At 48.5% G+C, this 57,671-nt stretch carries 47 protein-coding genes and 1 pseudogene (2 of these 48 cut by a window edge); 31 read left to right on the top strand and 17 right to left on the bottom strand.

Annotation, left to right across the window (positions count from 1 at the left end; genetic code table 11):
- From MJ770_RS07240 to lgt, 8 genes are all read right to left on the bottom strand, one after another.
- On the bottom strand, positions 1 to 416 hold the beginning of the coding sequence (locus MJ770_RS07240; protein WP_239250939.1) for a hypothetical protein. 598 nt of this gene lie to the left of the window's left edge; the window shows 416 of its 1,014 coding nt (coding positions 1-416); its start codon is at positions 414 to 416; the stop codon falls past the left edge of the window.
- Between the two features lie 13 nt (positions 417 to 429).
- Positions 430 to 969: a c-type cytochrome gene (locus tag MJ770_RS07235; RefSeq protein WP_239250938.1), complete on the bottom strand. Its 540-nt coding sequence runs from the start codon at positions 967 to 969 to the stop codon at positions 430 to 432.
- Positions 966 to 1,493, bottom strand: a complete 528-nt coding sequence (locus MJ770_RS07230) for a DUF3341 domain-containing protein (protein WP_239250937.1) — start codon at positions 1,491 to 1,493, stop codon at positions 966 to 968. Before MJ770_RS07230 ends, MJ770_RS07235 begins: the two co-directional genes overlap by 4 nt.
- Positions 1,494 to 2,858 carry an NrfD/PsrC family molybdoenzyme membrane anchor subunit gene (gene nrfD, locus MJ770_RS07225; RefSeq protein WP_239250936.1) on the bottom strand — a complete coding sequence of 455 codons (1,365 nt, stop codon included), beginning with the start codon at positions 2,856 to 2,858 and terminating at the stop codon, positions 1,494 to 1,496.
- A 77-nt stretch (positions 2,859 to 2,935) separates the two neighbouring features.
- The gene (locus MJ770_RS07220; RefSeq protein WP_239250935.1) at positions 2,936 to 3,790 is read right to left on the bottom strand and encodes a 4Fe-4S dicluster domain-containing protein; all 855 of its coding nucleotides are present in this window, start codon (positions 3,788 to 3,790) and stop codon (positions 2,936 to 2,938) included.
- A 3-nt stretch (positions 3,791 to 3,793) separates the two neighbouring features.
- Positions 3,794 to 6,004 (bottom strand): molybdopterin-containing oxidoreductase family protein, encoded by a 2,211-nt coding sequence (locus MJ770_RS07215; RefSeq protein WP_239250934.1) that lies wholly within the window; start codon positions 6,002 to 6,004, stop codon positions 3,794 to 3,796.
- Positions 6,005 to 6,045: 41 nt separating this feature from the next.
- Positions 6,046 to 6,651, bottom strand: a complete 606-nt coding sequence (locus MJ770_RS07210) for a cytochrome c3 family protein (RefSeq protein ID WP_239250933.1) — start codon at positions 6,649 to 6,651, stop codon at positions 6,046 to 6,048.
- A gap of 480 nt (positions 6,652 to 7,131) precedes the next feature.
- Positions 7,132 to 7,926 (bottom strand): prolipoprotein diacylglyceryl transferase, encoded by a 795-nt coding sequence (lgt, locus tag MJ770_RS07205; protein ID WP_239250932.1) that lies wholly within the window; start codon positions 7,924 to 7,926, stop codon positions 7,132 to 7,134.
- A gap of 263 nt (positions 7,927 to 8,189) precedes the next feature.
- Here lgt and MJ770_RS07200 point away from each other — a divergent pair, with 263 nt between their 5' ends.
- The 7 genes and pseudogenes from MJ770_RS07200 (at position 8,190) to MJ770_RS07175 (ending at position 13,830) form a co-directional block, all read left to right on the top strand.
- The gene (locus tag MJ770_RS07200) at positions 8,190 to 8,564 is read left to right on the top strand and encodes a c-type cytochrome (RefSeq protein ID WP_239250931.1); all 375 of its coding nucleotides are present in this window, start codon (positions 8,190 to 8,192) and stop codon (positions 8,562 to 8,564) included.
- A gap of 527 nt (positions 8,565 to 9,091) precedes the next feature.
- A complete protein-coding gene (locus tag MJ770_RS07195) occupies positions 9,092 to 10,138 on the top strand; it encodes a branched-chain amino acid ABC transporter substrate-binding protein (protein WP_320412222.1) in 1,047 nt (348 codons plus the stop codon).
- A 170-nt stretch (positions 10,139 to 10,308) separates the two neighbouring features.
- Positions 10,309 to 10,449 (top strand): annotated as a pseudogene (locus MJ770_RS15615) (ABC transporter permease subunit); the annotation flags it as partial.
- Between the two features lie 91 nt (positions 10,450 to 10,540).
- Positions 10,541 to 11,128, top strand: a complete 588-nt coding sequence (locus MJ770_RS15610) for a branched-chain amino acid ABC transporter permease (protein WP_445083132.1) — start codon at positions 10,541 to 10,543, stop codon at positions 11,126 to 11,128.
- A gap of 56 nt (positions 11,129 to 11,184) precedes the next feature.
- Positions 11,185 to 12,177, top strand: a complete 993-nt coding sequence (locus MJ770_RS07185; protein ID WP_239250930.1) for an ABC transporter permease subunit — start codon at positions 11,185 to 11,187, stop codon at positions 12,175 to 12,177.
- A 71-nt stretch (positions 12,178 to 12,248) separates the two neighbouring features.
- Complete coding sequence (locus MJ770_RS07180; protein ID WP_239250929.1) at positions 12,249 to 13,061, top strand: ABC transporter ATP-binding protein; 813 nt, start codon at positions 12,249 to 12,251, stop codon at positions 13,059 to 13,061.
- A gap of 64 nt (positions 13,062 to 13,125) precedes the next feature.
- Positions 13,126 to 13,830 (top strand): ABC transporter ATP-binding protein, encoded by a 705-nt coding sequence (locus MJ770_RS07175; protein ID WP_239250928.1) that lies wholly within the window; start codon positions 13,126 to 13,128, stop codon positions 13,828 to 13,830.
- A 436-nt stretch (positions 13,831 to 14,266) separates the two neighbouring features.
- Here the strand turns inward: MJ770_RS07175 and MJ770_RS07170 are convergent, their stop codons facing one another.
- Together MJ770_RS07170 and pmbA are read right to left on the bottom strand one after the other, a co-directional pair.
- Complete coding sequence (locus MJ770_RS07170) at positions 14,267 to 16,108, bottom strand: serine/threonine protein kinase (protein ID WP_239250927.1); 1,842 nt, start codon at positions 16,106 to 16,108, stop codon at positions 14,267 to 14,269.
- A 677-nt stretch (positions 16,109 to 16,785) separates the two neighbouring features.
- Positions 16,786 to 18,141 (bottom strand): metalloprotease PmbA, encoded by a 1,356-nt coding sequence (gene pmbA / locus MJ770_RS07165; RefSeq protein WP_239250926.1) that lies wholly within the window; start codon positions 18,139 to 18,141, stop codon positions 16,786 to 16,788.
- Between the two features lie 62 nt (positions 18,142 to 18,203).
- Between pmbA and yjgA the strand changes: the two genes are divergently transcribed.
- The 7 genes from yjgA (at position 18,204) to MJ770_RS07130 (ending at position 25,406) form a co-directional block, all read left to right on the top strand.
- A complete protein-coding gene (gene yjgA, locus MJ770_RS07160; protein ID WP_239250925.1) occupies positions 18,204 to 18,722 on the top strand; it encodes a ribosome biogenesis factor YjgA in 519 nt (172 codons plus the stop codon).
- A gap of 48 nt (positions 18,723 to 18,770) precedes the next feature.
- On the top strand, positions 18,771 to 19,451 hold the full coding sequence (locus MJ770_RS07155) for an alpha/beta hydrolase (protein ID WP_239250924.1): 681 nt from the start codon (positions 18,771 to 18,773) through the stop codon (positions 19,449 to 19,451).
- A 177-nt stretch (positions 19,452 to 19,628) separates the two neighbouring features.
- Positions 19,629 to 20,384 carry a leucyl/phenylalanyl-tRNA--protein transferase gene (aat, locus tag MJ770_RS07150; protein WP_239250923.1) on the top strand — a complete coding sequence of 252 codons (756 nt, stop codon included), beginning with the start codon at positions 19,629 to 19,631 and terminating at the stop codon, positions 20,382 to 20,384.
- A complete protein-coding gene (locus MJ770_RS07145) occupies positions 20,368 to 21,102 on the top strand; it encodes an arginyltransferase (protein ID WP_239250922.1) in 735 nt (244 codons plus the stop codon). Before aat ends, MJ770_RS07145 begins: the two co-directional genes overlap by 17 nt.
- A gap of 1 nt (position 21,103) precedes the next feature.
- Positions 21,104 to 22,135, top strand: coding sequence for a quinone-dependent dihydroorotate dehydrogenase (locus MJ770_RS07140; RefSeq protein ID WP_239250921.1), 1,032 nt, complete (start codon positions 21,104 to 21,106; stop codon positions 22,133 to 22,135).
- A gap of 351 nt (positions 22,136 to 22,486) precedes the next feature.
- A complete protein-coding gene (locus MJ770_RS07135) occupies positions 22,487 to 24,799 on the top strand; it encodes a penicillin-binding protein 1A (RefSeq protein ID WP_239250920.1) in 2,313 nt (770 codons plus the stop codon).
- Positions 24,800 to 24,830: 31 nt separating this feature from the next.
- On the top strand, positions 24,831 to 25,406 hold the full coding sequence (locus MJ770_RS07130; RefSeq protein WP_239250919.1) for a nucleotidyltransferase domain-containing protein: 576 nt from the start codon (positions 24,831 to 24,833) through the stop codon (positions 25,404 to 25,406).
- Positions 25,407 to 25,546: 140 nt separating this feature from the next.
- Here MJ770_RS07130 and mltA read toward each other — a convergent pair whose 3' ends face one another.
- Positions 25,547 to 26,761, bottom strand: a complete 1,215-nt coding sequence (mltA, locus tag MJ770_RS07125; RefSeq protein ID WP_239250918.1) for a murein transglycosylase A — start codon at positions 26,759 to 26,761, stop codon at positions 25,547 to 25,549.
- A 1,077-nt stretch (positions 26,762 to 27,838) separates the two neighbouring features.
- On the opposite strand from mltA, the gene MJ770_RS07120 reads away from it, so the two are divergent.
- From MJ770_RS07120 to MJ770_RS07055, 14 genes are all read left to right on the top strand, one after another.
- Complete coding sequence (locus MJ770_RS07120; RefSeq protein WP_239250917.1) at positions 27,839 to 29,911, top strand: TonB-dependent receptor family protein; 2,073 nt, start codon at positions 27,839 to 27,841, stop codon at positions 29,909 to 29,911.
- 574 nt (positions 29,912 to 30,485) lie between these two features.
- Positions 30,486 to 30,746 carry a hypothetical protein gene (locus MJ770_RS07115; RefSeq protein WP_239250916.1) on the top strand — a complete coding sequence of 87 codons (261 nt, stop codon included), beginning with the start codon at positions 30,486 to 30,488 and terminating at the stop codon, positions 30,744 to 30,746.
- A gap of 4 nt (positions 30,747 to 30,750) precedes the next feature.
- A complete protein-coding gene (sbnA, locus tag MJ770_RS07110) occupies positions 30,751 to 31,752 on the top strand; it encodes a 2,3-diaminopropionate biosynthesis protein SbnA (RefSeq protein WP_239250915.1) in 1,002 nt (333 codons plus the stop codon).
- Positions 31,749 to 32,774 carry a 2,3-diaminopropionate biosynthesis protein SbnB gene (sbnB, locus tag MJ770_RS07105; RefSeq protein ID WP_239250914.1) on the top strand — a complete coding sequence of 342 codons (1,026 nt, stop codon included), beginning with the start codon at positions 31,749 to 31,751 and terminating at the stop codon, positions 32,772 to 32,774. Before sbnA ends, sbnB begins: the two co-directional genes overlap by 4 nt.
- A gap of 4 nt (positions 32,775 to 32,778) precedes the next feature.
- Positions 32,779 to 34,536, top strand: coding sequence for an IucA/IucC family protein (locus MJ770_RS07100; protein ID WP_239250913.1), 1,758 nt, complete (start codon positions 32,779 to 32,781; stop codon positions 34,534 to 34,536).
- On the top strand, positions 34,533 to 35,741 hold the full coding sequence (locus MJ770_RS07095; protein WP_239250912.1) for an MFS transporter: 1,209 nt from the start codon (positions 34,533 to 34,535) through the stop codon (positions 35,739 to 35,741). The genes MJ770_RS07100 and MJ770_RS07095 overlap by 4 nt, the downstream gene beginning before the upstream one ends.
- 14 nt (positions 35,742 to 35,755) lie before the next feature.
- Positions 35,756 to 37,486 carry an IucA/IucC family protein gene (locus MJ770_RS07090; RefSeq protein ID WP_239250911.1) on the top strand — a complete coding sequence of 577 codons (1,731 nt, stop codon included), beginning with the start codon at positions 35,756 to 35,758 and terminating at the stop codon, positions 37,484 to 37,486.
- 4 nt (positions 37,487 to 37,490) lie between these two features.
- Positions 37,491 to 39,263, top strand: a complete 1,773-nt coding sequence (locus tag MJ770_RS07085; RefSeq protein WP_239250910.1) for an IucA/IucC family protein — start codon at positions 37,491 to 37,493, stop codon at positions 39,261 to 39,263.
- On the top strand, positions 39,263 to 40,027 hold the full coding sequence (locus MJ770_RS07080) for an HpcH/HpaI aldolase family protein (RefSeq protein WP_239250909.1): 765 nt from the start codon (positions 39,263 to 39,265) through the stop codon (positions 40,025 to 40,027). Before MJ770_RS07085 ends, MJ770_RS07080 begins: the two co-directional genes overlap by 1 nt.
- Complete coding sequence (locus MJ770_RS07075; protein WP_239250908.1) at positions 40,024 to 41,220, top strand: type III PLP-dependent enzyme; 1,197 nt, start codon at positions 40,024 to 40,026, stop codon at positions 41,218 to 41,220. Before MJ770_RS07080 ends, MJ770_RS07075 begins: the two co-directional genes overlap by 4 nt.
- A gap of 2 nt (positions 41,221 to 41,222) precedes the next feature.
- Positions 41,223 to 41,729, top strand: a complete 507-nt coding sequence (locus MJ770_RS07070; protein ID WP_239250907.1) for a ParB N-terminal domain-containing protein — start codon at positions 41,223 to 41,225, stop codon at positions 41,727 to 41,729.
- A 22-nt stretch (positions 41,730 to 41,751) separates the two neighbouring features.
- Positions 41,752 to 43,914 (top strand): TonB-dependent siderophore receptor, encoded by a 2,163-nt coding sequence (locus MJ770_RS07065; protein ID WP_239250906.1) that lies wholly within the window; start codon positions 41,752 to 41,754, stop codon positions 43,912 to 43,914.
- A 132-nt stretch (positions 43,915 to 44,046) separates the two neighbouring features.
- Positions 44,047 to 45,147, top strand: coding sequence for a PepSY-associated TM helix domain-containing protein (locus MJ770_RS07060; protein ID WP_239250905.1), 1,101 nt, complete (start codon positions 44,047 to 44,049; stop codon positions 45,145 to 45,147).
- A gap of 599 nt (positions 45,148 to 45,746) precedes the next feature.
- Entirely contained in the window at positions 45,747 to 46,172 is a 426-nt protein-coding gene (locus tag MJ770_RS07055) for a universal stress protein (RefSeq protein WP_239250904.1), read from the top strand.
- 229 nt (positions 46,173 to 46,401) lie between these two features.
- Here MJ770_RS07055 and MJ770_RS07050 read toward each other — a convergent pair whose 3' ends face one another.
- The 5 genes from MJ770_RS07050 to MJ770_RS07030 form a co-directional block, all read right to left on the bottom strand.
- Complete coding sequence (locus tag MJ770_RS07050) at positions 46,402 to 46,587, bottom strand: hypothetical protein (RefSeq protein ID WP_239250903.1); 186 nt, start codon at positions 46,585 to 46,587, stop codon at positions 46,402 to 46,404.
- 234 nt (positions 46,588 to 46,821) lie between these two features.
- Positions 46,822 to 48,939, bottom strand: a complete 2,118-nt coding sequence (locus tag MJ770_RS07045; protein ID WP_239250902.1) for a hypothetical protein — start codon at positions 48,937 to 48,939, stop codon at positions 46,822 to 46,824.
- A 446-nt stretch (positions 48,940 to 49,385) separates the two neighbouring features.
- Positions 49,386 to 51,302 carry a sodium:solute symporter family protein gene (locus MJ770_RS07040; RefSeq protein ID WP_239250901.1) on the bottom strand — a complete coding sequence of 639 codons (1,917 nt, stop codon included), beginning with the start codon at positions 51,300 to 51,302 and terminating at the stop codon, positions 49,386 to 49,388.
- Positions 51,303 to 51,370: 68 nt separating this feature from the next.
- Positions 51,371 to 51,766 carry a hypothetical protein gene (locus MJ770_RS07035; protein WP_239250900.1) on the bottom strand — a complete coding sequence of 132 codons (396 nt, stop codon included), beginning with the start codon at positions 51,764 to 51,766 and terminating at the stop codon, positions 51,371 to 51,373.
- A 132-nt stretch (positions 51,767 to 51,898) separates the two neighbouring features.
- Positions 51,899 to 53,569, bottom strand: a complete 1,671-nt coding sequence (locus tag MJ770_RS07030; RefSeq protein ID WP_239250899.1) for an FAD-dependent oxidoreductase — start codon at positions 53,567 to 53,569, stop codon at positions 51,899 to 51,901.
- A gap of 891 nt (positions 53,570 to 54,460) precedes the next feature.
- On the opposite strand from MJ770_RS07030, the gene MJ770_RS07025 reads away from it, so the two are divergent.
- The 3 genes from MJ770_RS07025 (at position 54,461) to MJ770_RS07015 (ending at position 56,776) form a co-directional block, all read left to right on the top strand.
- Positions 54,461 to 54,616 carry a hypothetical protein gene (locus tag MJ770_RS07025; protein WP_239250898.1) on the top strand — a complete coding sequence of 52 codons (156 nt, stop codon included), beginning with the start codon at positions 54,461 to 54,463 and terminating at the stop codon, positions 54,614 to 54,616.
- A gap of 77 nt (positions 54,617 to 54,693) precedes the next feature.
- Complete coding sequence (locus tag MJ770_RS07020; protein ID WP_239250897.1) at positions 54,694 to 54,975, top strand: hypothetical protein; 282 nt, start codon at positions 54,694 to 54,696, stop codon at positions 54,973 to 54,975.
- 529 nt (positions 54,976 to 55,504) lie between these two features.
- Positions 55,505 to 56,776, top strand: coding sequence for an O-acetylhomoserine aminocarboxypropyltransferase/cysteine synthase family protein (locus MJ770_RS07015; RefSeq protein ID WP_239250896.1), 1,272 nt, complete (start codon positions 55,505 to 55,507; stop codon positions 56,774 to 56,776).
- A 396-nt stretch (positions 56,777 to 57,172) separates the two neighbouring features.
- Here the strand turns inward: MJ770_RS07015 and MJ770_RS07010 are convergent, their stop codons facing one another.
- Positions 57,173 to 57,671: the 3' portion of a copper resistance protein B gene (locus MJ770_RS07010; RefSeq protein ID WP_239250895.1), read on the bottom strand. 353 nt of this gene lie beyond the right edge of the window; the window shows 499 of its 852 coding nt (coding positions 354-852); its start codon lies beyond the right edge, outside the window; its stop codon occupies positions 57,173 to 57,175.

Here is a 57,671-nt window from a genome sequence, read left to right as displayed (position 1 = left end):
AAGACGTACGGTATCCAACAAGCAATCATATGGAAGCTTTGCTGATCTTCAGTACTGCGATCACTAACCGCCTGACGCTTGATAAATATCCAGAAAATTGCCATAACCACCAGCAGGCCAAGCACTTGCCGTGCTACCAGAAATGTATAGTTATGCCATGCGGGTAGATGATGTCCATGCTCATTAGCCGTGCTCAACCATGGGAAAGTATTTTCGCCGCCAACTAGCAATATGACCAACAATACAAATGCTAGCGGGAATAGAGCATATAAGCATATCGCTAATCGGCGAACTTCATAGCGCCACTGAGCACCCACCAAGTGCAACACTGCACTCAATGTCACTCCTCCCAGTGCAAGATAAAGCACCACCAAAAAGCTAGCCGTCAAAACAGACCAATTGCTATACGAAATCATTAGCTGAACTCCCTTATTTGGCTGCAGGCTCATCCGCTACAGCGGATTGCCCATTTTGCAGCACTTTGCGTACATAGTTGATCACACTCCAGCGTTCGGTAGCTGACAGATCATTAGCATACGATGGCATTATTGCACCACCGAACGTCATGTAGCCCCATATAAAACCATCAGATCGCTCTATTGTTTGTTCAGCTGTTAAATCAAACGGCTGCAATAACAATTTTGCTCCAACGTAGCCATCGCCTTTACCAGAAACTCCGTGACACGCAGCACAATAAATCTCAAAAAGATTCTTACCAAGCGCTACTGATTTGTCGTCTGCCGGAATTGGATTTGTCTGTTTTTCCGACGCCTCCATATCCCTTATCATTGATGACGTACCAGGAATGGGAATTGACCGTTTGGGATATGGCGTCATTCCAGGATTTTTCAAATCCACACTTTCCTGAGGTTTAATACTTATTTGATTCGCCATGTCGTCCGACCATGGCCACGCATGCGCAAACGCAGGTGCTAACAGCAATACAATTGCTATGGATAATCTCATCATTTTGCCGCCTCTTCCTGAATCTCAAGTGCCTTATGCTTGGTAAAAATAGCCTTGAAAGCGGCTACTGCTGACTCATCCCCTTGCACCAAAATTCCAATTTGGTCTTCGGATACTTTGGCGCTATATAGCGGTGACCGCTTAGCTGGTAAGCCTGCGCAAATTAAGAATCCCAAAATAGTAATGAATACTCCACCAAGAATAAACATTTCATATGTCAGAATGAAATTAGGCGGTAGTGGAATGATTGGTTTACCTCCTTTAAGCTGAGCAAAAAAGTTGCCCTGAGCAGCCGAAACAAGAATGAACGCCAGCAGACCACCCATTGTGGCACCCACCAAAGTAAACCATTGAACATTGACTGGTTTATCACCCAATACTTGTTCAACCTCGGGATGCTCAATAGGTGACTTGAGTATCAAATCGTCTATGTGAAATCCCTTGATATTGGCCGCACGCAAATCGGCAATTGCAGCCACGGCCTCATCAAAATCATTAAACAGTGCCAGTAAATGACGTGTGCTCATTTAGTAATCTCCCTTCACAGCAGGTTTGTGCTTCTGAGCCAGACTACGGTGATATACCATTTCTTTAACTTCATACATAGAAACAGACGGAAATACTTTACAAAACACCATAAACAATAAAGTAAACCAGCCAAAACTACCAAACACCATTCCCCACTGGATTAAGCTCGGCCATTGATCATGATCCCATGCCCAAGGATAGTGACCGTGAGCAAAACTTGGCGAGATAATCATCCATCGTTCGAGCCACATTCCCACATTGAGCAATATCGACACTACGAACAATATCGGAAGGTGAGTCTGGAATCGTTTAAAGGCAAGCATTAATGGCAATATGGAACCAAAAAAGATCATTGCCCAAAAGTATGGTGCATAAGGACCGGTAGCTTTGAAAATCAATTGATCCTTAGCTGTTTGGTCATGCCCATACCAAACTGAAGCGAATTCAATCAGGTTTAGATATGTCCACACCATAGCAATAGCGAATGTCAGGCGTACCAGCTTCCGCATGATAGGTAATGTCATGTACTCTTCAAACCTGAACACATATCGCAGGATAATGAAAAGTGTAATTATCGCCGCACAACCGGAATACAAAGCACCTGCAACGAAGTATGGCGGGAATGATGTTACGTGCCAGCCCGGCATATTCGACATAGCAAAGTCAGAAGCCACAATGGAGTGAACGGAAACTGCCAGTGGTATCAGGAAACAAGCTATTGTTAGATAAGTCATGCGGAAATTGCGCCACTGGCGATCTGTTCCCTCCCAGCCAAGCGACATAATTGTATACAGTTTCTTACGCCAGCCAGCATGAATATTGTCACGGCAAATCGCCAAATCAGGAATCATGCCGACATAAAGAAAGAGAACGGAAGAGCTTAAATAGGTAGCAATCGCGAACATATCCCATACTAGCGGCGACTGAAAGTTTGGCCACGCCCAACGTTCGTTAGGGTAAGGCATGACATAATAGACTTGCCATAATCGGCCCAAGTGGACCATCACGAACAAGCCTGCCGTCATCAGCGAGAAGGTGGTCATTGCCTCGGCAAAACGGTATATCGGCTTACGCCAATCTGCATGCATTAAATGCAAAATCGCCGACAACAAAGTCCCAGAATGGCTCATGCCTATCCAAAAAATGAAGGTGGCGATGTATAAACTCCACACATGTGAGTTGTTTTTATTGGCGACACCCATACCGGTCTGGTATTGGTAAATCTCGCATCCCACCGCAACACCAACCATGGCAATTGCGATAAGCAAGATCACCCAATAAATCCTTCTTGGACTCTCCAAACTCTTGAGCACATCTTTGTTAATCTGCGCCCAAGCAATATCTTCGCGTATATCTTTTTCCATTATTTTATTTCCTTCCCTTGTGCCTGCGTGAATGTTGTTTCAGTGCCGTTTACCACGTAACACCCCCATCACGGGGCTTAAATAGCACTTTCACGCAACTGCTCCAGATACATCACCGACGGATAAGTGCGCAACTCTTCCAAAATACGATAACCGCGCAGCTTGACAGCATCTTCCGCTGCGTCTTTTGCTTGCTTATCCTTATTCAGATCAACCTGTTGCTGCATCCACTGCTTACCTACTTTGGCCAATGGGTCAACTAGATTACCGAAAGTTATAGCTCCCGTTGGGCAAACTTGTTGGCAGGCAGTTTGAACTTCACCATCAAGCACAAGTCTACCTTCGGTACGTGCGTCACTTTTAGCGACGGTCAGTCGCTGCACGCAGAAAGTACATTTCTCCATCACACCCTTGCCGCGAACGGTCACGTCTGGATTAAGCTGTTGCTCCATCGGTGCCGGCCACACATTGTCAGTGGTTGGATAATCATACCAGTTGAAATAACGGACTTTATATGGGCAGTTTGCATTGCAGTAACGTGAACCGACACAGCGGTTGTAAACCTGCGAATTCAAACCATCGGCAGTGTGGTTGGTCGCCCCTACAGGGCATACCGTTTCGCACGGCGCTGACTCACAATGCTGACACAACATGGGTAAAAACTGAGCCCCCTGGTCGGCAAATTCGCGACCATCATTATCCCAGTATCGTTCGATACGCATCCAATGATGGGAATGTCCATGTGCAAACTTTTCCTTACCTACCACGGGCAGATTGTTTTCTGCATAACATGCCACGCTACAGGCATTACAGCCGGTACATGAATCCAAGTCTATGCTCATCGCCCATTTGTATTCCAAGTGAGGCCTGTCCTCCGACGGATGCTGATGGCGGAAATCTGACCAGTTTTCTAATAAATTGGTAATGGACATCTTTTATACCTCCTCCGAAAGATTCACTTTATTAGATGGAATCCTAAGCGCGATTCTTCTACCCATCTGACTGCCACCGGCTGGGCCTTCATCTTTAACTATAATCACACGCTGCCCTGCCTTGGTAACTTTAACGCGCGTCTCATGCATTGCCAATTCTCCGGTTTCATTGTCGAACACTGGATCAAGAATGCTGAAGGCATTAGAACCAACACCCTTTGCGTAACGTCCCATCGCCTCATGGCCATAGCCTAGTGGCACTGAAACGACATCGGGATGAATACCTGGAAACAGGTAGGCCTGTGCTTTGATAGCACCGCTTTTTGAAGCCACCTCGACAATATCGCCTTCCACAATACCCAATTTGGCGGCAGTTTTCGGGTGCATCTCCACCCAGCTATCCCACACAATAGTTGTCAGTGGATCCGGTGATTCTTGCAACCAAGGCTCATTAGCGTTACGACCATCGCGCATGCTTGCGCTCACGGCCGGAATCAGGTGTAGAGGATACGTTGCATCTTCTGCAAATGGAGCAGGAACAACCAAAGCTGCAGCTGACATACTGCCTGTCATATTGACAGGTTCGCCCACCAACTTAACCACACCATGACTTAGAGCTGTCTCCCAAAATGTATCGTCATCCTTATCCGCGCCACCTAATGCATCTTTGTTCGACACCATTGCGCTACGCAAGTATGAGTAAAAATCTTCATAGTCATTGTATTCATCTGGCCGGCGCTGCTTGAGCATAGCAAGCAAGATATCACCCACACCCAAGGTACCGGGGTACATTTTTTCCATCAACGGTTGCCGAATATTAAGCTGAGCACCTTCGGCAATATATTCCGGCATCAAAGTCGCCCAGTCCTCCATCGCAGAGTTCAACGGCAGAACTAAATCTGCCTCTACAGCGGTTTCATCCATATAATGAGCGAACACAACCTTGAACGGAACCTTCTTTAAATTTTCTTTTAGCTTAAAGAAAGCAGGTGCAGTGAATACCGGGTTTGCACCATAGCTAAACAAGACTTTAACCTTATCTTGCGCCATGTCGTCACTGAGGGACTGCAACGCAAAGCTGTTTCCAGTAGACGGTGCCATTTGCGGAAACGGCACACTGGACGGGGCTTCTACCGTCTGACCGACGTTACCTAAAACCTGATTCAACAATGCGATAGCAGCGGCATTCTGCGAACCATGCGCATAGCCCTCGGCAGCACTGCCTGCAATTACTAAGCTTGGGCTGCGCTCCTTCAGTAACGCGGCAAGCTTAGCTATATGTTCAGCCGACACTCCGGTGTCTTTGCTCACACGATCAGAGGTGTACTCCCCTACAGCAGCTGCAACATCTTCAGATACGGGCAACCCTGCAGCAGCTAGAGAATTAATCAATCCCAGCGCAAGTATGCCTTCAGTACCTGGTCGTATAGCCAGCCAGCGATCCGCATTGGCACCAGTTAACGTCATCTTGGATTCAACCTGCACCAGCACCCCACGCTCGCCATTATCAGGTTTGCGGAACCGAGCATACTGCTGAGAGAAATGCACTGGTGAAACCCACGCACCCAAGAAATCCGCTCCGAACGAAACGATAACCTTTGCCTTATCCATACTTAACCGAGGCATTTCTACACCATATGCCTTCTTATTAGAGGCACGCACAACTGACGGCGCAACTGCCTCATAGACATAATGGTGACCAGAACCCAGTGCATCTAGATAATTGTTCAATAATGCTTTGACATGCCCACTAACGACACCAGTCAGAAATGCGACATTCTCTGGATTCACACTACCAACTTTTTCGTTGATTAACTCCAGTGCTTTTTCCCATGTTATCGCCTCTCCCCTATCTCCGTTGCGCAAAAGCGGCTCTCGTATTCGATCGGGGTTATAATGCGCTTGCACTCCGGCCTGCCCTAAACCGCACATTTTGCCGTTATTAATGGGGGATTCTGGATTACCTTCCAGCTTGAGCACACGACCTTCTCTCACTCGCCCCATAATGCCGCATCCAGCATCACACTGCGCGCAGGTCGAATTAAAATATGTGCCAATACTAGGAATAATATAGTCCGCTGTCTCGGCATAGGAAGTAACAAACTCTCTCCCATCCTCAACTGAGGTATTACCACACCCGCTTAACGCGACTGTTGCACCACCCCACCCCAGCACCTTCAGAAAATTTCGCCGATTAAAACCATTTTCAATCATTGCTGACACCTCTTGGAAATCTTTATCTTGTGAACGCGCCATTACTTATGACACTGCCAGCAGTCATTTGGGCCCTGACTCGTCTTTGTGGATGTTGCATCTATCCGATGATCTTTCATATGACAACTCCTGCACCAACCCATTGAGAGCGGCTTTTGGCGTCGCGCAACTGTCATTTTTTTCACATCTCCGTGACAGTAGCCGCAGGCTTCCTGCACAGGCTTGCCCTGCGCAAAAACAAATCGCTGTATGTGACGCTCATGGTTGAAACGTACGAAATCAGGAAGATCATGCACCTTTTTCCAAGGTATAGCTTTTTTAGCGTCCCAATATTCGAACAGCTTCTTGATTCTCGGGGCTTCCCGCACCGACTCAATGTTCTGATGGCAACCAACACATTTCTGTACCGGCGGAATGCCTGCCACTATGCTGCGACGCGCATATGTGTGACAGTACATACAGTTTATCTCCATGCCGCCATCTGCAGCATCGCCAGCGTGGCGATCATGGGGAAATTCAAATGGCTGCTCGACGTTAGGACCTAAATCGTCAGCCGTCGTAAGGGGCTGTGCCGCTTTAACGGCATAGCTGCCAGCGGAAACGACTAATCCAACAAGCAGTACGGACAAACGTAAAAAAGAATACATCGTAAGTAGCTCCCCCAACAAACAAATTAGACTGCCGACGGAACAGCATCGACATGTTTTACACATTCAAAACAGGTAATTTAAAACGACGCATATCGTTTTAAGCACTGACACACTTATTTGGCGCAACCAATCCGCAAGGGATAGGCGTGACACAACGCCGCGGTCGCGCATAATGTCCAGTTTGGAAAATAAAGTCAACAGTACGAAATAACAAAATTAAAATTGAAAAATATAGCGCGTTAATTTCTGCATCAATTTCTTACATAAAATTAAATACAAACATATATTTAAGATTGCCACATATATTTTTCAATATAACCAACCCTTTGTGCATGTCGCACCCCTTAAAAACCAAACTCATTGCCACTTTTGATTAGTAATAAAGTTCCAGATGTGCCAAAAAAGCAATGCACAAAGTTGAGGTCAGGCATTCTCTGCAAAATTGACAGGCGTCCAACAAGTAATGAGTACAAGAGATTATTTAAGCGTAACCGATTCTCGCTGCCCCCTTACCACTAGCACCAGCCCTGCAATCACCATTGGCAGACTGAGCCATTGACCCATGCTAATACCAAGACTCATTAGTCCAAATATTCCGTCATCTGGGTTACGTGTATATTCAGCAAGAAAACGGAAGCTGCCGTAGCCAATAAGAAACAAACCAGACACTGCACCTACTGGGCGTGGCTTACGCGAATAGAACCACAACAGCACAAACAGGACCAATCCTTCCAGTGCAAATTCATAAAGCTGAGATGGGTGGCGCGGCAGATCATCTACATGCGGGAATACCATCCCCCAAGGAACATTTGTAGGTCGCCCCCATAATTCTGCATTAATAAAGTTGCCTATACGTCCTGCGCCTAGACCAAGCGGCACCAAGGGAGCAATAAAGTCCATCAATTGCAGCCAAGGGAGCTTGTGCTGACGTGCAAAAAATGCCATCGCCACAAGCACGCCAAGAAAACCTCCGTGGAAAGACATACCACCTTGCCAAACTGCGAGAATTTCAAGTGGATGAGATGCATAGTAACCGGGGTTGTAAAACAACACCTCACCCAGCCTCCCACCCAGCACAACTCCAAGAATGCCGTAAAATAATAGGTCATCCATCATTTTCTCATCCCATCCTGAGCGGTTGAGAGTGCGGATACGCAATTTTCCCAACCATAAAAATGACATAAAGGCCAGTAGATACATTAATCCGTACCAGTGCACTGCAAGCGGGCCAAGGTGTATAGCAACTGGATCAAACTGGGGATGAATGAACATGCGGATCGTATTAGCAAATGATTTAATGTTTAAGATAAATTATTATACGTGATTTAGTTACGTGTCGATTTCATGCTCTCAGCAATTTATATTTGCTTCGCTGGAGCATGTTTGTCAACGGACAGTGAGATATACGCGTTATTGCCAATACTGTTTAGTACTTTACAGTTTGCAAAGAAGTTGGAGTTGGTTAAAATGGCAAAGACAGCAATGTCTTAGTTGTTTAACCGAAGAATAACTTAAATTTAATGGAGCTTAATTACATGAAATCTATCATTATTAGCGTGATCGCAGCAGCAGGCCTGATGGCTTCAGGTAGCATTTTTGCAACTGATATGCCAGATTTAGCCAAGAAAAGCGGCTGTACAGCTTGCCACAAAATTGATAAAAAAATTGTTGGCCCCGCTTGGATGGATGTTTCCAAGAAGTACAAGGGCGTTAAAGAGTATGCTTATTCACCAAAAGGCAGTGACCATGCTGACGCCAAGAAAATGTCATTAGAAGATGGCTTGGCCATGAAAATTGCCAAAGGCGGTACTGGTAACTGGGGTAAGGTACCAATGACTCCTAACTCTCCTAAAGTAAGCGATGCGGAGATCAAAGAGCTGGTTCAATTTATTTTGGGTCTGGCTAAATAATCAAAAAGCAATTCTCTCTTAGCAGAAATCGGTTTATGCCGATTTCTGCTTTCTATTTCTGCATCTACTGAACAATTCAATCGAATAATTAAATGAATAATTTGAAAGCTTGCAAACAGAATTCAATAAATTAAAGCCAGTTTAAACTGGCTTTAATATATTGGCGTTTCGGTTGCCATTCCTTGCATATAAATGTGCAAATATTATTTACTGCTAGGTTATCGTTAACAGTTAATCATTAGAAGCAACAACATACTGATTAATAAATACTCAACAATTTATAGGTTTAACTGTCACACTATATCGTGAATATTGCTTATTTTTTACGTTCCAATCACTGCTCGGAATATGTCAAATTGACAGAAACGCAACATTCCAAACACAATCCGCTCGATAATTTATTTACTCTCTGAATCCAGAAGACGCATAATCAGCTATACCTGCTTCTCGCCGCCCTGTCATTTACTCTCCTCACTGGTTGCGGTGAGCCGAAACAATCTATAACCAGCGGCATAGATGAGCTAGTGGTGAAGATCGGTGCCGCAGCCCCACTCACCGGACCGCAAGCACATATCGGCAAAGACAATGAAAACGGTACGCACATGGCGATAGAGGACGCCAACACCCGAGGGATTATCATTGGTGGCCGCAAGGTACATTTCGAACTAATCAGCGAAGATGACCAAGCGGATCCAAAAACTGCTACGATCGTTGCGCAAAAGCTGGCAGATGCAAAAGTAAATGGCGTGATCGACCATCTCAATTCTGGCACCTCTATTCCTGCTTCAAGGATCTATAACGATAACGGCATCCCCCAGATTTCCCCCTCCGCAACAGCGGTGAGTTATACCGCCCAAGGCCATATGACGACCTTCCGAGTGATGTCCAACGATGGTCAACAAGGCACAGCATTGGGCGAATTCGCGGCAAACACCCTGAATGCCAAGAAAATCGCAGTTATAGACGATCGCTCTGCCTATGGCCAAGGGCTTGCTGACGAATTCATCAAATCTGTGCAAGCCAACTGTGCGCAGATCGTAGCGCGTGAGTACACCACTGACAAAGCGGTAGATTTCACTGCAGTGCTTACCTCCATCAAGAGCAAACACCCCGACTTGCTATTTTTTGGCGGTATGGATCCACAAGGCGTGCCGATGGCCAAGCAGCTCAAGGCACTTAATTTAAATGTTAAGTTCATGATGGGCAATGGTGGTTACACGCCTAAATTACTTGATTTGGCTGGCGATGCGGCTGATGGAGTCTATGCTTCATTGCCTGGCGTGCCACTAAAGCAGATGCCCGGCGGTAAAGACTTCTCCCAACGCTATAAAGAAAAATATAATCAACCCATTCAGCTCTATGCACCTTATTGTTATGATGCTGTAAACGTAATGATAGCCGCGATGCAAAAAGCTGACTCAGCCGATCCAGCGAAATACCTGCTCGAACTCGCCATGATTACGCATAATGGCGTAACTGCGAACATTGCATTCGAGGAAAAAGGCGACATTAAAGATGGCGCAGTGACCTTGTACCAAGTACAGCGAGGTAAGTGGCAGCCATTGCAAACATAGGCGGGCAGTCCGAGATATCCGCGCATTGTAGAAAATTTGCTGGAATAATAAAGCGACACCTTGCGTGTCGTTTTTTATTGTGTGAGTAACCCTTGGACACATTACTACAACAAATCGTCAACGGCCTCGTGCAAGGCGGCGTGAATGCCATGGTTGTCTTGGGTTACGCCATGGTGTATGGCATTCTCGGCCTGATTAATTTCGCGCATGGCGAAGTCGTGATGGTAGGGGCAATGGTCGCGCTGTCCGTGAGCCAACTACTCATCGAATCTGGTCTGCCATTGCCGCTGATATTACTGATTAGCCTGATAGCTTCGATTGTGGTTTGCATGGCGCTAGGTTACGGCATCGAGCGCATCGCCTATCGCCCATTGCGCAAGGCTCCTCGCCTAGCACCATTAAATGACGGCAATTGGCGTTTCCATTGTGTTGCAAAATCTGGCGATGATGTTCTGGGAACGCGAATACCATGCTTTCCCGTCTTTACTGCCAAACATCTCGCACATGCTGTCTGGTGCGATCATTACGGAAGTGCAGATTCTTATTGTTTTAGTTGCGCTGGGAATGATGGGTGGCTTGCTGCTGTTGATGCATCGCACTCGCTTGGGTCGCGCAATGCGTGCTGTATCGGAGAACGCCTCCGCTGCCGTTTTGATGGGGGTGAATGTCAACGGTGTGATTGCTATTACTTTCATGCTGGGTTCCGCGCTGGCTGCTGTGGCAGGTATCATGGTCAGCGCGAACTATGGCATCGTACACTATTCCATGGGCGCCATGCTTGGACTAAAAGCGTTTACTGCCGCTGTATTAGGCGGCATCGGCAACATGCGCGGAGCCATGGTGGGTGGACTGCTGCTGGGTTTAATTGAAAGCTTAGGAGCAGGCTACATTGGTGATCTCAGTGGTGGCTTTCTCGGCAGCCACTATCAAGATGTATTTGCCTTCTTTGTACTGATTTTCGTACTGATTTTCGCCCATCTGGCTTATTAGGAGAACGTCTTGCGGAACGCCCTTAAACTCCTGTCATCCAAGAACAGGCACAGCGCGTGGTTAGCATTTGTCGTACTCACCAATACGCTGATAGTTTTACCTTTTTTACCGATGCAATGCTCGGGCGCGGTTGGATTCGCATCATAGATTTTGCTTTGCTATACATCATGCTGGCGCTGGGGTTGAATATCGTAGTTGGTTATGCTGGCCTCCTCGACCTCGGTTACATCGCCTTCTTTGCGGTGGGCGCATACTGCTATGCCTTGCTCGGCTCGCCTCAACTAGGCTTGCATTTGCCATTTTGGATAGTCTTACCGCTTTGCGCACTACTGGCCTGTTTTTTCGGCATGCTGCTAGGGGCACCCACTTTACGTCTACGCGGCGATAATCTTGCCATCGTCATCTTGGGATTTGGCGAAATAATTCGGATCTTCCTCAACAACTTGAACGCGCCGATTAATATTACCAACGGCCCGCAAGGCATCAGCATGATAGATCCCATCCTTATCGGCGAATTCTCATTAAGCGACATGCACGAATTGTTTGGTCTCACTTTTCCCTCGGTCCATTTGCATTACTACCTGTTCCTTTTCTTCACATTACTAGTGATTGTTATTTCACTACGCTTGGAAGATTCACGCATCGGCCGCGCATGGATGGCAATTCGCGAAGACGAAGTGGCAGCTAAGGCGATGGGCATCAATACACACAATATCAAACTGTTAGCATTCGCCATGGGAGCAATTTTTGGCGGTTTGGCGGGTGGTTTATTTGCTGGTTTCCAAGGATTTGTAAGCCCGGAAAGCTTTAGCCTAACTGAATCCATCACCGTGTTGCGCATGGTAGTAATCGGTGGCATGGGCAACATCAAAGGCGTGCTGTTAGGAGGCATACTGCTAATAGTATTGCCCGAAGCTTTGCGCCACGGCTCTGGACCGGCGCAGCAACTACTGTTTGGTAAGACACTTATCGATCCGGAAAGCTTACGCTTGTTGTTATTCGGACTCGCACTGATAATGGTCATGTTATGGCGACCTGCTGGATTATAGCCCTCTAGTCAACGCCGTCGCGAACTGGTTGTCGAAAAGGATGCGGCTCAGCTGTAACAGGATATTTGTGCATGACAACCTCCGTTAAATTCGATATCAATTTACTAGAACTGTCCGGTGTCGCCAAACACTTCGGTGGCCTATCTGCACTGAGCAATATTTCGCTACATATCCGGCCCAGAGAAATCTATGGCTTAATCGGCCCAAATGGCGCGGGTAAAACGACACTCTTCAACATCTTGACTGGGCTGTTCCAGGCTGATAGTGGCCGTTTCACGTTTAACAACACTGAATATAGCGGTCGCTGCAAGCCGCATGTATTAGCGCAGGCAGGAATTGCACTCACTTTCCAAAATATCCGCTTGTTCGCTAATATGACTGCACTAGAAAACGTCATGGTCGGTCGCCACCTGCGCACCAGCACTGGCATCTGGGGCGCATTAACTCGCAACGCTGCTGCGCGCGCCGAAGAACACGCAATCGTGCAGCAAGCACGCGATTTACTGAGTTATGTTGGCATAGATCGGCCACACAATACTTTAGCCAAAAATTTATCCTACGGCGAACAACGCAGGCTTGAAATAGCCCGTGCACTGGCAACCGATACAAAACTGCTCGCACTCGATGAACCAGCAGCTGGCATGAATGCCACTGAAACTGAAGATTTGAAGGAATTATTACTAATAATACGCGCCAGTGGCATTACAGTACTGCTCATTGAACATGACGTAAAGTTTATACTAGGCCTGTGCGACCGTGTGGCAGTTCTGAATTACGACAAAAAAATTGCCGAGGACATACCAGAAAAAATTCGATGCGACCCAGCGGTTATAACAGCTTATTTGGGAACAGAACCTATTACTCCTGCACAGGCAGGAATCTGATCAGAAAAAAGTAGTTTCACATTGTTAAGCATGACGAAATCATGATCTCATCTAATCAATATCTATGTTACAGGTTCACAACCTGAAAGTAGCATACGGCGGCATCCAAGCATTAAAAGGCATAGATCTCGACATAGCGCCGGGCGAACTGGTCGCACTCATCGGCAGCAACGGCGCAGGTAAGACTACAACACTTAGGGCGTTGGCTGGCTTGCTACACCCATCTGCAGGAAAAATACATTACCAAGGTAGATCTTTACAACACCGCGCCGCACATCAACTTATACAAGAAGGATTAGTATTAGTGCCTGAAGGACGTGGCGTATTTGCTCGGCTAACGGTAGAAGAAAATTTGCAGATGGGTGCATATTGCCGCAACGATAAATCCTCCATTGCGCAGGATTTACAGGGCATCTACAAGCTCTTCCCGCGCTTGGCCGAGCGCCATGTGCAATTGGCCGGAACGTTGTCAGGCGGTGAGCAACAGATGATGGCATTGGGGCGCGCGTTGATGAGCCGCCCTAAATTATTGATGCTGGATAAACCCAGCATGGGGCTGGCACCGAAGATGGTGGTCAAAATTTTTGAAACCATCCGTAGTATTTCAGCACAGGGGGTTTCAATTCTGCTGGTTGAACAAAACGCTAAACTTGCTCTCGAAGTAGCACAACGGGGCTATGTACTAGAAAGCGGATTAATTACAATATCCGTCAGTGCTGCCAACCTTTTGGGGAGCGATGCAGTGCACCGCACCTATCTGGGTGGATAGCAGTCTGTCGGACTTAAAGAGTCGTAGCGAAAATTGGACTGAGCGAGGCCATCAGGCCAAGACCAAAAATCACCCGAAGGTCACTCAAAATAAGTTTATATTAATAGAGGGAGCGCGTAAGAGATTTAGACGATTGTGCAGGGCAATAGTTGTTCTATTGCCCAAAAAAGCGGCTAAATATACACCGCTCAGCTCAATTTGTAGCCGAACAACAGCATCTTCACCAGAATGGCTAACGGATGTATGTTTTTTACCGAATCATGGCCACACGCAAGTCATCAATTGCCGCACTAATACCTCTAAGCACCATCCAGGCAAGGTCAGGTCAGAACATGCCCCTCTCTGTATCATTGGCACGTCGGTACGTAACTGTTCATCCGCGCTTTGTGTCGTTCGGCTATATTCTGGCTTCTATAGAGTAGACTTCAAAACGACTTCAACTTTGTTCCGATTCTTCTAATGATTTCACCACCATCTTGGTAAGGAAATTATCGACACTGCTTACAAATAAGCTGCTTGAGAAATCAAAGCCTAAAATCGGAGAAAATTCTTTCAGTTTTATAAATGCCACTTCCAGCAACTGAATTAGCTCTGCTGGTGACAACAATACGAGTTCCGCAAAACGATCGGAAAATTCCTCCAGCCGTAGACATCCCTGTTCAGCAGAAGTATTTGCTGCAAGCTCGCATAGTTCATTGGCAAAAGCTGCAATTTGCTGCTGAAGCTCAGCAGTTTTCGTGGGCTTCGGTAACTTTCCGACATTAAGGCATTGGATGCTTCCCCGTATAGCTTCGGGAAATTTCCAACGTTCAGCAACTGCCATGCCTAAATGGCTGTAACTGATCCCGAGAATCCCAGCTGAAGCCGTTTCGTCGCTCAAACCATACTCTTGGATTAACCGCTCTATTTCATTAAATTCCTCTTGAAAATAAAAAATGGTGAGGCTCTTGCCAAGTCGGTGGAACATTCCACAGATGAAAGCCTCCTCGGCCAAATCTTGATATCCGAGACGGACGGCGAAATGGCGACCAATAAATGCGCTAACAAAAGAACAGATTAACGCGTCTTTGAGGTTTTGATCTCCACCTTTTAATGCATCAAAATACATAAGACCGTTGCAAGTCGTACGGATGACGTTCAGGCCAAGCAGGTGGATCGCATCCGATATCGTCTTGACGCCACTACTCGCACGCCCGTAAAAAGACGAATTCGCAAGTTGCAGAAGCTTGTTGGTGATGGAGTAATCTCTGAGCACTATGTTGACCAGCTTGTCGACATTTGCGTGGTTGTTCTCATCGGTCAAACGGTTAATTTCCACCAAATTGTTCGAGAGAGCGGGGAAGGCTGTCTTGCGTTCCAAGCGTTTAAACAGAAACAGGACAGTGCTGTGATCAACATCCTGGTCAGCTGGCTCGAGCAATTCATCAATCGCTAGTTTCATTTCAGTAGCGTCAACAAATCGCTTGTTGGCATCGTGACTCAATGCACGCCGAATCACTAATTGTAGCCCTGGATTTAAGCCCAGTCGGTCCATGCCTCCCAAATCCAGTTCGCTATTTGCTATTGTATCGATGATTGTTTGTAAGTTTTCCGTTGGCACTGGTGATTTACCGCTTACCATTTCAAAAAGGATTAAGCCCAGCACGAAGACGTCTGAGCGAGTAGTTAACGGATGATTGCTGAAATGTTCTGGAGACATGTAAAGAGGCGATCCTCTTAGCTCGTCGCTACTGTCGGTCGCGGCATCCACGCCCATGAATTTTGCAAGCCCGAAATCCATGATACGGGGTACGCCAGCTGAATCAATCATGATGTTGCTTGGTGATAGATCTAAATGCAGGATACCCTGCGCATGGGCACAAGCAACGCCCGAGAGTATTGCTCCGAACATGGGTAAAGCTTCCTTTACCGGCATGGCGCCGCACTGCTCTCGCTTCTCGCGAAGAGTCATTCCTTCGACATAGGCAAAAACGAGATATGGAAAGTCCCGATACAGACCTGCCTCGTACAATGGCACAATGTTCGGATGTTCCAACTTGGCTACAATACGTGCTTCGCTCGGAAAGATTCCACGATTTTCTGATTGCTTGTCACTGTCTGTGGGATGCAACCACTTGATCGCCACCTGCCTTTCCAAAACCGGATCAAAAGCCAGAAAGACTTTCCCTTGAAGGCCACTGCCGAGCCAGCGGCGGATAATGAACCGTCCCACTTTAAGTCGTTCATCACGAGGTTTTGATGGAGTTTCCACACTAACAGGCTGCTGGGAGAAACTCATGTATTATTTCCTTTCCCGCTTATGCCAATAGAATTGTCGGCCTTGTTCCGATTTCCAGCTCTCAAAAAACTGTATTGTCGGAGGATTCGCCATTTGCCATCATGTTGGCATACTAAACAAATATTCGTCTCATTTTGACAATTTTTAAGGGCTATGTCGTAGTTTTCTGTTGAGTATTGACAATTACTATGGTGCAGGGTTTTTCATTAACTACAAGAACAGCCAACCCTGTTATTTATAGATGCTTGAATAAATTTTTTAAACAAGTTCAAATTAATTGCGACATAACCTTTTCTAATAGCCATTGTGAACAGAAATAGCGGGTTCAGCAGCCTTTTGCTACGATGCAATTTACACATCATATCCATGTTTTTCATACAGCAAGCTTAGGGGCCGTTCTAACGTAGCTGCATGTTCTTTCGATCCACTTCAAACTTCTGCATTAAGCGGCTTACCATTATGTTGTAAACCTCCAAAAAGCGGCCAATCTCTACCATCGGACATCTGAAAATAAAGTTTCACCAAATGGGCCACATATATTCGTGAGCTTGGCCGCGCAGGTCTCCAAGACGACAAGCCAGATTAAAGAAGATCTTTCACCGTATTGAATCCTCATCGGAGTATTATTTATCACCTTTAATTGGCATCGACAATTCACCACATTAAATCAAATAAATTTACTGCCCCGCCACCATCATATTTTCAACCAAAATGGAACCACACTGCCTGGACCCCTGTACCAGTACATCATTGCCCACAGCCGCAATATGAGTGTACATGTCCTTCAAATTTCCGGCGATTGTAATTTCTTCTACCGGGTATTGGATTTCTCCATTTTCCACCCAGAAGCCCGCCGCACCGCGCGAATAGTCTCCAGTGATGTGATTTACACCCTGCCCAAGCAGTTCGGTGACCAGCAGTCCACGGCCCATTTTCTTTAGCAGACCATTAAAATCCAATTCACCAGGACGCAGGATGAGATTGTGATTGCCGCCTGCATTTCCGGTGGTTTGCATGCTCAGTTTGCGTGCGGCATAAGTGCCGAGAAAATAACTTTGCAGTACGCCATCTTGAACAATGGTGCGGCGCTGCGTTTTCACGCCCTCGCGATCAAACGCGCTACTAGCCAGGCCGCGTGGAATGTCGGGTATGTCATCAATACAGATATTGGGCGAAAATACTTGCTTACCTAAGTGGTCGAGTAGAAAGGAGGCTTTTCGGTACAGGCTGCTGCCGCTCACTGCTCCGACAAAATGGCCGAGCAAACTGGCGGCTATCGGTGCCTCGAACAGCACGGGCACTTGCATGGTATCGAGCTTGCGAGCGTTAAGCCGTCGTACGGCGCGTTCTGTAGCGATTTGGCCGACTTTTTCTGCTGTCAGCAAATCACTCAATGCACGCGCTTCGCTATACCAGTAGTCACGCTGCATGCCGTCATCTTTGCCAGCGATGACGGCGCAGCTGATACCATGGCGCGAGGTAGGATAACCACTGATAAAGCCCAAGCTGTTGGCATACACAAACTGAGATTCATGCACGTTTACCGTAGCGCCTTCCGAATTGTCGATCCGCTTATCGGCATCAAATGCAGCCTGTTCACAGGTTTTGGCCAGCTCAATTGCACTTTCCACATCCAGCAACCATGGATGGTAGAGGTCTAGATCGGGAAACTCAGTGGCCAGCATTTCTTTTTCAGGCAATCCGGCATAGTCGTCAGTTGCGGTGTGACGAGCAATGGAGAGAGCGGCGTCCACGGTGTCGCGCACTGCCTGCGGCGAAAAATCTGAAGTGCTGGCATTGCCGCGCCGTTGATCAATGTAAACGGTAATACCAAGACCTTTGTCCCGGTTGTACTCTATGGTTTCGACTTCTCCCTGACGTACAGTGACGGTTTGTCCGAAACCATCAGACACTTCCGCAGCAGAGGCAGTTGCCCCTTGGTGGTTGGCATATTCAAGCATGTCCCGTGCAATCTTACGCAGCGACTCTGCGGAATGGGAAAAACGATGTTCGGGTGGTGTAATGTCATTCATAAGGTAAACGATATTTATGGGAAAGCGTTATCATAACAACATCTATTTATAATTTCGCACCTATGCACTACTACAATGACAATACCGAAGACTTAAATTTGCCGCCGAGCAAGACCAAGATCAAACAGCAGATGCTTGATCTGCAGGATATCGGTGAGCGGTTGGTTGGACTTAGTACCGACAAACTGAAACAGATGGATTTGCCAGAAAACTTATTTGATGCCGTCTTCGAGATGAAGCGCATCAATAAATTTGGCGCACAACGACGGCAAATGCAATATATCGGTAGATTAATGCGCGACGTAGAAACTGCCCCCATCGTGGCAAAGCTGGAAGCATGGAGCGGGAAATCGAACCAGCATATCGCTTGGCTGCATAAACTGGAACGGTGGAGAGATCGTCTACTGGAAAACGATACGGCGATGACCGAGTTGCTCGCTGATCATCCAGAAGCTGATGCACAAAGACTGCGGGCGCTGGTTCGAAATGCAATAAAGGAAAAAGAACTGGGAAAACCACCGAAGAGCTATCGTGAAATTTTTCAAATGCTACGCGAAATTCTGCCGGAGCAAACTTCTTAAGTACCCGACATAGATTCATCCACTATTTCAGACGCGTAACATCAAACCATGAATAACGTTCTACCACATATCACGCTCGAAACTGGGAAATCTCCCCAACACAGTATCATCTGGCTGCATGGCTTAGGTGCTGACGGCGATGACTTTGTTTCCATTGCAGAAGAAATGAGCCTGCCGGTAGCGATACGCTACCTGTTTCCGCATGCCCCCAAACAACCAGTTACCATCAATGGTGGCTTAGTTATGCGTGCATGGTATGACATTACAGCTTTTAATGTTAATGCCAAACAAGATGTTGAAGGTATTCGCGCTTCGCAAGCTGCTATTGAAGCGCTTATTGCACAGGAAAAGCAACGTGGCATTGTTGCAGATAATATTTTTCTCGCGGGCTTCTCACAAGGCGGAGCCATAGCGCTGCATACCGGCTTGCGCCATAAGTCGCGCCTAGGCGGCATTCTTTCACTATCCTCCTATCTCCTTCAGGTCGAAACTTTGTCGAGTGAAGCCAGTGCAGCTGCTCTCGATATCCCCATCTTCATGGCACACGGGAATAGTGATCAGGTAGTGACGTATACGCGAGGGATAGACTCAGCTGACGAATTAAAAAAACGGGGTTATCAGGTTGATTGGCATCAATATAGCATGCAACATTCGGTATGTCCCGAAGAAGTGCGTGATATCCAGACTTGGCTGACGCACAAATTAAATACAAAGCCTTATATACCTTGATTGCTAGTATCAGCCAGCTTGCTTGCTTGCTTAAATCACTTCAGAGCGTCTCTATAAATTCAATTTTCTACGCGAGTAAAAATTTGAACACAGCTTATAGTTTATATGTAAGCGATATTGTTTTTGAGTAACGCCGATGTGTGACAAAACGAGGTAAGCAGGAAAGCCACATAACGGATGCTCGCAAAACACGGTTTTAGAGGTGCCCTTTACTTTAGCTGGCTCGTTACAGAAGATGATCACGTTTTGAATATTGGCACACCCTTTCCGCCTGTGGAGCAGGCACTAGAAAACCCCAATGGCTTGCTGGCCATGGGGGGTGACTTGTCTGCACACCGTCTGCTGGATGCTTATCGGCAAGGCATCTTCCCTTGGTTCAATGCCGGGGAACCCATTCTCTGGTGGAGCCCAAATCCACGCATGGTACTGATTCCTGAGGAATTTAAGATTTCCAGATCGCTACGCAAGACCTTGCGCGATAAGCGCTACGAAGTTCGTACTGATAGCGCTTTTGAACAAGTAATGTATGCCTGCGCCGCGCCGCGCCGTAAGCAGGCGGGAACATGGATACATGACGACGTTATTGCAGCTTATACCAAGCTACATCAGATGGGCGTGGCGCATTCGGTGGAGATCTGGATAAACGGCAGTCTGGCGGGTGGTCTGTATGGTATCAGTATCGGGCACATGTTCTATGGAGAGTCGATGTTCAGCCAAGCTATAGATGCATCCAAGATTGCGCTCGCTCATCTCACGGCACAATTGCAACGCTGGAATTATGGCATGATCGATTGCCAGATGAGCACACCGCATCTTGCCTCGCTAGGTGCACGTGAGATTCCGCGTGCAGAATTTATGCATCGCTTAAAAGAATTGATACACTGTCCTAACACTCTGCTCAAATGGCAATTCGACGATGACCTTGTTACATGACATTCCGCTGTCGGCGCTGCAGCTTTACCTTACTGCTCCGTATTCATGTAGCTACCTTCCGGATCGACTAGCACGCTCGCAGGTTGCCACGCCCAGTTTTCTGATTCCCCCAGCTGTGTATTCGGAACTGGTCCGGCGCGGCTTCCGCCGGAGCGGTACTATTACCTATAGGCCCCACTGCGATGCCTGCCAAGCCTGCATTCCGGTGCGTGTCGAAATAGCATCTTTCGTACCTAACCGCACACAGCGCCGCTCCAGGCATCGTCACATCGATCTGGAAACCTCGTCGCATGCATTGAAAGACGATGAAGAATACTTCGCCTTGTATCAGCGTTATCAAATGGGGCGACATCCTGATGGCGGCATGAAAGATGACAGTCGAGACCAATACCGCAATTTTTTGCTGCAAAGCCATGTTGATTCCATACTGATAGAGTTTCGCGAAAATGGAGTGCTACGAATGGTAAGTATCATCGACATTCTCGACGATGGGCTATCCTCGGTTTATACATTTTATGAACCAAACATAGCGAAATCCAGCTTTGGCACCTACAACGTTCTGTGGCAGATCGAACTTTGCCGGAAGTTGCAACTGGAATATTTGTATCTGGGCTACTGGATAGAGGAGAGCGGCAAAATGGCATACAAAGCCAACTTCAGTCCGCTGCAAGGTCTTATACAAGGTAAGTGGCAAGCGCTCCCAGCGCACAGGCCGTGACATGTATCCGCTGATTCGACCGCTACTTTTTTCCTTTAATGCGGAAACCGCCCACCTCATTACACTTGAAACTCTGCAACTCGCCTATCGTCTCGGCCTGCTGCCGATGTTTGTCAAACATCCGAAGGACAACCCACATAAAGTTATGGGACTGACCTTCCCTAACCCAGTCGGGCTGGCCGCAGGTTTAGATAAGAACGGCGACCATATCAATGCGTTAGCTAGACTGGGTTTTGGTTTCATCGAGATCGGAACTGTCACGCCCCGCCCCCAAGAAGGCAACCCAAAACCGCGATTGTTCCGCTTGCCTGAAGCTCAGGGCATTATCAACCGCATGGGGTTCAACAACCACGGCGTGGATGCACTCATTGAAAACGTAAAACGCGCAGATTATCGTGGCATTCTTGGCATCAATATTGGCAAAAATTTTGACACGCCAATTGAACATGCCGCCACCGATTACCTGACCGGTTTACGACGTGTGTACACCTATGCCAGCTATGTCGCCATCAATATTTCGTCGCCTAACACCAAAAATTTGCGCCAGCTTCAGGGAAATGATGAGCTGGATGCGCTGCTCACGCAACTTAAAACCGAACAAGAAAAGTTGGCTGACACGCACGGCAAATATGTTCCCCTGGCGTTAAAAATAGCCCCTGATCTTAATAGCGAACAAATACGCCAAATAGCGACACTGTTACAACGCCACCGCATCGACGGCGTGATCGCTACCAATACAACACTGACGCGTGCAGGCGTCGAACATCTTTCGCAGCATGCAGAGACAGGTGGACTGAGTGGCGCGCCATTGCGAGACAAATCTACTGCCGTTATCCGCGAACTTGCCATTGCATTACAAGGAACGCTGCCTATCATTGGCGTAGGAGGTATCCTTAGCGGAGATGATGCAGCGGAAAAAATACACGCTGGTGCTGCACTAATTCAGACTTATAGTGGGCTGATTTATCGCGGTCCTGGGTTAATCAATGAATGTGTTAAAGCGATTGGCAACTTGCACTGCGGGGTGGAATAATGGCAGCGTAGTCATTCGCGCTTGTTTAAGTCGCGTAAAAAGAGTGAGGATTCAGATCAGGTATCGGAAGCATTTATTTTATGTAGCTGCTAATGACAACAAGGTAATTGGCTCGGGCAATCTCAACTTTTTCGTGCACATTGATTTGTGCTTTGGCCTGATTCAGCGTTTTTTGAAATGTTTATTCCATATACTCCATGATTTGATCCCGCCCAGATCACGGGCGAAGATAGCGTTACGTTAAAACTAGAGTTATTATAGCTCTGCACCTCATGAGTTCTGCTGTTGGATTATTCACGTGCCAAAAGTCGATATAATCCTAACTATGCCTTTTATACTATTCCGTATCCCATGACATCCCGTTGGTTGCTCTATCCGATCATAGCTGGCCTCGCCTTCATCATCACACCACTGTTGTTGCTGATGCTAACCGCAATGCTGGTATATCCCACGCTACCCTCGCTTGAAGCATTGACCGACTATCGGCCAAAAATCCCGCTACGCATATACAGCGCAGAAGGCTTCCTGATCGGAGAATTCGGAGCGGAACGTCGTGCGATGATCAAGATTGACAAAGTGCCTGACTTGATGAAAAAAGCCATCCTCGCTGCAGAAGATGATCGGTTTTATGAACATGGCGGGGTGGACTACAAGGGCGTATTACGCGCTGCTTATTTCAATTTCACCGCAGGTGGCGCTAGGCAGGGAGCCAGCACTATCACCATGCAAGTGGCACGCAATTTCTTTCTGACTAAAGAGAAAAAACTGTCGCGTAAATTTAACGAAGTGTTGCTTGCCATCAAAATCGAACAAAATCTGAGTAAGGATGAAATCCTTCAACGATATATTAATCATATCTATCTGGGTCAACGTGCCTACGGCTTCGCTGCTGCCGCACAAAGCTATTTCGACAAAAATCTTAACCAACTCAGTGTGGCTGAGTTCGCTATGCTGGCCGGCTTACCCAAGGCCCCTTCCATTTATAACCCGGTGGTCAACCCCAAGCGTGCCAAACTTCGCCAAACGTATGTGCTGCGTCGCATGCATGAGCTGGGTTTCATTACCATCCAGCAACAAAATATGGCATTACAACAACCCTTGATGGTGAAACACAGCTATCAAGAATTTTCAGGTAAAGCGGAATATCTGGCGGAAATGGTTAGGCAAGAAGTATTCGAACGCTATCAGGATGACGCTTATACGCAAGGTATCAAAGTCTATACAACTATCCGTAAAAAAGACCAGGCAATAGCTTATGCAGCGCTGCGCAAAGGCGTATTGGATTATGACCAGCGCCATGGTTACCGCGGCCCGGAAGGCTATATCGACCTAAGCAAAGGAGATACCGAAGAGGAGATGGAAGAAGCGCTACAAGATATTGCTGATAGTGACGACATGATTCCCGCCGTGGTACTTGAAGTGAATTCCAAAGGCATCCGCGCCTACAGCAAAGGGGGCACAATTGCCAAAATCAACGGGGCAAGGTTGAAATTTGTTCAACGTTATATGAGCGAAAATACTGCACTGAATCGACGGTTACGTACCGGTTCACTAATCCGTGTGCAGAAGAACGAAAAGAATATTTGGTCAATTGTCCAGCTACCGGAAGTAGAAGCTGCTTTCGTGTCTGCCAGTCCACACGATGGCGCAATCTATGCTCTGGTAGGCGGCTTTGACTTCAATCGCAACCAATTTAACCATGTAACTCAGGCTTGGCGGCAACCCGGCTCCAGCATAAAACCGTTCATTTATTCCGCTGCATTGGAAAAGGGCCTGACCCCTGCCACCATTTTTGACGATGCCCCCTTGGTGATTGAAGCAGAAGAAACTGGCACCGATGCTTGGCAACCGAAAAATTACGGTGGCTTGTTTGAAGGCCCTATGCGCATGAGGCAAGCGCTTATCAAATCCAAAAACATGGTCTCTATTCGCATCCTGCAAGCTATTACACCGCAATATGCACAAGACTACCTCACCAAGTTTGGCTTCGATGCAGCTAAGCACCCTCCTTACCTCACTATGGCATTAGGAGCCGGCTCAGTTACGACTATGCAAATGCTCACGGGTTACTCCGTTTTTGCCAATGGCGGTTTCCGCATCACCCCCTATTTCATCCAACGTATTGAGGACAGCAAAGGCAATGTGCTACACCAAGCCGCACCCGTGGTGGCCGGAAAAACCGCCCCACAGGTTTTAGATGTGCGCAATGCCTACACCATGGTAAATATGATGCAAGATGTGGTGCAACACGGCACTGCCATCCGCGCCATGCGATTGGGTCGACATGATTTAGCAGGCAAGACCGGAACTACAAATGAGGCAAGGGATGCATGGTTTAGCGGTTTTCATCCCACCGTGGTAGGGATTACCTGGGTCGGTTTTGACAGCCCACGCAGTCTGGGCAAGCGGGAAAGTGGAAGCGGGGCGGCTTTACCCATTTGGATAGATTACATGACAAAGATACTTAAAGGCGTACCTGAATCCACCTATATCATGCCAGAAAATATGGTGGCTGCACGCATTAACAAAGATGGACTACTGGACGAGACAGGTGAGTTAACCGAATATTTTTACAAAGAAAATTTGCCACCAGAGCAACCTCCCCCGCCACCGGAAGAGTCACTTATTGAATCAATCATCAATAACATATTTCAATTTGAATAAAAACAATAAGCGTTTACATCGGCGCGACCTGATGCGCGAACAGCTCGCACATCACGCCGCGCGCCTAATGGCCGAAGGTGGCATTACTGATTATGCGTTTGCCAAACGCAAGGCCGCTAAACAATTGGGCGCAGAAGATACTCAGCACCTACCCAGCAATGATGAAGTTGAAATGGCGTTGCGTAGCTTCCGTGCCCTGTATCAAAGTGAAAGCCATCCCCTTATCCTGCACCAATTACGCCAGCAGGCGTTCGCCGTCATGCAATTAATGGATCCTTTCCACCCCTTCCTCACCGGCTCCGTGTTGAACGGCACGGCAGGTGAGCACTCAGACATTAACCTGTTGGTTTATTCCGATGATGAAAAGGCCATAATGATGTTCCTGCTCAAGCATAATTTGCCCTTTGAAGGCGGTGAATGGTCCGTACATCTGGCAGGCGGGCAGCAAATTGTGCCGTGCTTTACGCTGAAAACTGAAACGGGCGTACCGGTGAATATCGCAGTATTGCCTGAAAATGCAAGCCGCAGTGGCAATCGCAAGATCGGAAAACAAGCGGATATAGTGATGATGAAACGGATGTTGGATGAACCAGTGGAAAACGAATAGTATGTTGTATCGCCTGCAATAAACTCCCGAATTGGGCTGCGGACAAACATGCTACGCGGCCGTACATTCATAAGAAATAAGAATCTTAAGCAGACGTAATGAGTCAGTATTTGCCGCTGTACTTAAACTTGAGTTTATCCTCAATTTAACATCGGCTCCCCGCCTTTCGGAAATAGCACCCATAAACGCCCCTGTTGTTTCATCTTACCCGCCAGCGCACCCGCCGATTCGCCAAAACCCCAGAAAAAATCCGCGCGCACCGCGCCTTTAATGGCACCACCAGTGTCTTGTGCCAGCATCAAGCGGTTGAGCGGTGCGCTATCATTGGGATAAGTCGTCGCGAGAAAAACTGGCGCACCCAGTGGGATGGTGCGCCGATCTACAGCAATGCTGTATTCATTAGTAAGTGGCACGCCCAGTGCACCCAACGGAGCAGATAGACTATCCGGTAACTCGCGCAAAAATACGTAGCTGGGATTCTGCTCCAGTAAAGCATCAACTTTTTCCGGATTTTTATCAGCCCATACTTTGATGCCCTGCATGGAGGCTTCTTCGAGTTTAAGTTCACCAGTTTCAATCAGCTTCTTACCGATGGACAGGTAAGGGTGGCCATTCTTATCAGCATATCCGACTTTCACTTGCTTGCCATCAGGCAATTCAATACGCCCTGATCCTTGTATATGCAGGAAAAAAAGCTCAATTTTATTCTCCACCCAGAACAATTCGTTTCCCATGGTCGCCCCAGCTCCGGCTCCAATTTCTGCACGGTTGTAGTAGGGCACGATGCGCTTGCCCTGCAAGCGGCCGCGTAAATGCAGGTCTTTAAGTTGCGGATACACTTCGCCCAAATCGATCGTGAGCAAATCATTCGGCGCGGCATACAGCGGATATTGGAAACGCGGTGTCTTAAAGCGACTACCCTTGAGCAAAGGCTCGTAATAACCGGTAATCACACCCTGCTCACTACCATCCGGATTGAGTACCTGATAAGGGGTAAACCATTCTTCATAAAATGCATGAAGCGTAGCATTGTCATTGACCCCCAGTAGCTCGGCCTGAAGACAGACCTCCTGCCAGTGAGGTTTATTTTTCAGCGCACGACAGCTTTTCAGAAAAGCAGTGTGGGAGAGTTCAAGATCAAGCGTTTGCCAATCTGGCAGCATCTCCCATTTACTTACGACAAACACCGGGGTTGCCAATTCTGCTGCGGGTACTGGCATCATTTTGGGAGGGGGTGTAACGGGTTGAGGACTTGATGTAACAGGTGATTTAGAAAACATGGAGCAGGCGGTAAGAAATACGCTCAGTACCAAAGCCAACCATTTTTTACTTATTGCAATATTATGTTTATTCATTTGAATGCTTTTATAAATCCCGTTTTGTTATCAGATTTCCGACAGCTCTCCGAATTTTCAGTAATAGCTACTTTAGATAGATTGAATAGCCAGCCTTCAGGCATTGCTATCATCATGTAAAACGTAATCTAATTCCAGCAATTGGACAGTCTGGAATTAACGTCCATCCATAGCATGGATAAGGGCACCGCTAAAAATTCAATTTTGCGAGCAGCCGTTGCGCGGCTTGCCTGCTTACCCCGCTGCCGGACAAAGCACGATAAAAAATTTAACACAACATATATTTAATATGTAAGTGATAATTTTTTCGAGAACGCAGTATTGTGACGAAGATTGAATTTTTAGAGGTGCCCCTATGATTAAATCATACATCATCCTTGTGAGGTGATGAGTAAATAAACCGTTTCACAACACCAGATTTACTATGGCTCACCTGACAAAGCATACGTTTCATACAACGCAGCCCGCTACTGCTCAGAACTCCAATCTTTAGGGTGTCATTACTTGAATCGCCAACAAGCCGACCGTACCCGCCTTTTCTCATTCAATTTTTACCGTATATCAGTCCGCAATCTGCACTTTCACAACCAACTGTATCGTCATATCTCTAGCGCATATACCTTATTTAGCGCCTGCTCTGTAAATGCTTCTGAATAACACTTTGTGTTGTTGTTTCCTTCCCTCGAAATTAAGTCTCTAGAGAAAAATTAATATGACTCAAAGATATCAAGTTTACTAAATCATAAGGTTAGTATTGATAATAGTTCTTAATAGCATTACTATTACCGTTAATAACATGAAAGCAATAGTTAGATTCATTCTTATATTCTGGATCATCTAATCAAAATCGTTAATCTCTTGTGGGGAGTAGGCTTTCGAGCCAACCGATCGACTACTTGCCGACATTCTTCAAGCCATTGCCAAGCATGATTTCTAATCATATTTAGCTATATTATCAATGACATTAAAACTTTATGTCTAAATAAAAAACATACTAGCCAGCCACCGAACCCCATTCAACGGGGTGAAAAGCCAGCTAAATTTTTAATATTTTAGTTTCTGAGCCAGGAGAATTAAATGCAGGTAAACCCCCGTTGGGCAGCTCATGCCACCATCAAATTAGCAGTTATATCTAACGCGATTTTCTATTCCTGTCTAAGCCAAGCTCAGCAAGAAGAGCCCAGCAAAACCTTGGAGGCAGTAACGGTTAGCGCAGATTGGCTCGGTCCTCCGACACCGAAATCGGCGAAGAAACATCCTGGAGCGCGGACCGTCATTACCAGTCAAGAAATCAATGAATCAGGTGCGCGCACTGTGGAAGATGTATTGCGTACTGTGCCAGGTGTGCGAGTTCTGGACGAAAGCGGAGTTGGGTTTCTACCCAACATCGGAATACGCGGATTAAATCCATTGCGAAGCGAACAAGCATTGATTTTGGTTGATGGAATTCCGATTACTCTCGCACCTTATGGACAAACCGGATTGTCATTGTTTCCGCTAACCATGAATTCGGTTGAATCGATTGACGTAGCAAGAGGAGGGGTGGCCGTGCATTATGGCCCGAATAATGTTGGTGGCGTAATCAACTTTGTAACAAAACGAATTCCTCACGAAACATCCATGACGCTCAAGGAAACGGTGTCTTTTTTTGCCGGTGGCAACGTACTGTCCGATACATATTTTCGTGTTGGTGGCTTCGTTAACGACAGGCTAGGCTTACAACTACAGGCCAACGTAATCGGCGGTAATGCCGCACGTGCACATTCCAAATCGGAGGTGAACAACCTGATGTTGGACAGCCATTGGCTTGTTACTGACAATTCTGAAGTAAAAATGGGCATTCAGTATTACAGCACCCACAATGAACTGCCTGGCGCACTAACACCGAAATCCTATGATCAAGACCGCAACCAGTCTACTCGGCCGCTAGACAGTTTCAACGGTGATACCTTACGCGGAAATTTGACGTATAACTATTTCTTCGATAATGGTGCAGAATTTAGCTGGACCAACTTCGGGCATCGCAGTAACCGCGAATTTAAATTTGGTAACTCCACCGACGCAGACATCGAGTCAACACGGGAGATGTCAGCGCCTCGGGAATTTTTAGTGTACGGCAGCGAACCTCGACTCACTTTTAATATCGACGGCATAGTCAAACAAAAAATTTCACTTGGTGCGCGCTATATGCGTGAGGAAGTGGACTATCTCGTTGATTCACGAGATCTCATGACAGTCGCTTACTCTGTTGCTCGCGACTGGCGCTTCGAAAATAACGCTTATGCTTTTTACATGAGTGATACTTTCACGTTGCTAGATAATAAATTGAAAATAACGCCGGGTATTCGTCATGAGCGTATCGAACTTGATTACCGTAACAATTTGAGTGGCGCACAAACCAATAACCCAACCTCAGATTGGTTGCCTGGCTTAGATATTGGATACCAGGCAACTAATGAGGTATTTCTGTTTGCAAATACTCACAAGTCGATGCGCCCTGTGCAGTTCACACAAATTACACTTGCCGCTGACTTGGCGTCAGAGAAAGCAAAAAATTACGAAGCCGGAATTCGCTGGGCACCCACTAAAAATATTGATACTACCCTTACAGGATTTCGCTTAGATTTTGACAATAAACTTCAATTTGTAAATCAACTCGTTGGCTTCCAGAATCTTGGCAAAGCTCGCCACCAGGGCGTGGAAACCGAGTTTGGATGGCGACCAGAACAAGTCAAGGGGCTAGAGCTTGTAACGGCATATACCTATGTCGATACCAAACAACTATCAGGTGAATTTATTGGCAATGAATTACCACTTGCAGCTCATCATCAGTTAAGTCAGCGGGTCAACTATCGCAGCGGCAAATGGAATTGGAATGTCAATGGCCAGTACCAAAGTAATTCATTTAGCGATGGGGCGAATTCTGTAGATGAAAATGCCACTGGATCCATCGGCCCGATTCCTGCATTTGCGGTTTTTAATGCGAAGGTAACTTATCAAACTCGTTTACAAGGCAAAAAACTCACAACAAGCTTTGGAATCAATAATCTATTCGATAAAAATTACTACTTCCGCGGAGTCGACTTTAGCCAGGGTCGGATGCCTTCGCCAAGACGGTCGGCATTGATGTCACTGCAAATTGATATTTAACAAGGCACGCCATGACAGAATCGATTCAGCTAGTGCGGTCTTTGTTTCGACCGCTCGACAACCTTGGCTTGTCTATTATGATATTGACTGACCGTTCTGAGGCCACATGCAAGTTTTCAATAAAGCGAAGCTAGCTACTTATCCTATTAATTCGGCATGAGTTACTCAAAAAGACAGATTTGATCGACATCATTTCAACAGGTTGAACTTGACACTTAGAATATCCACAGCTCATTGCTGCTGACATGCTTGCAGAATTACAAACTATTTATTGATAATTATTCTTATTCGTATTACTATTATTTTTCTTACATAGAAATTAGATCTTAATAAGATTCATTCTTATATTTTGGTCTTCTAAGAAGAATAGTTGAGCTCTTGCAGAGGTAGGCCTGCTAGCCTACCGATCGACTGCTTAGCGACATTCATCCAGCCATCTAGGAGCAGAATTTCGAAGCGCATTTAGCCATATTATTAATATTATCAATAATATATAAGACAATACGACTAAATAAAACTCATGCTAGCTAGCCAATATTTTTAATATTTGTGGTTTCTGATTCAGGAGAGTTAAATGCGAACACATCCCCAGCGGACAGCCTATGTTGCCATCAAATCAGCAGTTGCCTCTATTGCAATTATTTTTTCTGGCCTAGCCCAAACCAAACAAGCCCGTCGTAATAAACACCTTAAGAAAGTAACAGGTCGTGCAATCTGGTTCAAGCCTTCCACACTAACCGTCACCAAAAATCATACTGAAGTGAAAGTGGTGATCGCCACTCAAAAGTTGATCGTGTCCGATTTGTCGGCCCCTATCCTTTGCATAGCGAGATAACCAAATGATCCTACATAGCATTCTTAGTGGCATAGGTAAAACGCCAATTGTTCACCTCTCTCGTCTTTTCCACAAATCGCGGTGCGAGGTACTCGCAAAGTTGGAGCTGACCAACCCTGGAGGGAGTGTAAAAGACCGACCCGCGCGTTATTTTATTGAGCAAGGATTGGCCAATGGTTCAATTCGGGAAAATTCGCATATCGTCGAAAGCTCTTCAGGTAATCTCGCCATTGCGCTGGCAATGGTTTGTAAAGTTCATGGATTGCGTTTCACGGCGGTCGTCGATCCAAAAATCTCACCAATTAATCTGCGGATCATTCAATGCTATGGCGGCAATATTGAGCTTGTCACAGAGAAGGATCGCCAAGGTGGCTATCTAGAAACCCGTATTGAGCGCGTGAAGCACATACTGCGCGAGCAGCCGGACGCGATATGGACCAATCAATATGCCAACGATCTTAACTGGCAAAGCCATTACCACGGTGAAGGCGAAGAAATTCTGCGTGATCTGGATAACCCATTAGATTACTTGATTCTGGGGGTGAGCACGTCCGGCACTATACATGGCATCGCACGGCGGCTGCGCGAGGCGTGGCCAAACCTGAAGGTTGTGGCTGTGGATGCGTTAGGTTCGGTAATGTTCGGCGCGTCATCTCCTCGCGAGCTGCCGGGGCTCGGCGCCAGCCGCGTACCCGAACTGTTGAAGCGCGATGAATTCGATCAGGTCATTCACATCGACGACTATGAATCTGCTGTTGCTTGCAGACAACTGGTGGAGCATGAAGGAATTTTCGCAGGTGGCTCGTCCGGGGCAGTGATAGCTGCTATTCAAAAAATTTCCGCACACTTGATTCACCCCGCTCGCATTCTGACGATATTGCCAGATCGTGGTGAACGATATTTGGATACGGTTTACGACGACGAATGGTTGGCGCGTATGGAAGATCATCATCTAGGCCGCAAATCAAAATTTTCTGTTGAAGAACTTCTGGGACAGCCAACATGAGTACATCATCCAGCACTCCTGGCCTACTCTATCTTAGCCGCAACGATCTGATGTCATTAGACGGCGGAATTTCACAACCTTACGTCGATGCGACTATCGTTGGACTGGCTGCACACGCCCGTGGCGACAGTGTGCAGCCGCTCAAACCTTATTTGCGTTGGCCTAGTGCAGACCATATTGCAGATCGTATCATCGCCATGCCATGTTACTTGGGTGGTGAGCAGGCAGTGGCAGGTTTGAAATGGATCGGTAGCCGCCAACATAACCCTGCACGCTTCGGACTTGAACGCGCCAGCGCAGTAATTGTGCTAAATGACGCACAAACTAATTATCCAATCGCAATTATGGAAGGGGGGCTGATTAGCGGTATGCGCACCGCCGCCATCACCGCCGTGGCTACTCGCTATCTGGCACGTACGGGTTTTTCTGACGTGGCTTGCATTGGGTGCGGTCTGATTGCGCGCATGCAAATGCAAACCTTGCTAGAGCAATTTCCATCCATCGAGCGTCTTTACCTGTTTGATTTATCGCCGACTGCCATTGACACGTTGATAAACACTTTGGCAAAGCGTTTTCAGAATGTTGACTTCATCCGAGCTATTTCAGCGAAATCAGCAGTTAGTGCAGCTGATGTTGTCGTCACCTGCACGGTAACCGATTCGCCTTATCTGTCTTACGACTGGATCAAGCCCGGAGCCTTTGTTAGTAATGTTTCCATCATGGACGTGCACAAAGATGTCTATGAAAAGGCTGATAAGGTAGTGGTAGATGACTGGGACCAATCCAATCGCGAAAAGAAAATTATTAACCAATTAGTGGTGGAAGGTCGCTTCAGTCGCGAACAATTGCATGCCGAGCTTGGTGAAATTGTCATCGGCGATCGGCCGGGACGGGAAAACGATGATGAAATCATCCTTCTCAACCCGATGGGTATGGCACTCGACGACATAGTCTGCGCGCGTCATTTCTATCATTTGGCATGCGCTCGAGGTGTCGGAACACAATTGCCTCTATACGGTTAAGGGTATGCAGATTACGCCAACTCACCCTTACGCACTTCGGTTAACACAGGATCTGTTTGATGCGCTTTGGTTAGAAAATCTTTATGATTTTCGCACACATTGTGCCTTCCATTTGACAGCCGAAGACGAAACAGTCCTTGAGATTACGCTGAGCCCAATACGATCGCTGTGTTGGCATGGGTACCAGACCACCGGCTTACGGCCATTCCGAGTTTCGGATCGACCGGCAGTACTACATGCCACTACGCACACGACAGATTTGAATGTTATCGAGGCTGTCGAAGCATTACAAACGGCCGATTGGTGGATCGACCGGACGGGCCGTTTCGTTCGATTCTTCCGGCTTGCCTACGATCAAACTGCTTTCGCTGCAGTGCATGAAGACAACATCATGTCACGTCTCACTGCGGCACCAGACGATTTGCTGTCTTGGGAGGCATTAAGCTGCCTAAAAGATCGCCCATTCCATCCATTGGCTCGTGCCAAGGACTGGGACGAAAGTGATGGCACCGCCTACTTACCGGAAACAGCAACTTCGTTCGCGCTGCACTGGGTAGCGTTGCCTCGGGACCGAGTTCGAGGAAGCGCCTGTTCCGGACAACCTCTGGCAGACATTCTACTTGATCATGCTCAGCAGAATGCGCTCGCCGAGAAGGCGCGCATTTGCGGTGCCGATAGTGAGGTTTACCTGTGGCTGCCGGTGCATCCGTGGCAATGGGAACAACTTAGCCGAACAGTACCGTCGGAATTTGCGGCGTGCATCAACTTGGGCAGTGGACCGGGAACGGTGCTGCCAACAGCTTCGCTGCGATCACTCGCCATCATCGGCCGTCCCGGCATACACGTCAAACTTGCGCTTTCGGTCAACGCACTAGGAGCAATGCGCACCCTGCCACCGCGTTATCTGCACAACGGTATGCTCGCTAGTGTTTGCCTAGAAACATTGAGACGACGGGATGATTGGTTGGCGGCGCATCTGCTGTTGTGCGAGGAGAATGACTGGTGGGCGTTGCGGCAGGATGATGTACTGCAAAACGAGCCGGGTGAACTGGCTTGTCTGATCCGACGTTACCCGGCACTGCCTAATGTAACGCTCATACCTATGGCGGCATTGCCAGTCGTAAGCGCCAACGGGTCACTTCCAGCTTTCGATAAATTGGTGGGGCCTGCCGGACATGAAGACGAAGTTTGGAATTTGTTTGCTGACATCGCCCACGCTTTATTGGAGTTGGGTCTGCGCTGCTTTGCGGGTGGCGTCATGCCGGAACTGCATGGACAGAACGTGGTGCTGGGATTTCAGGGACAGCGCATCGTTGCACTGGTGCTGCGCGACCATGACAGCTTGCGCATCTGCTCGCCGCTGATGCAGGCGCAGGGATTAGCGGCACCGGATTATGTGTTCGACCGTAGCATTCCAAATACGCTTGAATTGAATACACCACAACAACTACTGGCATATCTGCAAACCCTGGCCATTGAAGTCAACCTATATGCCATCCTCGCTGCACTGGCAGAGCGCTACGACCGAGAAGAGACGCATGGTTGGCGTATCGTTCGCACAGTAATGGAAGACTGTCTGGCGCGCGTTCCGCTGACGGATGAAATCGCAAGTCAGACGAAGAGTCTGCTGCTGGACGAACCCAGTTGGCCATTCAAGCAAGTGCTCGGACCGCTACTTAATCGTCCGATTTTCGGTACCGGCATGCCAAGTTCCATGGGAAAACTGGCCAATCCGTTATTACCCATCGGGGCGTATGCATGACCGCTGCGATGTCACGTTACCGTAACCTTGCGCTGCTACTTGCATGTCAAGCCGTGACCACAATGGGACTGATGATGATGGTGCCCATCATGCCGCTTTATGTTGCAATGTTGACGCATGTCGATGCGATCGGTGCTGCGCGCTGGAGCAGCCTTGCGCTTGCAGCACCGGCCTTAGGCACGTTGTGCTTTGCTCCTTACATCGGCAAGTGGTGCGACCGCTTTGGTTATCGCCGCATGTTGCTAGTATCGCTGGCGGTTTTCATTGCTAGCATGATGCTGATGGCGCTCAGCTCAAGTGTTTACGGTTTCATGCTGGGTCGCCTGCTGCAAGGTATGAGTACTCTAGGAGTGGTGCTCACTGCTTTCATAGCGTACACCAGTGACGATTCGTCGCGCGGACGTTCGCTAGGGTTGCAAGGAAGCGCAATAGCCTGCGGCGCGTTTGCCGGTCCGGTACTGGGTGGAGTCATGCTGGACTATTGGTCACTCAAGCCGCTGCTGACGGCAAGCGCGCTGTTCACCGGTATCATTGGCGGGATACTGTGGCAGCAGCTCAGCGAACCGCCTAAAACTGTGCCAGATTCTGACGTTCCCCAGTTTGCCGGTTTGCGCGCCGTACTCGCTCATGCCGACTTACGCAAGTGGATGCTTGCCGCCTGCTTGATACAGGCAGCAGCATTCGCGCTCGTCAATGTCTTCGCACTCTACATGACAGCTCACTTCCCATCTACCGATGCCATTGCCAGTAAGACCGGACTGCTGCACGCGCTGGGCTGGTTCGCTACCATGCTGGCTAGCCCGCTGTGGGGACAACTTAACGACCGTGGCGAACCGCGACGCTATTTCACACTGGCCGCCATTGGCTGTGCACTATCTATCGGATTGCTGTTGGTTGTCGATCATATCTGGCTAGTCGCCCTGCTGCGGGTAGCTCAGGGGGTGTGTTTTGCAGCCTTGGCACAGTCGGTGCTTTTGGCCTGCAGCCGTCAACTACCCGCCTCAGCCTATGGCCATATGTCTGGTTTAATCAGTAGTTTCATGGTTGGCGGGCAATTATTAGGTCCCTTCCTGATCATGGTTCTAATACCGCTGCTCGACCCCGTCAACCTTGTTTGGCCAGTGGCGGCAATGTTCTTAGCGGCTGGGCTGCTGGTTCGCAACGGCCAATATGCCACTTTAGCCCCCCCTTATTCAAAAGCATAACTAGAGAGGATTGGATGTCACCACACCTGCCGCGAATTACGCCAATAGAACGACGCTTGGTGGAGCAGTACCTTAATACCTACTGCCGAGAAACGAGTTGCTTTGACCCGCGCCTTGCGCCTTCCGAACCGGGACCAATCGAATTGCGCGCACATATTGAAATCTGGCGGGCCGCCGGGCTAATGCCGTATCGAGTGTCATTTGGCCAGACTGGGTATCAGCTGGCCGGCGCGCTGGCGTACTTCTCGCCGATCGGCTATCACCGCGTGGCACCGTTCGCGTGGATCGGGCGGCGCAGCGACTGGCAACCGCTGACCGACGACGTAATGCCATTCGTTGATTTGATCACCGACTCGCTCGCTACAGCAAACAGCCTACCTGTCGATGTAGCGAACCAATGTCGTGACCACCTGAAAACGCTGATGCGCAACAGCGTGGACAAAGTGCGTCGCTTCCACCGATATCAACCTATAGGTGGGCGTTCGCTGTTCCTGTCAGCCGAGCAGGGCATGCGTTTCGGCCACATTTTCCATGTCACCTCCAAAGCCTCGGATGGCTTTAGCGAAGAAGACATGCAGCGCTACGCCCCCGAACTCGGCGCTTCATTTCGCCTGCATTACTTCGCAGTAGCCACTGGCCTGCTGGATACGCGCGCCGTGGACAGAGAGGCCCTACCGATCGACCCGGAAGCGCTCCTCTTCGCCAAGGATTTGCTGGCTGGTGGCGATTACCAATTGTTGCCTTGCCATCCTTGGCAGGCCAACTACCTTTTAAACATACCTGAAATCAATGTACTAGTAAAAGATCGCTCTCTAATTTCGTTGGGTCCGCTGGGTGAAGTGGCTTGGCCAACGTCTTCGGTACGCACGGTCTGGTTGCCTGGTCAAGACCTGTTCCTCAAATTGTCACTCAATATCCGCATCACAAACTTCGTGCGCAACAATCCACCCGAACAGGTAGAACGGGCGCTCGATGCTAGCCTTGCACTGTCCTTGCTGCCACAGGATGTGTTGGAGCAACCGGCATTCCACATCTTGCCGGAACTGGGCAGCCAGACATTGAAGCTGTCGAGTAACGCTCTACGCGCCGCTTGCGCAGTGGTGTACCGAAAAGCGATGCCGATCGCCGAGGCCGAGCATGTGCAAGTGGTCGCGTCAGTGCTGGAAGAGCCGGCCGAGGGCGAAATTCCACTACTAAATTTACTGCGGCAGACGGCAGTGGAAGGCGAGCTCGACGGAGCACTAATTCGACGCTGGTGGGCACGTTACCTTGAGGCTAGCCTACTGCCATTGCTGCGCCTGTTCTCCAAATATGGCATCAGCCTAGAGGCGCACCTTCAAAACACAATGATGGCTTTCCGAAACGGCTGGCCAGTGCGTGGCTACAGCCGCGACATGGAGGGCGCCAGTATCAGCCGCACACGATACCCCTTCTTAGATCGCCTGCCGCCCGACAGTCCTGCTCTATATGACGAACAGCAGGCATGGCATCGCTTCCAGTATTACGTACTGGTTAATCATGTGGGCCATGTAATTGCCTGCCTTGCCCGTACTGGGCTGACCACGGAGACTACGCTGTGGCAGGACACGGCAGAGCAGCTCGATGCGACCGGCAACCCGCTTGCACAGCAGTTGCTCAAACAGCCTACTCTACCAGCCAAAGCCAATATGCTCAGTAGTTTCCATCGACACGGCGAACATCCAATCTGGGTCGAAATTCCCAACCCCATGCTGATTCAAAGGTAAATCCATGCAACCATACGATTATCAAAACCTGATTGACAGTCCAGCTTACCGGCAAGCCAGTCGTCGCGTGCTGCGCCAATTATTAGAAGCACTACTATTCGAAGACGCTTTACCACACTGCACGTGGCATGGCGAAACGCTCACTTTGCCCGCTTTGCGCACCGACAGTTCGCCAGTCAGTTACATATGCCAGGCGCAACGCACGTTCAGCTTTGGCCGTTTGCGTATCACCACACCGCTGTTGCGTAGCGATAACGGCGTCACCAAAGAAGCCAGTGACCCTGCGCTATTTCTGGCAGAAATCAAGCCATGGCTTGCCGCTGACGAGGGACGACTCAGCCAATTTGCTGCAGAATTATTGGCAACTCAGATCAAGGATGCGCAAACCTTATATGCACGTGGCAATGAAGTATTGCGTGGCACCGACTATGACACGATAGAAGCCCGGCTGACCGATGGCCACCCCTACCACCCGAGCTACAAATCGCGACTGGGTTTTACGCTTGATGACAACGCTGCTTATGCGCCGGAATTCGCGCCTGCCGTGACGCCGTTGTTGTTGGCTGTGCGCCGTGATCGCAGCCACTGGGCCGTCAGTTCCTCGCTAAGCGAAACCGTTGCGATGCACGCGTTGCTGGGTGAAGCCGACTGGCAACGTTTTTGCGAAGAACTAAATCGGCGCGGGTTGCAACCAGAAGATTACTTACCGTTACCGGTTCATCCTTGGCAGTGGGACGAAGTAATCCTGCCCGGCTATCATCAGGCGCTGGCGTGCGGCGAATTACTGCAAATCGGGCCACTGTCAGACCGCTACTTACCGCAACAATCGATCCGTACACTGAGTAATTTTAGTAACCGTAGCCGCCTGTCGCTCAAACTTGCAATGAACATAGTCAATACTTCCGCCTCGCGGGTGCTGCCACCGCATACCGTGCAGAATGCAGCAATCATCGGCGACTGGTTGCTAGCGCTGGTGGAACGTACTGACTGGTCAGAACCATTAGCACGACCAGTGTTACTGCGCGAAGTGGCTGGCGTGTGTTATACGCCACTGGCGCCAGCGTACGGCCAATACGGGGCATTGACAAGCATCTGGCGCGAAAGCATACATACCCACTTGCAGCAGGATGAGGCTGCCGTCCCGATGACGGCCTTAATGCATGTGGACACCGATGGACGACCTTTTATTGATAATTGGGTAAAGTGCTACGGCTCCGAACACTGGTTGAGACGGCTGATAGAGCGGGCTTGGCTGCCTGTATTGCATCTGTTGTGGGAACACGGCGTGGCACTAGAGTCACACGCACAGAACATGATCCTGCTACATAAAGACGGGCTGCCGGCGCGCGTAGCGCTTAAGGATTTCGATGGCGGTGTGCTCTTCTTCAAATCGCCACTGTTCGGTTCTACGCCCGCGCTCACGGCACCGCCCGCCGAGTATCTCCGGGTCAATCCAGGTTCTTTCCAGGATACTGACAATGCCAACGAGTTGCGTGACTTCACCTTCGACGCGCTATTCTTTGTCAATTTGGCCGAACTAGCTTGGCTGTTCGAGCGTTTCTATGACATGACAGAAGAAAAGTTCTGGCAGATCACCCGTGAAGTTTTGTGTGCGCACCAAGGGCGCCATCCAGAGAGTGCTGCACGCTATGCACTGTTTGATTGTTTTGCTGACAAAGTCACCATTGAACTCCTCGCTAGTCGTCGTTTCCAGCCAGAAATTCGACTACGCACCCGATTCGCTCCCAACCCACTCGCGCAAGAACGGAAGCCATAATGCCCAGCCTGAAAGCTCGTTTATCCATACATGATCCAGTTTACGGCCTGTTCTGCTCGACACCTGCTGCGCTCACTGTGGAGCTGGTTGCAGCGGCCGGTTACGATTTCGTGGTAATCGACCTGGAACATACACTGATCGGAGCAGAACAACTCGCTACCATGCTAATGGCCGCACGGGCGAGCGGGGTATCCGCGCTGGTCCGGGTAGCAGCACCGCACCAAGTGGTACAGGCTCTGGATGCTGGTGCGGAGGGAATTGTGTTTCCGCGCATCCGCTCAGCGCAAGCCGCACAAGATGCAGTGTGTTTTTGTCATTTCGCCCCGCGCGGCGAGCGCGGCCTAAACGCCACTTGGCATAGCCGCTTTGGGCGTGATGACCTATCGGCCACTTTAGATACCGCACGAAAACAAACACTAGTGGTAGTGATGATCGAAGATGCTGAAGGACTTGATCAGGCTCACGTCATTGCGGCAGTAGATGGAGTGGACGTACTACTGGAGGGGGCAGCGGACCTCTCTCAGTCGCTCGGATTTCCCTGGCAGACCCGTCATCCAGAGGTGTTAACGGCGGTATCACGTATTCGCAAGGCGGCGCAACACCACGGCAAAGTTTTTTGCGCCTTGCCACGCGCGCCGGAAGATTTTCAGGCTTCGTACCAAGACCAAGTCCGAATGTTCATTCTAGGTGATGATCGCGGAATTGCCCGCCGTGCCATGGCGGCTCATTTAACTCAGCATCAAGTGAGAGGTGCCGAGCAATGAACTTACAATTCCTGCGTAATTATATGGACAGAGACACTGAACCTGTGTGCGCCTATCTATACGACCTTGACCATCTGCGCCGACGTGCCAGCAAGCTGCTTAGCAGCTTGCCTTCACAGTGCAAGCTGTTCTATGCCATCAAGGCTAACAGCGACGAACCTGTTTTGCAGGCTCTGTTGAACCACACCAACGGCTTTGAAGTGGCATCTCTGGGTGAAATTAAGCGCGTGCGAGCTGTCGATAGAACCGTGCCAATTGTGTTCGGTGGCCCCGGCAAAACTGATGCTGAACTGGAAGGTGCCCTCGAACAGCAGGTTATGCTGATCCATGTTGAAAGTGAGCACCAATTGCGACGTCTCGACTGGATCGCTCGCCGTCGTAATCAGGTGGCGGACATCTTGTTGCGAGTCAACCCGGCGCATGTACCGCAGCAGGCCACATTACGCATGGGAGGACAAGCGACCCAGTTCGGCATCGAAGAAGCACACATCCCTGCCCTGATAGAGTTAATTCAGACTCTGCCGGGCGTGCGCCTCCAAGGGTTACATTTCCATGCGATTTCCAACAATCTGAACGCACAGACCCATCTCGCTCTGCTGGAGCATTATTTTAATTTGGCGAAAGCGTGGCAGCGCCGCTACCAGCTGACTTTTAAGTGGATTAACGTCGGTGGTGGCATAGGCGTGAACTACGCCGACCGGCAAGCGCCGTTCGATTGGGAGAATTTCTGTACAGGATTGTCGACGTTAATAGCAGCACGCCAACTCGACTTCCAGATCGTATTCGAATGCGGCCGATTTCTCACCGCCGACTGTGGCTATTACCTGGCCGATGTCACAGACGTGAAGACCACCCACGGCAAGCACTTTGCCATACTGCGAGGCGGTTCACACCATTTCCGGTTGCCAGTATCGTGGCAGCACAACCACCCATTCGTAGTGCTGCCACGCGATGCTTGGCCTTACCCGTTTCCACGACCAACTGTGCAAGATGAGCCGATTACGCTATGCGGCGAGCTATGCACGCCCAAAGACATCTTGACGCGCGACGCTCACGTTGAGCGCATCCGTGCTGGCGACTGCGTGGCTTTCCTAATGGCCGGTGCTTATGGCTGGCATATTTCCCATCACGATTTTTTGAGCCACCCTCATCCCGAACGGGTGTATCTGGACAGCAGTATAGAAAGGATTTGACAATGCTCTGCACGCTTCCTATCCAATATATTCGAGTAGACCGGGTTCGCCCAAACGAGTGTCATTATCCCGAGCATGCAGCAGCTTTGGCCGAAACGATTCTGAGCGAACAGCTCTGGAGAATCCCCATCACGCTCGAACGAAACAGCCTGGCGGTGATGGATGGTCACCATCGTGTCGAAGCAGCTCGACTTCTCCAGCTGCAGTACATTCCGTGTCTGTTTCTCGATTATGACCAGGTGACAGTAAGCACCTCGCGGCAAAACTATGTTGTCACGCCGAAGGAAATTGTGCGGCGCGCCAAGTCGGGAGAACTATATCCACCCAAAACGACCCGTCATCAATTTCCATCGTTGCTGCCAATCTGCAACATCTCGTTGTTGCTGCTGCGATGCAATCCCTACAGAAAATCAAAACCAGTCTCCTCATGGAAACCGCCAGACAGTAGCGTTCTAGCCAAGCTTAGCGAGAGCGTGCTAACACGCCCTCAGTCCCCCATTGAAATCTAATTAAAATTTTTGGAGTATACCCATGCAGTTTCGTTTATCCGTTGTTACAAGTGCGCTTTCGCTGGCGTTTTCGGCTTCCTGTGCAAACGCCCAAACTTCTGTTCAGTCTGAACCAAGCACAGTGGTCCCCGTTATAACTGAGCCAAGCACAGAGGTCTCCGTTGTAAATGAATCAACCAAAGAACTCCCCGTTGTAAATGTGGCGGCTGAGCGCGCGGGCAGTTTTAAGTCCAATTTTGTTCAGGTTGGTACGTTTAGGGACATGGCACCACTGGATATCCCGCAGACCAGCAATGTAATCACGCGCGAAGTACTCGATGCACAGGCTACCACCAGCCTGTTTGGAGCCTTGCGTAATACGGCTGGCGTTACACGTTCGGCAATAAGTGGTTCGACTTATGACAACATCGCCATTCGTGGAATTTTGGTAGAAAATCGTGGCAACTACCGCCTGAACGGATCACTGCCAATAATCAACCTGATCTCCACCCCGGTGGAAAACAAAGAGCGTGTCGAGGTCCTCAAGGGAGCGTCCTCGTTATATTACGGCTTTGTACCGCCTTCCGGCATTATTAATCTGGTGACCAAGCGAGCTGGCAATACACCGGTAACAAATCTCAAGCTACTGGGCAATCAGCATGGTGGTGGGAATGCTCACCTTGATGTTGGCCGACGTTTCGGAAACGAGCAACAATTCGGCGTACGGGTTAACTTGCTTAAAGGTCGCGAAGATACCGGCATTGACCACTATTCCGGTGATCGTATGTTAGCCTCAGGCGCATTCGACTGGCGAGTTAACGACAAACTGTCCTTCAAATTCGATGTGGAACATTACACCAAGGACGTCTCGGAGCAGCCGCCGATCTTAGTGCCGGCGGCAGTTAACGGCGTGATCACATTACCGTCCGTGCCGGACAACCGGCAAAATTTGAGCGGAAACTGGCAAAGGTACGATGCCAAGGCAACGAATTTACTGTTCCGTACCGATTACGCGCTGAGCGACAATTGGGGCGTGTTCTTCGAGGCTGGCAAGGCGCGGACCGTTCGCGACCGCGCTTTTTCCCGCTTCGAAAACTATGACCTCACTACGGGTCAAGGTACGCTAAACACCACCTCCTTCACTCGCGGTCAAGAATTTGACAACGAGAACTACCGCGCCGAGATCTATGGCCGCTTACCGGGCACATGGATAACACACGAATTGTCGTTGGGATTTACCGCCAATGAGCGAAGCCAGGATGGGCAGACTTTTACTGGCGTCACCAATCCGCAAAATTTATACAATCCGGTCGCTATTGCACCTCAGTTCCCAGTTGGTGAGTCTCGTCCCTCTTTCCCGGGAACGATCCGGGACCGTGGCTGGTATCTGTTTGATCGTATGCTGATCGGCAAATGGCAGGCCATGGTTGGTGCGCGCGGCAGCAATTACAAGAGCACGACACCCAACTCCCGCTATACAGCGGATAAAGTGACCCCAACGTTTGCTCTAATGTACAAGCCGATCTCCAACGTCTCCCTCTATGGAAGCTATCTGGAAGGCTTAGAGGAAAGCGACACTGTCGGACCCGATCGCGCCAATTTCGGGCAAGTTCTACCGCCCGCGCTGTCGAAACAAAAAGAAATCGGCATAAAGGCGGAAGTTGCGCAGGGCATACTGCTGCAGGCGGCATATTTCGACATCGAGCGTGCATCAACTGCGATAGATTCGGTTACCAACAACCTTACTCTGAACGGTTTGGCCCAATACAGGGGGGTGGAACTGGTCGCCTCAGGCGAAATCACAAAACGACTATCGCTCGTCGCCTCGGCGGTGTTTCAAAATGCCAAACAATTGAACGCAGACAATGCAGCGACATTCAATAAAACCCCCGACAATACTCCGGAACAGACTGCAAGCCTTTTTTCCGAATATCGTCTACAGAGTGTTCCAGGTTTAGCGCTTAGTGGCGGTCTGTATTACGTGGGCAAGCGTCCGGTAAATAATCAAAATCAAGCTTTCGTTGATGATTATACGACCGTGTCAATGGGCGCCCGTCATACTACAATTATTGATGGCAAGCGAACTACATTCCAGGCGGTACTCGACAATGCAACCGATAAGAACTATTGGGGAACAGCTGGCAGTAATTTGCTGGGGGTGGGGGCACCGCGCACGCTTACGGTTACAGCCCAGATGCAATTTTAAAAAGTAATTATGTATGGAGCCGAGACATAGTCTTTCTGGTCGAATGATTGCGTAAAATCGGCTCCATTTAATGAAAAGTGCTTCTGCTGCAGGCGGCACTTCTAAAGCGAAAAAATCTGCCGGAGATATGCTGTGACTGCAAGAAAAATTGCTTCAAAACTACATTTGTATACTGGTTTGGCTATTGGGTTGCTGCTGGTTTTAAGCGGGTTGACTGGTAGCGTGTTGGTATTCCGTGGAGAAATTGAGACGCTGGTATATCCAGAATTGATGACATCAGTACCGCGTGACGAGCGTGTCTCTGTACAGAAGGTGTTGGAGACAGTGCAGCACGCCTATCCAGCAGACAAACCGTTTTTCATTCGTACGCCGCGAACTCCAGAGCAAACCTATTTAATTAAAATGAACGGTGCGCATGATTTGTTTGTTTATGTTGATCCTTATAACGGTATGATCCTGGGAGATCATCGACAGGCAGACACATTGACCGGATGGATATCGCTATTGCACACTGAGCTTTTAAGTGGCGATCTTGGCGAAATTATCCTTGGAACAAGTGCACTGCTACTGATTGGAATGAGCATAACGGGCCTTATTTTATGGTGGCCCCGAAAAGGCAAGTTTTCACCGGGGTTTAAAATCCAATGGACCGCAAATTGGAACAGAAAGAATTTTGATATACATCGTACTTCGGGTATATACACCATTGTTTTCATTCTGCTGATTGCTGTGACAGGCGCGTCTTTAGTTTTTAATCAAACGGCTATCAACTTGATCAATGCAATCACGCTAAGCCCACCACGAAATGCCCCGCCGCTGTCAGACATTCGTCAAGCGCAAATGTCGAGACCTTCACTTGATATAATTTTACACCAAGCTGACGCTTTAATACCCGCCACCACCACGGTGATTAACCTTCCTCGGAAACCAGAGGCACCCTTGGTGATACGAAAAAAATGGGACGAAGAATTTCATCCAAATGGTAGAAATTTCGTCTATTTTGATCAATATTCGGGAAAGGTGTTACAGGTGGAAAATGCTATGTCGGCTCCTCTAGGCACGCGAGTTTATAGCACACTGTACCCGATACATATCGGCACCATAGGTGGCACGTTTACTCGTGTATTACAGGTGATCGTCGGTTTGTCGCCACTTATGCTATTTGTTACCGGCTGTTTTATCTGGTGGAATAAAAGAAAGGCGAAGCGACATAGCACTCACAAAACAATATGAGGCACATTCACTTTTGTCAACGCCAAATAGAAATGTCCGGTTTTGTATTTTGTGGCTTCGCTTGCATGGTCTAATGATATTCGCTGGACCTTTGCTCGTTCATTTTCATTTGACGGACTGATTAACACAGGTAATAGTGCATCCGATAAGCTCATCAACGCTTTCATATAAAATTTGAATCTTGCATTCATTTCACAATTTGAATAAACCCCTCTTAAGCCACTAAACTTAACTGATTATTTTATATAAATATATTTTTAGTGATTTTCGGCCTTGGCCCGATTACTCTGCCACCTTTATCTCAGGACTCATACTCAATCGGTGGATACTATTTTGAGATTGTCGTATAGCAACTGATTTAGTAACTTCGTAGCAGCTTATCTTCGACCTGAATAGTGCCATCGTTTCGGTGACGCAAAGATGTCAGCAGAATATCTAAAGTTGAGTTACCCGAGACGGACAGGAGTTTGGATCAATTTAATCTGATCAAATAAACATACGGGAGCACTGGTAATATTGGCGTATATCATACGGCAATACGTTTTAATTAAAATGCAGCATCGAGTACCGCCGATCAACACTTTTGAAAGAAAACCGATATGCGAAAAATATTGATCCCCTGTGACGGTTCAGACACTGCATTACGGGCGGTGCAGTATGCAGCATCTGTGGCGAACGATTTGTCCGATGTACTACTTGAACTGCTATATGTACAGGATCCCATCCTGCTGGATGTGTACGCCGACTCGTCTGTTCAAGAAATCGAACATAATTTGCAAGTTGAAGAGGCCAACCGCATTTTGCTATCCGCCAAGCAGATTCTCGACACGGCGGGAGTGCCTTACCAGGTAGATGCACGCGTCGGCTCACCCGCCAATGAAATTGCGCAGCATGTGTCCGAAAAACAATGCAACGAAATCATCATGGGAACCCATGGCTTAGGTTCGGTAGCCTCCATGATAATCGGCTCAGTCGCCACCAAAGTCATACACCTGGTCGAAGTTCCAGTGACTCTGATCAAATAACCTGTCATCACAGCAAGCACAGCCGCACTTCAGCAACATGCTGCCCGTCTAACTCAATTTTTTACCTTCATAATGCTGACCATTATCGACGGGTACTGAGTCGGGCATTTCGGCGGCATGATTGTCGACAAGCTTGGCTTTTCCGGATACGGACCCTTCTTCAGCATCCCACCTCCAAAGCACCTAGTTGTCCCGTGTGATCATTTCCCCGTTCATAGTTTGCCACTGTTTAGATCCCGTCAATTGATCCGTGAATTACATAGGGGGACGAAGTCACGAGTGAAGACAACCCATGCGTCCGAATAACCTTTCGAACGCACTCTGAAATCAATACCACCTGACCTGCGCGTGTCACGACATTGGCCTGCTTGAACAACATCACTGCTTCCACCACACGCAACTGAAAAAGTGGCAAGAATAGGGCGCCTATAAAAATTCAATTTTGCGAACAGCCGCTTTGCGGCTTACCCCGTTTTGTCACAATCCAGCGTTATTCGAAAAAAATTATCGTTTAGATTCTTCAAGTCCGACAGGCTGCTAGAAAATTGAATTTTTAGAGACGCCCAATAATTAAGATAAAATCAAGTCCGACCTTAATGGTAGCCAAGTCGGGATGCCCCGCTGATAGCGGAACACCCCATGCCTATATTTACGGGCTTACGGACTGAATCGAGAAGTTCTGTATCGATTGCTGCCAATTCAGCACCGTACTTCTACCCACGCTCGGGAAGTTCGATACCGTACATCCACCAGACGCGCCAGTCAGAAATTCGACCCCACCGGGCACAGACACCGCGAACGAAGTCGGGGCGCCCCGTGGTGCACCGTTGACCAAAATCTGAGCAGTGTGCGCTCCAGGGCCGAGTAGATTGTAGTTCGTGAGCAGGATGAAACCGTTATCCACCTTTCCGCTGCACACGCCAGCGGTATCCCCACGCGAAGAGCCGTAGCTGGTCGCCACGGGAGGCTTTCCGTCGATGGAAACAGTAACGGGTCCCGCGCAAGACCACCCTGAGATTTGGCCGACACCACTGTTGAAGCTGTCAGGCCCCGGAATCTCCAGCGCAGAAGTGCTGTCCGGCAGTGGCGTGATCTGAGGCAGGTTGACGTTAGAAGTGATTGCGAAATTTTGCGTGCCTTGCTGCCATTTCAGCGCCGTAGCCAAACCTGTATTCGGGAAATTCACCGCTGTACAACCGCCAGAGGCGCCGACCAAAAACTCTCCCGCAGGCACCGTTACGTTGAACTGCACCGCGTTGCCCGCCGGCACACCGTTGACCAATATCTGAGCAGTGTGCGCGCCAGCGCCGAGTAGATTGTAGTTAGTGAGCAGGATGAAACCGTTATCCACCTTGCCGCCGCACACGCCAGCGGTATCGCCGCGCGCAGAGCCGTAGCTGGTCTCCACGGGAGGCTTTCCGTCGATGGAAACAGTAACGGGACCCGCGCAAGACCACCCTGAGATTTGACCGACACCGCTGTTGAAGCTGCCTGGCCCCGGAATCTCCAGCGCTGATGCGCTGTTCGGCAGTGGCGCTGTTCCAGCCTGGTTCACTTTAAAAGTTTGTCCGTCGATAGTAATCGTTCCGATATCCAATTTCTGACCTGGGTTAGGGTCAACGGTGTAGATCACACTTGCGTTTGAACCAAAATACTGTACCGAACCGTCGGGCTGGGGAGAGCCTGATCCGCCAGTGAGGTGAATCCACGAATCGTTGCTCTTGGCTAAAAAGCCGACTGCGGGGAAGAAACAACCTGACGGTTCCGTCACTGACACCGAAAAGCCGCTACCACCAGCAGCAGGAATGTTCGCACTTGTCGGATTTAACTTGCGGGCGCACGACGGGGGACCAAGCACCGGAACACCAAGCTGGGTAACGGTGAAGATTTGCCCGGCGATTGTAATCGTGCCGGTTACCAAATTTGGACCCAAGTTGGGGTCAACGCTGTAGGTCACGGTTGAACCAAAGTACTGTACCGCGCCATCGGGCGGGAAAGGTCCAGATCCACCGGTGAGCTGGATCCGCGAATCGTTGCTCGTGGCGAAAAAGCCGTTTCCGGTGACGTTGCAACCTGACGGTATCGTCACCGACACCGTGAAGCCACTGCCACCGGGAGATGCGATTTCCAAATTTGTCGGATTCAATATGCGAGCGCACGACTGGGCACCAGGCGGAGCCTCGCCAACGTCCCCATCTCGAACTGCCCATCCCATACCTGGACGGTTTTGATCTGAGTTACTCACGAGCCCGGTTCCATAATCGAAAGACCACACTTTGATAGTTGGAGTCCCTTCGGTGCTGGACCATATCCGCCCGGACTGTAAGCCAGTAAAAGGACCAGGGCTTGACACTGAAATGCCATTTTGGTGAAACATGTAACCCATTTCGTTATCGCGACAAGCGGCCTCCGTCGCGGTACTACAATCTATGAAAGTAAAAGCCCTTTGCCCTCCCAAATTGCCTACACCATCAGAGGCGGAACGTGAAATGCTTGGTAGACGCCAGTCGTCCCAGGTCTTATTGCGCAAAGGGTCGGCTATACTGAGGTTCTCGGCCCACTCTATCGTCCCAAAGGCATCATTAGCCGTTCTGAAGGGACCAGTAACGTTGGGGGCGACGAAACCACCAGGTTGCATCCATGTAATATCAAGCACGTCGTCATAGACAAAACCGCCCGCACGGATAGTCAGCGATGCATGAGCTGATATTGAGATAATGCTAAACGCAACAGCGCATAAAGCGCTAATAAAACGTAACTTTTTCATGATGATCTCCTCGTATATGAAAGTTATATAAAACAAATAGGTAGATCAGATTTTTGCATCACTACATAAACGCAAGGGCAAGGGCAAACATTTCTCCATAGATGTGTGTATGGATATACAAGCAATTTTCACACCATTAAATATAAACATTTAATATCAATTATTTACAGTCATTGCTCGGCACAGAGCTTATCAATGTGTAAAATTTTCCGACAGAGTTAAAATCGAGCGTGACAAGTCTGCGGATCAGGATGCCCAATCGCAGTTAAGCAGTTTATGAGAATAAAAGGACAGAGTAGCGAACAGATCTCGTCTGCCCTTCCTCGTCAAGCCGTGTATACGAAATTAACGCACATGGTTTCTGATGTTCGTAGACGCGAAGGCATGCGCATTTGCACGACCTGCGTTTACTATTGCGACTGTGGATATGGTTGTTAAACCCTTCGTCATCTTTTAACTAGGCTGCTGGCAAGTTTGGGTTGTTGAAAGCCAAGTTTTATCCACAAGGGACATAATATCGTCCCCATCACCAGAAGCCCGGCAATCCAAGCTTCCCGCCACGGCATCCAGCTTGGCGCAGGACTTCCAACCATCCATGAACCGATGCCCGTCAGGAAACAAAATATCGACAAGGCTGCAAACCCCATTGCCAAAATTGCTCGCCAAAATCGTGTAGAACTTTCTGGGTGATCAGGATTGACGCGTTGTTCTATTGGCCCCCAGAACCCTGGGGGTTGGGCACGTCGATAAAAATTTTCTAAGCGGTCATTATCTTCGGGGCCAGTCAATAACGAGACCCCTATGCCAATCATCCCCGAACCAATCCCCATGATGAGCACCCGCAATTCCTCTTGCTCCGGCAACCCCCACAACAAGAGCGGCGCCATTATGATCGAGGTCATGATGCAGGCTAATTCACCCCAGGCTGTGATACGCCACCAGATCCACCGTAATACCAGCAACACACCCATCCCCGATCCCAATAACAGACTCAACTGCCACGCCATTTGAATTGAGGACAACCATGGAAGAATACAAAGGGCAATGACTAAAATAAGCACATTGCTTCCACGCGCCACCCATACTAATGCACGATTAGAGGGTGACCGTTTTAACCAGGACTGACAAATAAATCGGCGATACACATCATTTGTCCAATAGGATGCGCCCCAATTCAAATGCGTATCCACCGTCGAGGCCAAGGCGGCTAACATGCCAACCAGCATGAGTCCTTTCAAGCCAGGTGGCAAAAGTTCATCGATTCCTTGGATAAAGGTAAACTCCCGCGCCGCCATATCGATGGAGCCAGGAGCTGGGGGAAAAATCACCAATAATCCTAAAGCCAACGGCAACCAAATCAAACTTCGTAACAGGACTTGTGCCACCGTAAAAACCACAGCCGCCAGACGAGCATCGTGATCGGTTTTACAAGCCATGGATCGCTGAGCCAGGTATCCAGTGCCATCAGCATTCATCTGCAACAACCATTGGAAACCGTAGACCAAGATGATCATCATCGTTGCATCTTTGGCCCCAAACGGCGTAAAGGCCAAGAGCTCATCCCCTGACAGGGGATAGCCTGCAGCCGTGGTGAACTGCTCTTGGATTCGGTGAGTGAGTGCCGTCAGCCCGCCTACATAATCGACCACCACCCAAGCAAATCCGATACTCGCCACAATACCAATGGCAAATTGCACCAGATCCGTGTTGACCACGCTGCGCAATCCACCGGTGGTGGAATACAACATGGTCACCAACACGATGGTACCAATTGAAAATAAATTATTGGTGGAACGGATCCAAATCGTGTCGGATTCCATACTCCCAACCGCAAAAGGTACACCAACCCATTGCACAATGTGGACGCAGAATTCAAAGAAGGCTGGAGGTAGCCATTGATTCCAAAGAAGGAACGGCTCGGCGAGACGTGTCGCAGCCAGAAGGACCATAGCCAAGACGGTACAATTGATAATCGTGCCAAAATAGATGGCTTTTATTCCCCGCAATGCTGCGGCGGCATGATGACCATAGCGCACCTCTGTTAATTCCGCATCGGTCAGCACACCCACTCGCCGCCAACTCGGCGCCAACAAAAACCCCATGAGGAGAAAAGCCAAGGCATAAATCCACAAACGCCATAAAGCAAAGATTCCAGCGGTCGCGACCAGACCGGTCACGAGAAGAGGGGTGTCAGCGGCGAATTGCGAGGCTGCCATACTCAACCCCGCCTTCCACCCCGAGAGACTCCGCCCGGCTAAGAAATACTCATCTAGATTTTGAGAGGCCCGTTTCCGTTCACGAAATCCGGCATAGAGCGCATACAGAATAAAGGTTGCCAGAATGGCCCAGTCCCATTTAGTCATACTTTATGCTCATAGCCCAACATCCCACCGTTATCCATTACCATCTATTTCTTCACCCATTGCATGATTCACATCCGGTTTTGATCATTGTCCCGCAGCTTTGGATTCAGCTTAGGCTTACTGAACTTAACGATTCGAAGAGTTTCTTCGACTCCAGAAGCTGAAACTCGGCCATGTGCCAAAGCATCGCGAAGATCGACAAGCGAACGATCAATTTCGGGCTTATCCTGCATTTGCATCGCTTGATTAAACCTGTCAATAAGTTCTCCGAGAGTGTCGTAGTTGGTTATGGCGTTCAGGGGTAGCTCAGTTCCTATGGGAAATTCATAGATGTTGGTTCCAGCTGGAAGTGTGTTTGAGATGGAGCCCGAAACCTTGTGTAGATATGCACGGAGAATGAACTCGAGAGATTGGAAGTTCGCGAGGATTCCGCCAAGGTGAAGCGCATGTTTATTGAGGTCCACGAGCGTTTTAACTCCTACTTAAGCGACTGGCGAAGCCCGTCCGCTTGCATGCCTGGTTGGGCAAACTCTCATTGCCTTTTCGCCTGATTCTCACAAGCTTATCAGCAGGGTTACCCTGTGATGATCCAATCTCTACAATGGCTGCAAAGAAAATTGATCGGAAGAAAAGAGGCCATTCGGATCCAGTTTCCCTTTGATTCTTCTCAATCGTTCGTATTTTTCCTTACTGTCATAGAAGCAGGGCCACACTTCCTCTAACACCCGATCACCAAAGGTGTATGCAAACATCCGCATATCCGCGTCAGCAAAAGCTTTTTTCCCGATGAATACCGCATCGTTTTCTTTTTGCCACTGCTCCGCATCCTGGCGTTCGTTGCCGCAGAACCAGTTGACCGAATAGAATGAATCATGACTCATGGCAAATGCTTGTTGGCGCCACGAATAGGACGTGACGCCTGCTTTCCCGTTTTCCGCCACGGCACCACCCGCGTAGATCTGCATTTGCGAGACGAGGTGCTGACAAAGCCCCTTGGGCATGGACATGATCTTTACCATGCGCTCGGTATAAGTCTCGGCAAGCCCCTCCGGTACGTTCATCGTGACTCGAGAACGCTTGACGAACGGATATTCCATCTCCCGATCCTGTTTCATAATGAAATGTTGCGCGAGCCCTGCGGAGACAGGGGTATTCTTCAGTCGATTGGCCACCAGCGGGCTCCCGCAGACATCTTCTGCAGTGAAAGATTCAAACCACTGGTCGTCGAATTTCTCGTCCACCCCCCCCTTGTTCGTGAAACACATCCACAGCTGGATCATAGGCGGCGCCGGAATCGAAAGGTCGTCGCTGAAGCCCAGTTTGTTTAATTCACTTATAGTCGAGTCGGACACCCAGTTTATCCACCCGTAACCCGTGATGGTCAGCATAAACTCGTAGTCGGATGGCACCGTACTGTCTGCGCACAGTTTGGACAATTGCTCCATCTTGCGCACTACGGCTTTCATCTTCTCCTCCGACCAAAGCCACAAAAATGTGTAGCACGCGGAGTTAGGGTGATTTTTATCGCGTACAGGACTGAATTCCCAATGCGTCACAATCCCGAAATCGCCTCCTTTCCCTCCCCCTAAAACAGCGTAGTACACGTCGTCATTGTGCTCCGTCGTTTTCCCAGGTTCGGGCCGAACGATCCGCTCTTTTTCACCACTCGCAAGTATGATATCGAACGCCAGCACATGATCTGCCAAGATTCCATGGCTTCGCGCCACCATTCCCCATCCTCCAGTGTGCACATGACCACCGAGGTGCACATGCGCGCACATCCCCATCGGCAAGTAGATTCCGTTTTCGTGATTCTTCTCGGCCCAGCTCCCCAAAGGGTGGCTGACGCCGCAGCGCAGCACGTTGTTCGCCGCGTCATAGTCATACAGCGGAAAGGTCTGACTCACATCGATCTGCATGTTAATCGGCAAGGTCGATGAGTATCCGCAGTATTGGTGCCCTCCCGTACGCACGGCAATCGCCATTCCAAGCTCGCGACACAAGCCCATCGCCTTTTGGATATCCTGCTCTCCAGCCGCATACAAAATGATGCGCGGAGAAACGTCCGCTTCTTCGAATGAAGTCGTCGCATACTGCAGTCGCTTCTGCAAGTATTCGGCATCGCCAATGATGAACCACTGCCCTTCAAACTTCAGCGCATTCGCGTTCTCTCTCAGTTTTTCCAATTCCTTCTTGTGCTTTTCAACGTAATTTTTGATGAAATTCGAAGCGCCCAATCCGTGTTCTTCCAATTTTTTTTGGTCCATGTGGTATCTCCTCTTCTTTTCTGTCTCTACGCTGACGTTATGCCCCAGGTGCGTATCCACCTCAACAAGTGGAACTATGGCCAGTGCACTCCCATTAAGCTTCTACATCCAATGCTCTAACTTCTTTGCTGCAGCACTATTTTAGCGTTCATTCTTTAAGTCGCTGAACGCCACGCATTAATGACAAACTGAGAGCGTAGCGAGTGGTCCCCCGACTACATACGCTTGTCAGGTATATATTATTTCTATCTATCAAGCAGCCTGCTGGACTTAAAGAATCGTAGCAAAAGTTGAGCTGAGCGCGGGTAGATTGTGCGAGCTTTCAACTTACGGTGAAATACCTGCTTACTCCACTTAACAATTTTGCAAGGTAATAGCTATTCTATTACCCAAGAAGTGGCGGGATATGCTCCGCTCAACTAAATTTGCAGCCGATTTTTTAAGTCCGACAGGCCGCTTGTGTAAACTAGAAAATTAAATCAAGCCTGAGTCTGATCAGGATAGCACTAAGTGAAAGACCGTCAGCATATCTAAAACAACAACCTAAGCAAGAAATGGCCTTGTTCCGATTGAGCGTTGCATTTAACTGCAAACACAAGATATTGGATTACCGTTTTTGGTTTTCATTGGTTACTTATTTTATTTGAATAAGCAGTTAAATTGTCTCCTTTCAGAGACTGACAATTTAACTTGTATTCAGCATGTTACGAGCAACCCTAAGAAAATGTCACTTATAAACGACATGATTATTTTTAATATCAACTTGTCGTGATTCATTTTTTTATAACTTATTGTTTTATATTGATAATAAAGTATGGCATCAATATTGCTTACTTAGCAAGCACTGACACAATGTCAGTTATTAATTAACGTTTTTAAGGAAACCAAGCAATGAAAAACTTCATGAATCTGTTGGCGCTTGTTTTTGTAGCTGCTGTCAGTTTGCCGGCCTATGCAAATGCCCCTGAGACGGTGGAAGAATGCCAAGAAACTTATGCGGGTGATGAGGCCAAAATCGAGGCGTGTATTGATGGTTTGCAGGACTAATTAGACGACGCCCGGGGGGGCAGAGGCTTTTTAAATGTGCTCACTAAAGGAGCCAATCTATTAAAGGAAATTAATTTATGAAAATTTTCATGAACATGCTAGTTGTTACATTGGCAGCTTTTGTCGCTTTGCCGTCATATGCAGCTAGCACTCCCAATTCGCCTTCAGATTGCAAAAAGAAATATGCAGGCGATAAAGTCAAAATCCAGGCTTGTATTGATCATTTGCAAAAGAAAGCTGATGATTCACACATGAAAGATGATTCACACATGAAAGCTGATGATTTGCACAAGAAAGCTGATGATTTGCAAAAGAAAGCTGATGCTTTGAAAATGAAAGCTGATGATTTGGGCATGTAATAAGAAGGCCTCCGGCAAAGCCGGAGGCCTTACTGATGACCGCTCACAATCCAACAATCAAGCCTGGTCTCGTAGTGCTTTAGACCTTACACAAATTACTCGACGGATGTAATTAGTAAGGCCTGCCTCCGAATCCTTTTAACCACGAAAATAGAAATGACAGACGGGTTTTGTATGGTGAAATAACTGATACACCAATCCATAAGTTTGTACACAACGTAACGGAAGGTAACGGGCCAAGGAGCTTGATTAATGTCAATCAAGCTCCTTGGCCCGTTACTACTTTATGAGCAATCAGAACGGAGGTTTGTCGTCATCACTCAATGGCGATGAACTTCCTTTTTTCTCAGCGAGACATTAACCGAGTGCAATTAATGCTCGACCTTATCGATTTTCACATGAATCTCTTAAAAAATTTGTGATGGACGAGTCGAAATGGTTTAAACACCACAAACAACAACGCGCAAGATTGACAACATTACAGACACGATCGAGAATCGCCCACATTACTTAAAAAACAGGATACACAATGAAACTCGAAACGATTGCAGTGCATGGTGGCTACACACCTGATCCGACCACTAACGCCGTTGCTGTTCCGATTTACCAGACAGTTTCATATGCATTTGACGATACTCAGCACGGTGCAGATTTATTTGACTTAAAAGTGGCTGGCAACATTTATACGCGCATCATGAATCCCACAACCGATGTGCTGGAAAAGCGCATTGCCGAACTAGAGGGGGGAATTGGCGCATTAGCACTATCATCCGGCGCGACTGCTATTACCTATTCAGTGATGACCATAGCCGAAGCGGGTGACAATATTGTTTCTGTTGGCACACTATACGGCGGCACATACAATTTATTTGCTCACACCCTGCCACAATTTGGCATTCAAGTACGCTTTGCCGATTATCGTGACCCACAAAGCTTCAAGCCTTTGATAGATGAAAAAACCAAGGCGATTTTTTGTGAATCTATCGGCAATCCATTAGGCAATGTGGTTGATATAGCTGCACTCGCAAAAATTGCGCATGACGCGGGAATTCCATTGATCGTAGACAATACCGTACCCACCCCTTACTTGTGCCGACCGATTGAACACGGTGCAGACATCGTTGTGCATTCGCTGACCAAGTACTTGGGTGGACATGGTAATTCCATAGGTGGCGCGATAGTGGATTCTGGCAAATTTCCTTGGACAGAGCACAAAGAACGCTTTCGTCGTTTGAATGAGCCAGATGTTTCCTACCACGGCGTGGTTTACACTGAAGCACTTGGCCCTGCTGCCTATATCGGGCGCGCACGAGTCGTACCATTACGCAATACCGGTGGTGCTATTTCACCGTTTAACAGTTTTCTTATCTTGCAAGGCATTGAAACATTAGCCTTACGCATGGATCGTATCTGCGAAAATGCGCTGGCAGTCGCGCAATTCCTAAAGCAACATCCCAAAGTGAGCTGGATTAACTACGCAGCTTTGCCAGCGCATTCCGATTATCCGTTGATACAGAAATACATGACGGGCCGTGCATCAGGCATTCTGACCTTTGGAATAGAAGGCGGTGCTGCTGCTGGTGCACGCTTCCAGGATGCGTTGAAACTGATAACGCGATTGGTCAATATTGGTGATGCAAAATCTTTGGCTTGCCATCCTGCCAGCACCACTCACCGCCAACTCTCTCCGGAAGAACTCAAGAAAGCAGGCGTCTCAGAAGACATGGTACGTTTGTCCATCGGCATTGAACACATCGATGATTTAAAGGAGGATTTACAGCAAGCGCTGGCATCTGTTTAACAGCAGGCTCCTTATTGACACCAATACTTTTTTGTCAGCTAATTTATTTTTTCCCTGTACAAATCAAAGACTGAGGACGACAGATTGCCAATACTGATTGCATGCGATTACAGTTATGGAATCCCACGATGTATGCGGTGAAATTTGTTTAACCCTCCATTTGATTGGCACATAGGCGCTGACAAATGCGATCCGTCTTGAGGTGCAGGAAGAAATGTTATGCCACTGCTTGGGCCCAACTGTTGCCCTTATGGATCAGGCGCGAGCACTTCAAGCGTCGCGCTCGCGGCGGCCAAGCTGGCGGCTTTGTGTGACGAAAGGGGCCAAAAAAAAAGTGCATAACGGACTCGTATAACCAAACATACTGTGCTGAAAAATAACAATCATTTATTACCCCTAAAACCACAACTTCAAACCGACAACAATCGCGGCTTTACTAGTGTCTTCGCCGGCAGCTTTCAGCATATTCTTGGTTTCACCAAGGTTTTGTGACCATTCAACACCAATATACGGAGCAAATTCACGGCGGATTTCATAACGAAGCCGCGCCCCGACTTCGACGGAGTTTATACCAGAGCCAATGTTATATTCCCGTACATCTTGCAACGCCAACTCGGTTTCAAAGCGAGGCTGGAGGATAAGCCGCTGGGTTAGCAATAAATCAAATTCGGCTTCTATTCGCGCAGAAATATCCCCTCGATCACTAACATAGGTGCTGGCATCCACTTCAAACCAATAACGCGCCAAACCATATAAGCTAACAGCTGCAAAATTTCGATCATCTTTATTATTAATGAAATCATGACGTAGCCCAGCCTGTACATCCCAAAACGAGGAGATATTGCGGCTATATAATAGCTCGCCACGATTAGATTCAAATTTTCCAGCGCTCGTA

Source organism: Candidatus Nitrotoga sp. M5 (assembly GCF_927904885.1).
GTDB lineage: Bacteria > Pseudomonadota > Gammaproteobacteria > Burkholderiales > Gallionellaceae > Nitrotoga.
Note: the sequence above shows the minus strand (reverse complement) of the source record. Positions and strands in the feature narration are given on the sequence as shown.

What these genes read in the sequence shown, in the direction of transcription:
- MJ770_RS07235 (WP_239250938.1), bottom strand. Translation starts at nt 969, where the DNA reads ATGATGAGATTATCCATAGCAATTGTATTGCTGTTAGCACCTGCGTTT.
- MJ770_RS07230 (WP_239250937.1), bottom strand. Translation starts at nt 1,493, where the DNA reads ATGAGCACACGTCATTTACTGGCACTGTTTAATGATTTTGATGAGGCC.
- nrfD (WP_239250936.1), bottom strand. Translation starts at nt 2,858, where the DNA reads ATGGAAAAAGATATACGCGAAGATATTGCTTGGGCGCAGATTAACAAA.
- MJ770_RS07220 (WP_239250935.1), bottom strand. Translation starts at nt 3,790, where the DNA reads ATGTCCATTACCAATTTATTAGAAAACTGGTCAGATTTCCGCCATCAG.
- MJ770_RS07215 (WP_239250934.1), bottom strand. Translation starts at nt 6,004, where the DNA reads ATGATTGAAAATGGTTTTAATCGGCGAAATTTTCTGAAGGTGCTGGGG.
- MJ770_RS07210 (WP_239250933.1), bottom strand. Translation starts at nt 6,651, where the DNA reads ATGTATTCTTTTTTACGTTTGTCCGTACTGCTTGTTGGATTAGTCGTT.
- lgt (WP_239250932.1), bottom strand. Translation starts at nt 7,926, where the DNA reads ATGTTCATTCATCCCCAGTTTGATCCAGTTGCTATACACCTTGGCCCG.
- MJ770_RS07200 (WP_239250931.1), top strand. Translation starts at nt 8,190, where the DNA reads ATGAAATCTATCATTATTAGCGTGATCGCAGCAGCAGGCCTGATGGCT.
- MJ770_RS15610 (WP_445083132.1), top strand. Translation starts at nt 10,541, where the DNA reads ATGACGGCAATTGGCGTTTCCATTGTGTTGCAAAATCTGGCGATGATG.
- MJ770_RS07180 (WP_239250929.1), top strand. Translation starts at nt 12,249, where the DNA reads ATGACAACCTCCGTTAAATTCGATATCAATTTACTAGAACTGTCCGGT.
- MJ770_RS07175 (WP_239250928.1), top strand. Translation starts at nt 13,126, where the DNA reads ATGTTACAGGTTCACAACCTGAAAGTAGCATACGGCGGCATCCAAGCA.
- MJ770_RS07170 (WP_239250927.1), bottom strand. Translation starts at nt 16,108, where the DNA reads ATGAGTTTCTCCCAGCAGCCTGTTAGTGTGGAAACTCCATCAAAACCT.
- pmbA (WP_239250926.1), bottom strand. Translation starts at nt 18,141, where the DNA reads ATGAATGACATTACACCACCCGAACATCGTTTTTCCCATTCCGCAGAG.
- yjgA (WP_239250925.1), top strand. Translation starts at nt 18,204, where the DNA reads ATGCACTACTACAATGACAATACCGAAGACTTAAATTTGCCGCCGAGC.
- MJ770_RS07155 (WP_239250924.1), top strand. Translation starts at nt 18,771, where the DNA reads ATGAATAACGTTCTACCACATATCACGCTCGAAACTGGGAAATCTCCC.
- aat (WP_239250923.1), top strand. Translation starts at nt 19,629, where the DNA reads ATGCTCGCAAAACACGGTTTTAGAGGTGCCCTTTACTTTAGCTGGCTC.
- MJ770_RS07145 (WP_239250922.1), top strand. Translation starts at nt 20,368, where the DNA reads ATGACCTTGTTACATGACATTCCGCTGTCGGCGCTGCAGCTTTACCTT.
- MJ770_RS07140 (WP_239250921.1), top strand. Translation starts at nt 21,104, where the DNA reads ATGTATCCGCTGATTCGACCGCTACTTTTTTCCTTTAATGCGGAAACC.
- MJ770_RS07135 (WP_239250920.1), top strand. Translation starts at nt 22,487, where the DNA reads ATGACATCCCGTTGGTTGCTCTATCCGATCATAGCTGGCCTCGCCTTC.
- MJ770_RS07130 (WP_239250919.1), top strand. Translation starts at nt 24,831, where the DNA reads ATGCGCGAACAGCTCGCACATCACGCCGCGCGCCTAATGGCCGAAGGT.
- mltA (WP_239250918.1), bottom strand. Translation starts at nt 26,761, where the DNA reads ATGAATAAACATAATATTGCAATAAGTAAAAAATGGTTGGCTTTGGTA.
- MJ770_RS07120 (WP_239250917.1), top strand. Translation starts at nt 27,839, where the DNA reads ATGCAGGTAAACCCCCGTTGGGCAGCTCATGCCACCATCAAATTAGCA.
- MJ770_RS07115 (WP_239250916.1), top strand. Translation starts at nt 30,486, where the DNA reads ATGCGAACACATCCCCAGCGGACAGCCTATGTTGCCATCAAATCAGCA.
- sbnA (WP_239250915.1), top strand. Translation starts at nt 30,751, where the DNA reads ATGATCCTACATAGCATTCTTAGTGGCATAGGTAAAACGCCAATTGTT.
- sbnB (WP_239250914.1), top strand. Translation starts at nt 31,749, where the DNA reads ATGAGTACATCATCCAGCACTCCTGGCCTACTCTATCTTAGCCGCAAC.
- MJ770_RS07100 (WP_239250913.1), top strand. Translation starts at nt 32,779, where the DNA reads ATGCAGATTACGCCAACTCACCCTTACGCACTTCGGTTAACACAGGAT.
- MJ770_RS07095 (WP_239250912.1), top strand. Translation starts at nt 34,533, where the DNA reads ATGACCGCTGCGATGTCACGTTACCGTAACCTTGCGCTGCTACTTGCA.
- MJ770_RS07090 (WP_239250911.1), top strand. Translation starts at nt 35,756, where the DNA reads ATGTCACCACACCTGCCGCGAATTACGCCAATAGAACGACGCTTGGTG.
- MJ770_RS07085 (WP_239250910.1), top strand. Translation starts at nt 37,491, where the DNA reads ATGCAACCATACGATTATCAAAACCTGATTGACAGTCCAGCTTACCGG.
- MJ770_RS07080 (WP_239250909.1), top strand. Translation starts at nt 39,263, where the DNA reads ATGCCCAGCCTGAAAGCTCGTTTATCCATACATGATCCAGTTTACGGC.
- MJ770_RS07075 (WP_239250908.1), top strand. Translation starts at nt 40,024, where the DNA reads ATGAACTTACAATTCCTGCGTAATTATATGGACAGAGACACTGAACCT.
- MJ770_RS07070 (WP_239250907.1), top strand. Translation starts at nt 41,223, where the DNA reads ATGCTCTGCACGCTTCCTATCCAATATATTCGAGTAGACCGGGTTCGC.
- MJ770_RS07065 (WP_239250906.1), top strand. Translation starts at nt 41,752, where the DNA reads ATGCAGTTTCGTTTATCCGTTGTTACAAGTGCGCTTTCGCTGGCGTTT.
- MJ770_RS07055 (WP_239250904.1), top strand. Translation starts at nt 45,747, where the DNA reads ATGCGAAAAATATTGATCCCCTGTGACGGTTCAGACACTGCATTACGG.
- MJ770_RS07045 (WP_239250902.1), bottom strand. Translation starts at nt 48,939, where the DNA reads ATGAAAAAGTTACGTTTTATTAGCGCTTTATGCGCTGTTGCGTTTAGC.
- MJ770_RS07040 (WP_239250901.1), bottom strand. Translation starts at nt 51,302, where the DNA reads ATGACTAAATGGGACTGGGCCATTCTGGCAACCTTTATTCTGTATGCG.
- MJ770_RS07030 (WP_239250899.1), bottom strand. Translation starts at nt 53,569, where the DNA reads ATGGACCAAAAAAAATTGGAAGAACACGGATTGGGCGCTTCGAATTTC.
- MJ770_RS07025 (WP_239250898.1), top strand. Translation starts at nt 54,461, where the DNA reads ATGAAAAACTTCATGAATCTGTTGGCGCTTGTTTTTGTAGCTGCTGTC.
- MJ770_RS07020 (WP_239250897.1), top strand. Translation starts at nt 54,694, where the DNA reads ATGAAAATTTTCATGAACATGCTAGTTGTTACATTGGCAGCTTTTGTC.
- MJ770_RS07015 (WP_239250896.1), top strand. Translation starts at nt 55,505, where the DNA reads ATGAAACTCGAAACGATTGCAGTGCATGGTGGCTACACACCTGATCCG.